The sequence below is a fragment of the Pseudomonas sp. FDAARGOS_380 genome, assembly GCF_002591235.1.
In the GTDB taxonomy this organism is placed as follows: domain Bacteria; phylum Pseudomonadota; class Gammaproteobacteria; order Pseudomonadales; family Pseudomonadaceae; genus Aquipseudomonas; species Aquipseudomonas salmasensis.
Genome location: NZ_CP023969.1, coordinates 1,253,503 through 1,311,173, shown reverse-complemented (window position 1 = coordinate 1,311,173; position 57,671 = coordinate 1,253,503). Strand labels below are relative to the sequence as shown.

General features: G+C 61.8%; 45 protein-coding genes and 2 pseudogenes (2 of these 47 only partly in view). 13 read left to right on the top strand and 34 right to left on the bottom strand.

What is annotated here, in order from left to right:
• Nucleotides 1–205, bottom strand: partial view of an MFS transporter gene (locus CRN80_RS06295; protein ID WP_371861809.1) — the beginning only. Its footprint begins 1,013 nt before the window's first position; only the first 205 of its 1,218 coding nucleotides appear in the window; it begins with the start codon at nucleotides 203–205; its stop codon lies off the left edge, out of view.
• Between the two features lie 181 nt (nucleotides 206–386).
• On the opposite strand from CRN80_RS06295, the gene CRN80_RS06290 reads away from it, so the two are divergent.
• Together CRN80_RS06290 and CRN80_RS06285 are read left to right on the top strand one after the other, a co-directional pair.
• Nucleotides 387–1,280, top strand: coding sequence for a LysR family transcriptional regulator (locus CRN80_RS06290; RefSeq protein WP_032893938.1), 894 nt, complete (start codon nucleotides 387–389; stop codon nucleotides 1,278–1,280).
• A gap of 87 nt (nucleotides 1,281–1,367) precedes the next feature.
• Nucleotides 1,368–1,754 carry a type II toxin-antitoxin system PemK/MazF family toxin gene (locus CRN80_RS06285; protein ID WP_032893936.1) on the top strand — a complete coding sequence of 129 codons (387 nt, stop codon included), beginning with the start codon at nucleotides 1,368–1,370 and terminating at the stop codon, nucleotides 1,752–1,754.
• Between the two features lie 202 nt (nucleotides 1,755–1,956).
• On the opposite strand, the gene CRN80_RS06280 is transcribed toward CRN80_RS06285, so the two are convergent.
• From CRN80_RS06280 to CRN80_RS06185, 20 genes are all read right to left on the bottom strand, one after another.
• Nucleotides 1,957–2,352 (bottom strand): hypothetical protein, encoded by a 396-nt coding sequence (locus CRN80_RS06280; RefSeq protein ID WP_032893934.1) that lies wholly within the window; start codon nucleotides 2,350–2,352, stop codon nucleotides 1,957–1,959.
• A 26-nt stretch (nucleotides 2,353–2,378) separates the two neighbouring features.
• Complete coding sequence (locus CRN80_RS06275) at nucleotides 2,379–3,605, bottom strand: beta-ketoacyl-ACP synthase (RefSeq protein ID WP_032893933.1); 1,227 nt, start codon at nucleotides 3,603–3,605, stop codon at nucleotides 2,379–2,381.
• Entirely contained in the window at nucleotides 3,605–4,333 is a 729-nt protein-coding gene (fabG, locus tag CRN80_RS06270; RefSeq protein WP_032893932.1) for a 3-oxoacyl-ACP reductase FabG, read from the bottom strand. The genes CRN80_RS06275 and fabG overlap by 1 nt, the downstream gene beginning before the upstream one ends.
• Nucleotides 4,330–4,791: a hotdog family protein gene (locus CRN80_RS06265; protein ID WP_003187930.1), complete on the bottom strand. Its 462-nt coding sequence runs from the start codon at nucleotides 4,789–4,791 to the stop codon at nucleotides 4,330–4,332. The genes fabG and CRN80_RS06265 overlap by 4 nt, the downstream gene beginning before the upstream one ends.
• Nucleotides 4,788–5,954 (bottom strand): beta-ketoacyl-[acyl-carrier-protein] synthase family protein, encoded by a 1,167-nt coding sequence (locus CRN80_RS06260; protein ID WP_098949770.1) that lies wholly within the window; start codon nucleotides 5,952–5,954, stop codon nucleotides 4,788–4,790. The genes CRN80_RS06265 and CRN80_RS06260 overlap by 4 nt, the downstream gene beginning before the upstream one ends.
• Entirely contained in the window at nucleotides 5,951–6,433 is a 483-nt protein-coding gene (locus CRN80_RS06255; protein WP_098949769.1) for a hypothetical protein, read from the bottom strand. Before CRN80_RS06255 ends, CRN80_RS06260 begins: the two co-directional genes overlap by 4 nt.
• A complete protein-coding gene (locus CRN80_RS06250; protein WP_098949768.1) occupies nucleotides 6,430–7,179 on the bottom strand; it encodes a class I SAM-dependent methyltransferase in 750 nt (249 codons plus the stop codon). Before CRN80_RS06250 ends, CRN80_RS06255 begins: the two co-directional genes overlap by 4 nt.
• Entirely contained in the window at nucleotides 7,176–8,423 is a 1,248-nt protein-coding gene (locus tag CRN80_RS06245; protein WP_098949767.1) for an NAD(P)/FAD-dependent oxidoreductase, read from the bottom strand. Before CRN80_RS06245 ends, CRN80_RS06250 begins: the two co-directional genes overlap by 4 nt.
• Before the next feature lie 33 nt (nucleotides 8,424–8,456).
• Nucleotides 8,457–10,787 (bottom strand): MMPL family transporter, encoded by a 2,331-nt coding sequence (locus CRN80_RS06240; RefSeq protein ID WP_098949766.1) that lies wholly within the window; start codon nucleotides 10,785–10,787, stop codon nucleotides 8,457–8,459.
• Nucleotides 10,759–11,442: an outer membrane lipoprotein carrier protein LolA gene (locus CRN80_RS06235; protein ID WP_098949765.1), complete on the bottom strand. Its 684-nt coding sequence runs from the start codon at nucleotides 11,440–11,442 to the stop codon at nucleotides 10,759–10,761. Before CRN80_RS06235 ends, CRN80_RS06240 begins: the two co-directional genes overlap by 29 nt.
• The gene (locus tag CRN80_RS06230; protein ID WP_056782705.1) at nucleotides 11,439–11,864 is read right to left on the bottom strand and encodes a thioesterase family protein; all 426 of its coding nucleotides are present in this window, start codon (nucleotides 11,862–11,864) and stop codon (nucleotides 11,439–11,441) included. The genes CRN80_RS06235 and CRN80_RS06230 overlap by 4 nt, the downstream gene beginning before the upstream one ends.
• Nucleotides 11,857–13,398: a histidine ammonia-lyase gene (hutH, locus tag CRN80_RS06225; RefSeq protein WP_047712411.1), complete on the bottom strand. Its 1,542-nt coding sequence runs from the start codon at nucleotides 13,396–13,398 to the stop codon at nucleotides 11,857–11,859. The genes CRN80_RS06230 and hutH overlap by 8 nt, the downstream gene beginning before the upstream one ends.
• Entirely contained in the window at nucleotides 13,382–14,317 is a 936-nt protein-coding gene (locus tag CRN80_RS06220) for a glycosyl transferase (RefSeq protein ID WP_098949764.1), read from the bottom strand. Before CRN80_RS06220 ends, hutH begins: the two co-directional genes overlap by 17 nt.
• A complete protein-coding gene (locus CRN80_RS06215) occupies nucleotides 14,314–15,048 on the bottom strand; it encodes a glycosyltransferase family 2 protein (protein WP_098949763.1) in 735 nt (244 codons plus the stop codon). The genes CRN80_RS06220 and CRN80_RS06215 overlap by 4 nt, the downstream gene beginning before the upstream one ends.
• A gap of 149 nt (nucleotides 15,049–15,197) precedes the next feature.
• Nucleotides 15,198–16,868 (bottom strand): acyl-CoA synthetase family protein, encoded by a 1,671-nt coding sequence (locus CRN80_RS06210; protein WP_098949762.1) that lies wholly within the window; start codon nucleotides 16,866–16,868, stop codon nucleotides 15,198–15,200.
• On the bottom strand, nucleotides 16,865–17,410 hold the full coding sequence (locus CRN80_RS06205) for a membrane protein (protein WP_032893920.1): 546 nt from the start codon (nucleotides 17,408–17,410) through the stop codon (nucleotides 16,865–16,867). Before CRN80_RS06205 ends, CRN80_RS06210 begins: the two co-directional genes overlap by 4 nt.
• Nucleotides 17,407–17,661 carry an acyl carrier protein gene (locus CRN80_RS06200; RefSeq protein ID WP_003187949.1) on the bottom strand — a complete coding sequence of 85 codons (255 nt, stop codon included), beginning with the start codon at nucleotides 17,659–17,661 and terminating at the stop codon, nucleotides 17,407–17,409. Before CRN80_RS06200 ends, CRN80_RS06205 begins: the two co-directional genes overlap by 4 nt.
• A gap of 9 nt (nucleotides 17,662–17,670) precedes the next feature.
• Nucleotides 17,671–17,940 carry a phosphopantetheine-binding protein gene (locus tag CRN80_RS06195; RefSeq protein WP_032893919.1) on the bottom strand — a complete coding sequence of 90 codons (270 nt, stop codon included), beginning with the start codon at nucleotides 17,938–17,940 and terminating at the stop codon, nucleotides 17,671–17,673.
• Entirely contained in the window at nucleotides 17,918–18,730 is an 813-nt protein-coding gene (locus tag CRN80_RS06190) for a 1-acyl-sn-glycerol-3-phosphate acyltransferase (protein ID WP_032893918.1), read from the bottom strand. The genes CRN80_RS06195 and CRN80_RS06190 overlap by 23 nt, the downstream gene beginning before the upstream one ends.
• Nucleotides 18,706–19,425 (bottom strand): beta-ketoacyl synthase chain length factor, encoded by a 720-nt coding sequence (locus CRN80_RS06185; protein ID WP_098949761.1) that lies wholly within the window; start codon nucleotides 19,423–19,425, stop codon nucleotides 18,706–18,708. Before CRN80_RS06185 ends, CRN80_RS06190 begins: the two co-directional genes overlap by 25 nt.
• A gap of 315 nt (nucleotides 19,426–19,740) precedes the next feature.
• Between CRN80_RS06185 and CRN80_RS06180 the strand changes: the two genes are divergently transcribed.
• The gene (locus CRN80_RS06180) at nucleotides 19,741–20,511 is read left to right on the top strand and encodes a ParA family protein (RefSeq protein ID WP_003187956.1); all 771 of its coding nucleotides are present in this window, start codon (nucleotides 19,741–19,743) and stop codon (nucleotides 20,509–20,511) included.
• 885 nt (nucleotides 20,512–21,396) lie between these two features.
• The gene (locus CRN80_RS06170) at nucleotides 21,397–21,609 is read left to right on the top strand and encodes a DUF6124 family protein (protein ID WP_032893916.1); all 213 of its coding nucleotides are present in this window, start codon (nucleotides 21,397–21,399) and stop codon (nucleotides 21,607–21,609) included.
• Between the two features lie 131 nt (nucleotides 21,610–21,740).
• Here the strand turns inward: CRN80_RS06170 and trxC are convergent, their stop codons facing one another.
• Nucleotides 21,741–22,175, bottom strand: a complete 435-nt coding sequence (trxC, locus tag CRN80_RS06165; RefSeq protein ID WP_098949759.1) for a thioredoxin TrxC — start codon at nucleotides 22,173–22,175, stop codon at nucleotides 21,741–21,743.
• 216 nt (nucleotides 22,176–22,391) lie between these two features.
• Here trxC and CRN80_RS06160 point away from each other — a divergent pair, with 216 nt between their 5' ends.
• Nucleotides 22,392–22,688, top strand: coding sequence for a type II toxin-antitoxin system HigB family toxin (locus CRN80_RS06160; RefSeq protein WP_078466507.1), 297 nt, complete (start codon nucleotides 22,392–22,394; stop codon nucleotides 22,686–22,688).
• A complete protein-coding gene (locus tag CRN80_RS06155) occupies nucleotides 22,685–23,086 on the top strand; it encodes a type II toxin-antitoxin system HigA family antitoxin (protein WP_078466506.1) in 402 nt (133 codons plus the stop codon). Before CRN80_RS06160 ends, CRN80_RS06155 begins: the two co-directional genes overlap by 4 nt.
• A 4-nt stretch (nucleotides 23,087–23,090) precedes the next feature.
• On the opposite strand, the gene selO is transcribed toward CRN80_RS06155, so the two are convergent.
• The 5 genes and pseudogenes from selO to CRN80_RS32065 all read right to left on the bottom strand — a co-directional run.
• Nucleotides 23,091–24,554 (bottom strand): protein adenylyltransferase SelO, encoded by a 1,464-nt coding sequence (selO, locus tag CRN80_RS06150; RefSeq protein WP_098949758.1) that lies wholly within the window; start codon nucleotides 24,552–24,554, stop codon nucleotides 23,091–23,093.
• A 48-nt stretch (nucleotides 24,555–24,602) separates the two neighbouring features.
• Entirely contained in the window at nucleotides 24,603–27,986 is a 3,384-nt protein-coding gene (gene mscK, locus CRN80_RS06145; protein WP_032893912.1) for a mechanosensitive channel MscK, read from the bottom strand.
• A 49-nt stretch (nucleotides 27,987–28,035) separates the two neighbouring features.
• A complete protein-coding gene (locus tag CRN80_RS06140; protein ID WP_003187967.1) occupies nucleotides 28,036–29,778 on the bottom strand; it encodes a potassium/proton antiporter in 1,743 nt (580 codons plus the stop codon).
• A 265-nt stretch (nucleotides 29,779–30,043) separates the two neighbouring features.
• Nucleotides 30,044–30,643: pseudogene (locus CRN80_RS32070) on the bottom strand (methyl-accepting chemotaxis protein); the annotation flags it as partial.
• 303 nt (nucleotides 30,644–30,946) lie between these two features.
• A pseudogene (locus CRN80_RS32065) lies at nucleotides 30,947–31,603 on the bottom strand (MCP four helix bundle domain-containing protein); the annotation flags it as partial.
• Between the two features lie 343 nt (nucleotides 31,604–31,946).
• Here CRN80_RS32065 and CRN80_RS06130 point away from each other — a divergent pair.
• Nucleotides 31,947–32,177 (top strand): hypothetical protein, encoded by a 231-nt coding sequence (locus CRN80_RS06130; protein ID WP_044270846.1) that lies wholly within the window; start codon nucleotides 31,947–31,949, stop codon nucleotides 32,175–32,177.
• Entirely contained in the window at nucleotides 32,174–32,467 is a 294-nt protein-coding gene (locus CRN80_RS06125) for a cell division protein ZapA (RefSeq protein ID WP_003187971.1), read from the top strand. Before CRN80_RS06130 ends, CRN80_RS06125 begins: the two co-directional genes overlap by 4 nt.
• 3 nt (nucleotides 32,468–32,470) lie before the next feature.
• Here CRN80_RS06125 and CRN80_RS06120 read toward each other — a convergent pair whose 3' ends face one another.
• Together CRN80_RS06120 and putA are read right to left on the bottom strand one after the other, a co-directional pair.
• Nucleotides 32,471–34,273, bottom strand: coding sequence for an acyl-CoA dehydrogenase (locus tag CRN80_RS06120; RefSeq protein ID WP_098949756.1), 1,803 nt, complete (start codon nucleotides 34,271–34,273; stop codon nucleotides 32,471–32,473).
• Nucleotides 34,274–34,819: 546 nt separating this feature from the next.
• On the bottom strand, nucleotides 34,820–38,773 hold the full coding sequence (gene putA / locus CRN80_RS06115; protein WP_098949755.1) for a trifunctional transcriptional regulator/proline dehydrogenase/L-glutamate gamma-semialdehyde dehydrogenase: 3,954 nt from the start codon (nucleotides 38,771–38,773) through the stop codon (nucleotides 34,820–34,822).
• Between the two features lie 461 nt (nucleotides 38,774–39,234).
• Here putA and putP point away from each other — a divergent pair, with 461 nt between their 5' ends.
• The gene (putP, locus tag CRN80_RS06110) at nucleotides 39,235–40,719 is read left to right on the top strand and encodes a sodium/proline symporter PutP (protein ID WP_032893906.1); all 1,485 of its coding nucleotides are present in this window, start codon (nucleotides 39,235–39,237) and stop codon (nucleotides 40,717–40,719) included.
• 441 nt (nucleotides 40,720–41,160) lie between these two features.
• Here putP and CRN80_RS06100 read toward each other — a convergent pair whose 3' ends face one another.
• Nucleotides 41,161–42,108, bottom strand: a complete 948-nt coding sequence (locus CRN80_RS06100; protein WP_032897632.1) for a hypothetical protein — start codon at nucleotides 42,106–42,108, stop codon at nucleotides 41,161–41,163.
• Nucleotides 42,109–42,455: 347 nt separating this feature from the next.
• Here CRN80_RS06100 and CRN80_RS06095 point away from each other — a divergent pair, with 347 nt between their 5' ends.
• The 3 genes from CRN80_RS06095 (at nucleotide 42,456) to CRN80_RS06085 (ending at nucleotide 46,136) form a co-directional block, all read left to right on the top strand.
• Nucleotides 42,456–44,477, top strand: coding sequence for a type VI secretion system tip protein VgrG (locus tag CRN80_RS06095; protein WP_098949754.1), 2,022 nt, complete (start codon nucleotides 42,456–42,458; stop codon nucleotides 44,475–44,477).
• Nucleotides 44,477–45,202: a DUF4123 domain-containing protein gene (locus CRN80_RS06090; protein ID WP_098949753.1), complete on the top strand. Its 726-nt coding sequence runs from the start codon at nucleotides 44,477–44,479 to the stop codon at nucleotides 45,200–45,202. The genes CRN80_RS06095 and CRN80_RS06090 overlap by 1 nt, the downstream gene beginning before the upstream one ends.
• Nucleotides 45,203–45,299: 97 nt before the next feature.
• Nucleotides 45,300–46,136 (top strand): 23S rRNA (adenine(2030)-N(6))-methyltransferase RlmJ, encoded by an 837-nt coding sequence (locus CRN80_RS06085; protein WP_032893901.1) that lies wholly within the window; start codon nucleotides 45,300–45,302, stop codon nucleotides 46,134–46,136.
• Between the two features lie 134 nt (nucleotides 46,137–46,270).
• Here CRN80_RS06085 and msrA read toward each other — a convergent pair whose 3' ends face one another.
• The 4 genes from msrA to aceE all read right to left on the bottom strand — a co-directional run bounded on the left by msrA (nucleotide 46,271) and on the right by aceE (nucleotide 54,383).
• Nucleotides 46,271–46,918: a peptide-methionine (S)-S-oxide reductase MsrA gene (gene msrA / locus CRN80_RS06080; protein ID WP_032893900.1), complete on the bottom strand. Its 648-nt coding sequence runs from the start codon at nucleotides 46,916–46,918 to the stop codon at nucleotides 46,271–46,273.
• Between the two features lie 72 nt (nucleotides 46,919–46,990).
• Nucleotides 46,991–49,684 carry a bifunctional diguanylate cyclase/phosphodiesterase gene (locus tag CRN80_RS06075; RefSeq protein WP_032893899.1) on the bottom strand — a complete coding sequence of 898 codons (2,694 nt, stop codon included), beginning with the start codon at nucleotides 49,682–49,684 and terminating at the stop codon, nucleotides 46,991–46,993.
• 395 nt (nucleotides 49,685–50,079) lie between these two features.
• Nucleotides 50,080–51,726: a dihydrolipoyllysine-residue acetyltransferase gene (gene aceF, locus CRN80_RS06065; RefSeq protein WP_098949752.1), complete on the bottom strand. Its 1,647-nt coding sequence runs from the start codon at nucleotides 51,724–51,726 to the stop codon at nucleotides 50,080–50,082.
• A gap of 11 nt (nucleotides 51,727–51,737) precedes the next feature.
• Entirely contained in the window at nucleotides 51,738–54,383 is a 2,646-nt protein-coding gene (aceE, locus tag CRN80_RS06060) for a pyruvate dehydrogenase (acetyl-transferring), homodimeric type (RefSeq protein WP_003187985.1), read from the bottom strand.
• Nucleotides 54,384–54,766: 383 nt separating this feature from the next.
• Between aceE and glnE the strand changes: the two genes are divergently transcribed.
• A protein-coding gene (gene glnE / locus CRN80_RS06055; RefSeq protein WP_098949751.1) for a bifunctional [glutamate--ammonia ligase]-adenylyl-L-tyrosine phosphorylase/[glutamate--ammonia-ligase] adenylyltransferase crosses the window boundary here: on the top strand, nucleotides 54,767–57,671 show its 5' portion. Its footprint extends 35 nt past the window's final position; the window shows 2,905 of its 2,940 coding nt (coding positions 1–2,905); its start codon is at nucleotides 54,767–54,769; its stop codon lies off the right edge, out of view.

Below are 57,671 nucleotides of genomic sequence, written 5' to 3'. Positions count from 1 at the left end.
AGGCGAGCATTGCCGTCGCAACGGAAAGAATCAGGCTGCTTTGCGCGGCATTGATGGAGAACTCGTGGGACAGCGCCGGCATCATCGGCTGCACGCAATACAACAAGGCAAAAGTAGCAAAGCCACCGGAGAACAGCGCCAGCACCGTGCGCATGAACATCGGCGTGCCTTTTTCGATGTACGCGTCGTTGAGCTGCGCCACCACCTCATCGAGGGCTGAGGGCGGGGTGTGTTGGGCAAGTGGAGCAACAGCAGGATTCACGGGGGACCTCGGGGAGGAAAGTCTGCCAGGACTGACAATGCAAAAAAGAATATAGCTGGCTAATGATTCTTTCCAATATATTGTTCGACCTGTTTGATAGGTTTTACGACCTAATGAGGTATGCATGGAATTACGTCACCTGCGGTACTTCATCGCCGTCGCTGAAGAACTGCACTTCGGCCGCGCCGCGCAGGTACTGGGCATCTCGCAGCCACCCCTGAGCCAGCAGATCCAGGCGCTGGAACACGAGCTGGGCGCACGCTTGTTCGAGCGCACCAATCGTCGGGTCGAGCTGAGCGAGGCAGGGCGCTTGTTCTTGCAAGAGGCACGGCTGGTGCTGGCCCAAGTCGACAAGGCGGCAGATGTGGCGCGGCGTGCGCAGTTGGGCGAGCTGGGTGAGTTGAAGATCGGCTTCACCTCGTCTGCGCCGTTCAACGCCAGCATTCCCCAGGCGATCTTTGCCTTCCGCCAGGCATTCCCGGCGGTGCATCTGAACTTGCAAGAAATGAGCAGCACCCAAGTGGCCGAGTCGCTGGTGGATGAGTCGATTCAGGTGGGGCTGATGCGGCCCTTGCCCCTGCCCGACTCACTGAACGTGATCGAGTTGATGCGCGAGCCATTAGTCGCGGTACTGAGCGCCGGCCATCCTTTGGCCCAAGGCAGCGAGCGCGGCTTGCACCTGGAGCAATTGGCCGAGGAGCCTTTTGTGTTCTTCCCGCGCAGTTACGGCAGCGGCCTGTACGCGCAATTGCTCAACCTGGCCCGCGATGCCGGGTTCAGCCCGCACTTTGCCCAAGAGGCAGGGGAAGCAATGACCATCATTGGGCTGGTGGCGGCGGGGTTGGGCGTATCGGTGCTGCCGGCGTCCTACCAGCGCATCCGCATCGATGGTGTGGTCTATCGCACCCTGCTCGACCCGCAGGCAGTGACGGCAGTGTGGCTGGTGCAACGCAAGGGCGCGCAAACACCGATGGCGAAGGGGTTTGTGGAGTTGTTGACGCGTAGGGCATCGGTGTAGGCCGGGTCACATATCAGGTAACGCAACCAGCTTAGTTATTTGCCGGGATTTTGCGCAAAATCGCTTTTTTCAGGCGAGTGGATATGGATGGCACTTCTCTATCAGCCCAAGGAGGGCAGCGTGTTGATTTGTGATTTTCGTGGCTATGAGGTTCCGGAAATCATCAAGATTCGACCCGTTATTGTGATACGCAAACACCGAACTAATAAGCTGCTCGTAACGGTGGTACCCCTGAGTACTACTGCTCCACAGCAGGTGTTGGAGCATCATTTGCAGCTTGATAGCCACCTTCACGGAGCGAACCCGATCTGCTGGGCTAAATGCGATATTGTCGCGACAGTCAGCTTGGGCCGATTAGACCGAATCAAAAGTAAAGATCGTCATGGCAAACGAACTTACAAAATCGCCGAACTTACCCATGACCAGTTTTCGGCGATAAAAGCGGCGGTGCGCAGTGCGCTTGGGTTGCGATAAAGCGGGATACGAGTGGGCGGCGTTTTGCCACTGATTGCAGGTAACCCGTTTTCAGGCATACTGCCCGAGTTCCCGAAAGGGGCTTGTGAGACTCTGAGGATCCTGGGTAACCAGCCATCGCAGAGCCAGGCAGGAAGCGGCGATGACAAGCCAACCTGTTTGTGAAGAGGGCGCCGAAAGGCGCCCTTTGTCGTTTCTGGCCTTACTGCATTCCGGCCGAGCGCAACCCCGCCAGAATATCCCGATCCAGCATGCTCACCCAACGGTTGTAGTTGCGATGGATCTTGCCGTCCTTGTAGCCCAGGTCGCGGCTGTCGCGGTAGGTGATGGCGTAGCTGTTGCGGGTGTAGCGGATGTCGATGGCGGCGTAGAACTGGCCGCGTACGGTGATCTCGGCCTGCACCAGTTGCGGGCTCAGGCGTTGCACCGTCCACTCGCGTTTTTGCAGGGCGGCGACGATCACCTGTTTCATCTTTTCTTCGCTGACCTGGCTTGTGGCCGGCAACTCGTGCTGGGTGTTGAGCACGGGTTTGCTGGTGCAGCCAGCCGTGGTCAGCAGGGCCAGGGTGATCAGGGTAGCGCGTAGCAGGGAAGACATTCCGTTTTCTCCAGTCGATTAAAAAGTCAGCTCCAGCGGCGGAAGATCAACGAGGTGTTGACGCCGCCGAAGGCAAAGTTGTTGTTCATCACGTAGTCGTTATGCATCTGGCGAAAGCCACCTTGCAGGTAGTCCAGCTCGCCGCATTGCGGGTCGACCGCGTCCAGGTTGAAGGTGTGCACGTACTGGTCGCGGTTCATCATCTCGATGCTGAACCACGATTCCAGCGCCCCGCACGCACCCAGGGTGTGCCCCAGGAAACTCTTCTGCGAACTGATCGGCATGCGGCTGCCAAACAGGCTGCTGGTGGCCAGGGTTTCGGCAATGTCGCCCTGATCGGTAGCCGTGCCGTGGCCGTTCACGTAGCCGATGGCGGACGGTTCAAGACCTGCGTCTTCCAGGGCCAGCTCCATGGCGCGGCGCATGGTTTTCTGTTCCGGGCGGGTGGTGTGCTGGCCGTCGGCGTTGCTGCCGAAGCCAACCAGCTCCGCGTGAATATGCGCGCCTCGCGCGAGTGCGTGCTCCAACTCTTCGAGCACCAACATGCCGCCACCTTCACCGATCACCAGGCCATCGCGGCCGCTGTCGTAGGGGCGCGGGCTGGTTTGCGGCGCATCGTTTTTCAGGCTGGTGGCGTACAACGCATCGAACACCATGGCTTCGGTGGGGCACAGTTCTTCCGCGCCGCCTGCGAGCATCAACGGCAGGCGCCCGAACTTGATCGCCTCATAGGCGTAGCCAATGCCCTGGCTGCCGCTGGTGCAGGCGCTGGAGGTGGGAATCAGCCGGCCCGTGAGGCCAAAGAAGATGCTGATATTCGCTGCCGTGGTGTGGGGCATCATGCGCACATAGGAGTTGGCATTGAGCCCCTCGGCCACCGAGTTGAGCAGCATATTGCCGAACGCCTTGATCTCATCGGTGCTGCCGGTGGACGAGCCACAGGCCACGCCCATCCGCCCGTCCTTGATCGACTCGTCACCCAGCAGGCCGGCGTCCTGCAAGGCCTGCTCCGCCGCCCACACGGCCAGGCGCGAGACGCGGCCCATGCTGCGCAGCTGCTTGCGCGTCCAGTGCGCGGGCACGACGAAATCGTCGATAGGGCCGGCCAGGCGCGTATTCAATTCGGTGAAACGGTCCCACTCGTCCATGCGCCGGATGCCGCTGCGGTTGGCGCGAAAGTTGGCGGCGATGGTGTCCCAGTCGCTGCCCAGGGAGGTCACGCCGGCCATGCCGGTAACGACAACGCGCTTCATCAGCACAGGCCCCCGTTCACGGCCAGCACCTGGCGCGTGATATAGCCGGCTTCGGCGGACATCAGGAAATTCACTGCGCCAGCGACTTCTTCCGGCGTGCCCATGCGTTGGGCCGGGATCATTTTCATCAGTTCTTCTACCGGCACGTTTTCATCCAGCATCGCGGTGTCGATCAGGCCCGGCGCCACGCAGTTGACGGTGATCTTGCGCTTGCCCAATTCAATGGCCAGTGCCTTGGCCGCGCCGATCAAGCCGGCTTTGGACGCGCTGTAGTTGACCTGGCCGCGGTTGCCGATCAGCCCGGACACCGAGGTGATGCACACGATACGCCCGGCGGCGCGGCGCCGAATCATCGGCATCATCACCGGGTGCAGCACGTTGTAGAACCCATCCAGGTTGGTGCGCATCACCACATCCCAATCGTCTTCCGACAGGGCAGGAAAGGCGCCGTCGCGGGTCAGGCCGGCATTGAGCACCACACCGTAATAGGCGCCATGCTGCTCCACATCGGCCTCAAGGATCTCTTTGCACGCAGCGCGATCCGCCACGTCGAACTGCAGCACCCGCGCCTTGCGCCCCAGGGCTTGGACCTCGAGCTGTACCGCGTCGGCTTCGGCACGGCCGCTGCGGCAATGCAGCACGATGTCATGGCCGGCCTGGGCCAGGCGCAGGGCAATGGCGCGGCCGATGCCACGGCTGGAGCCGGTGACCAGTACGGATTCAGTCATGGCGTTTCGTCCTTCGATTCAGCTAAATAGTTGGCCGCCTGGGGCGGTCGAAATACGTTCAAGCGCGCGCTGGCCTGGATACCGTCGCCGGTGAGGTGGCATTCGAACACACCCATGCCGTTGTCGTCTTCCAGGGAGCGCAGGCCGTGGATGTTCAGTTCGGCGCCGGCCGCAAAGTGCTCCACGTTGCACTCGAACTTACGCGTGCCCAACAGGAAACCCAGCTCCACCGCCTTGCCTTGTTGGCGTGCATGGCAACCGGCATACGCGGCGACGCTTTGCGCCATCAGCTCGATGCCGACCCAGGCCGGCAGGCTGCCGTCGGCGCGATTGAACAGGCCGCCGGGCTTGACGGTGACGCGGGTGTGGATCTGCTCTTCATCGAACGACAGCACCTGGTCGATCAGGATCATGTCGCCCGCATGGGGCAGCAGTTCGGCAAGTGGCCAATCGATCATGGGGCCTCTGCGATTATCAGGCTGACATTGTTACCGCCGAAGGCAAACGAGTTGCTCATCAGGCAGGGCTTTTTCAGGGTATCGCCGCTGCGCACCCATTGCAGCGCGGGCAGCGCCGGGTCGGGGTGGCCGTCCCATACGTGGGGTGGCAGCAGGCGATGGGTCAGGCTCAGCCAGCAGAACGCGGCTTCCAGGGCCCCGGCCGCGCCGAGGGTGTGGCCGGTCATGGGCTTGGTCGATGAGCAAGCGACGCCGCCGGGAAACAGACTGGCGACGGCCAGGCTTTCCATGGCGTCGTTGTGTTGGGTCGCGGTGCCGTGCAGGTTCAGGTAGCCGATCTGCTCGGGCGAAAGTTTTGCACTGGCCAGGGCCTTGCGCATGGCCAGCACCGCGCCCTTGCCACTGGGTTCGGGCGCGGAGATATGGTGTGCGTCGCAACTGGCGCCGCTGCCCAGCAAGGCGATGGGCGCCGGCTCGCGGCTCATCAGGAACAGCACCGCCGCTTCACCGATGTTGATGCCGTTGCGGTTCACCGAAAACGGATTACAGCGCTCGGCAGACACCGCTTCCAGCGCGGTAAACCCGTTCAGCGTCAGCTTGCACAGGCTGTCCACGCCGCCGCAGATCACTGCATCGCACACCCCCAGGTCCAACAGGCGCTGGGCGCTCATCAATGCACGGGCGCTGGAGGTGCAGGCGGTGGAAATGACATAAGCCGGGCCGCTCACCTTCAACCAGTCGGCGAGGAAGTTGGCCGGGGCGCTGAGTTCCTGTTGCTGGTAGTCGTAGTCGGCGGGGAACTGCGTGTTCTGCAGGTAATGGGCAATGCCACGGCTGGCTTCGTCAATGCCCGAGGTGCTGGTGCCGAGCACAACCCCGACCCGGCCAGGGCCGTAGGTCTGGATGGCCTGACGAATCTCATCCTCGATCTGCAGCGCCGCTTCCAGCAGCAACTGGTTATTGCGGCTGCTTTGCTCGGCCAGCTCCGGGGGCAGGCTCGCCAGTTCACCCTGTACGGCGGCCACAGGCACCGCGCGCTCCGGCACCCAGCCGCTTTCGGCACGCATGCCCGAACAGTCGCCGGCAAACAGGTTGCGGCTGACTTGCGCCTGGCCACGGCCCAGGGCGCAGATTATGCCAAGGGCATTGAGGTGGGCGGTCATCGGCTCACACCCAGCGGGGTGATGCGGTAACTCAACGGCGGGTCGGCCATGTTCACGCGGAACACCTCGGAAGACTGATAAACAATCTGCCAGTGGCCCGGCAGCGTGCGCGTCAGGTCCATCGCCTGGGCAGTCGGATACAACGCCGGTACGTCACCGGGCGCGGTGAGGGCAAACAGCAGCGCGGCAAATAGCGTGCGCGCTTGTGGATTGGGCGGCAGCAAGCCGTCTGCCTGCCACTGCCCATCGAGCAGTTTTTGCCGGGCCAGGGGAATACCCAGCGGGTCCATCATCGACCAGCGAAGCGCTTGGCCTTCGCGCTGGATCACCAGCAGCCAGTCCTGGCTCTGGCCGTCCGCCAGGCGCTGCACATGCAGTTGCATCGGCAAGGCCAGCGCCGGCATTTTTTCCGGCAGCGGCGCCTGGCTGGCGCAGGCGCCGAGCAGCAACAGGCAACTTATCAACAGCAGGCGCATCATGGGGCCGCATTCTCCACAGGTTTACGCGCTACGCAGTTGACCAGGGTTTCCTCGCGCTGGCCCACTGGCGGCGCCTTGCGCAGGCCCCAGCGTTCCAGCAGGCCGAAGTCACTGGAACGGCTCCACCACAAGTAGGGGTACGAAACGTTCTGCGCAGCGAACTCAAAGCCCTGCTCGCGCAGCATCTCCAGGTACTCTTCGGCGCTTTTCTGCACATGCATCGGGTGGCGGAACAACCAGCGAATCACCCAGGTGTCGATGTAGGCTTCGGTGGATTCGGCAAACAGCAAATAGCCGCCCGGCTTGAGCACCCGATAGAACTCCTTGAGTGCGCGATGTTGCTCCACCAGATGGTGGAAGGTCTGGTGGCAGAACAGGATATCCACACTGGCATCCGGCACGTTGAGGGTCGCGCAGTCGCTGCCGATCAGCTCGACATCCAGCCCAAGGCGCGCAGCTTCTTCGCGGCTCAGTGCCAGGCTGTGGGGGTCGGCATCCAGGCCGATCAGGCGCGAAGGTGCAAACACCTGATGCAGTAACTGGAAGGATTTGCCCTGGCCGCAACCGGCATCCAACAACACCGGCGCTACCGGCAGCGGCTCGCTGAACAGGCTGCGCAGGTCATTGATCGCCACGCGCAACACGTGATGCTGCCAGGTGTGGCTGCGCAGGAACCAGAAACCGAACTTGGTTTCTTCGACGTAGTTTGGACTCAGGTAGTTTTTTTCAACGCCTGGGCTGCTCATACCGGCTCACTCGCACAAATTTCAGACAGCATCCGCAAGCGCCGCTTGGGCTCGCTGACAAACGGGTTGCGTTCATCCCAGGCGTAACCGGCCAGGATCGAGCTGATCATGCGGCGAATCTCCGGTGAACTGCCAGGATGGAAAATCACGTCCTGGAACGTGCCCGCATACCAGCCTTCGACGTAGCAACGGAAGGTATCGACACCGCGTTTGAGCGGTTCGGCAAATTCGGTTTGCCAGTCCACCGTTTCGCCGCTCAATTGGCGGTGCAGCACCCCTGCGGCCATGCTCGCTGAGCGCATGGCAATGGTCACGCCGGAGGAGAACACCGGGTCGAGGAATTCTGCCGCATTGCCCAGCAGCGCAAAGCCTGGGCCGTGCAGGGTTTTGACGTTGGCCGAGTAGCCGCCGATGGTGCGCGCCGGGGTGTCCCACACGGCATTTTGCAGCACGCCGGACAGGCTCGGGGTTTGCTCAATAAAGCCGCGCAAGCAAGCGTCGAGGTCGCTGCCCGTGGCCTCAAAATGCTCCTTGGCCGCGACCACTCCCACCGAGCAGCGGCCATTACTGAACGGGATGGTCCAGAACCAGATGTCGCGCTTGGTCGGGTGAGTGGTCACCAGGATTTTGCTGCGGTCAAAGCCTGGGTGTTCGATACGGTCTTCGACGTGGGTGAACACGGCCTGGCGCAGCGGGAAATTCGACGGTGCTTCCAGGTCCAGCAGGCGTGGCAACACACGGCCATAGCCGCTGGCATCGAGCACGAACCTGGCCTTGAGGTGGTACTCGCTGCCATTCTCGCGGCGCACATGCAGGTACCGGCTCTCGGCAGAAAAATCCACGCCGACGATGGTTTGGCCATAGCGGATTTCCACGCCTTGCAACGCGGCCTGGTCGGCCAGCAACTTGTCGAACTCGCCGCGCTGCACCTGGAAGGTGGTGGGCTTGCCGTTGCTGAAGGTGTCGCTGAAATCAAAAGCACTGTAGCGCTCGCCCCAGGCGAAGGCCGCGCCGGTTTTTACCTGGAAGCCTGCCGCTTGCACCGCGTCGAGCATGCCGGCTTCTTCGATAAAATCGATGCAGTGTGACAGCAGGCTTTCGCCAATCGAGAAGCGCGGGAAATGCTCGCGCTCGATGATCAATACATCATGCCCTTTGCGCTTTAACAGCGCGGCCGCGATGGCACCGGAAGGCCCGGCACCGATCACCACCACCTGGCGACGTTCCATTTCAACTGTGGGCACGAGGGCTCCTTGCCGCATGGGCGCTAATCACATTCATAAGGCGTGTTTCTGCCTGCCGGCCCAGGGCGCCAGCATAAAGCTGAACGCCAGGCCCAGGCTGACCGACAAGCCGAAATTACTCACGGCCGGTGTACTGGAGACCGCCAGCAGGCCGAACGACAACCAGGTTGTCAGCGCCGCCAGCAGTGTTCCCAACAGGCTCACGGCAGGGCCGCCGATCTGCTCGCGCATCAAAATCGCATAGTCAACGCTGATGGCCGTGACCAGCAATAGGCCAAACAGGCTGAACAACGTCAGCGGCTGGCCCAGCCAACCGAGGCTGGCCAGGCTGCACAACGCGGCCAGCAGCGGCAGGGCGACGATACGCAGGGCTCCGCCAAAGCCGAAGGGCGCAATCAGCAACAGCACGATCAGCACGCACGACAGCAACTTCAATTCGGCAGCGCTGATCTGCGTGTCGGCAAACACCCGGTTCAAGTCACCCAGGCGATCCACCAGTTGCACACCGGGCAAGTCCAGCGCCTGCACCCGCAGCAGCGCCGGGTTGTTCAAGCCTTGCAGGCTGACCATGGCCGCCACGCCGCCGTCCACCGGGCCGAGCCACAGCGTGCGCCAGGGCTCGGCCAGTGGGCCTTGCAGTGCGGCGTCGATGTCTGCGGTGGGCAGCGCCTGCAACTGCGCCACTTCGGCTTGCAGGGCACTGAGGGGCACGCCGAGGTCCAGTAGCGGTTGCCAGTGTGGCGCCAGGTTGTTCAGCGCCTCGCGCAGCTGTTGTTGTTCGTCGGGGAGGCTGACCAGTTGATTGAGCGCCAGGTAGCCCTGGAGCTTGTCCATCTGCACCAATTGATCCAAGCGTTTGCCCAGGGCGGCCTGGCGTTCCAGCAACTGTTGCTGATTGCTCGCCCGCACCAGGAAAAACTGGCTGGTGGGCTGGAACCCGGTGATGCGCGCCACGGCCTGGGCTTCGTGCAGCAACTGCGGCGGCGCACCGATCCATTGGCGGATATCGTTTTTAGTGTTCAGTTGCCACAGGCCCGCCGCGCAGAACAGCAGCACCCACACCAGCAGCACCGAACTGGGCACGCGTTTGAGCAGGGCTGTGCGTAGCTGCCATAAGCTTTGGGCGACACGCAGCGGCCATTGCGCCGGGCGCAGTTCCACGCCCTTGAGCAGCGCGGGCAACAGGCACACGGCGCACAAATAGGCACCTACAAGGCCGGCGGCGGAGAACACCGCAATTTGGGTCAGCGCCGGGAACGGCGTCCAGGCCAGCGCCAGATAACCGATAGCGCTGGTGGCCAGGCTCAGGCTCAGCCCCGGCAGGGTCAGGCGCAGTGCCGGCCAACTGCGCCACGGTTGCAGGCTCCAGCTTTTGGACAGGTAATGCAGTGGGTAATCCACCGCCACGCCGATCAGGCTGGAACCCAGTACCAGGGTCATCACATGCATATGCCCAAACAGCGCCACACACGCCACCGCGCCAAACAGCATACCCACCAGCACCGGCACGAACGCCAGCAACACCCGCCAGCGCCGGAACGCCAGCAGCAGCAACAACAGGATGCCCAGGGTGGCGCCGCCGCCGACCCAGGTCATTTCCCGCGTGGCCTGCTGTTGCCCGTTGGCCGCATACAGCAAACCGCTGGCGGCGAGCAGTTGCGCGCCGTGTGCGCCGGCTTGCTCGCGGCTGGCTTTTAGCAAGTCTGCCACTTGCAGCGGCAGCTTCATGTCGAAGGCGTTGCCGGTGGTGCGCGCCCGCAGCAGCACCCAGCTCTTGCCGTCGGCATCGGCGATCAAGGCGCCGCTGCCGATATCCATTTGCACCGCACCGTGTTGCGGCTGGCTGTTCTGGATGCGCCCGGTGAGGCCGAGCCAATCGTCCTGGCTGGGCACCAGGCTGAAGCCGGTGAAGGGGTCGAACAGCGATTGCACGCGTTGCTGGATGAATGCGTCCGGCTGTTGGATCAGTTGCTCGCGGTCCTTGGCCGAGAGCATCGACAAGCGCCCACGCAGCAGTTGCTCGCGCAACGCTGGCAAGTCGGCTTGCAGGTTCCACTGCACCTTTTCAAACAGGCCGCTGGCCTGCCAGCGCTCACCCAGTTGCTGCGCCACGGCCACCGCTTGCTGGCGGTCGGCATGCCCCACCAGCACCAGCATTTCGCGGTTGAGCGGCTCTTGCATGCGCTGTTCGGCTTGCAGCTCCAAGGCGTCCGGCGTGCTGCCAGGCACCAGCTCCATCAGGTTGGCCGACAACGGCGCGCCATCGCGCCACTGCCAGCCGGCCAGGGCCAGCACGGCCACCAGCAGGGTCAGGAACAGGCGCGGCAGCAGGCGCTCACTGGGCAAAGTCGTGTTGCTCCGCATCGCTCAGGGGCTGGTCGGCGGTGCTGTCCTGCATGCGCAACAGCGTGCTGTCGCCTTGGGTTTCCAGCAGTTCAATGCTGTGCACCAGCGCGCCGCCGTCGATGTTGATCTGGGTGAACACTTGCTTGAGCAGCAGCGAACGCGGGGTCAGCGTGAGCTTCCACTGTTGGGCCTCGCCTTGCAGTTGCAGGTCGAAGTCACGCTGCAGGCCACTGCTGTCGCCCTGCAGTACCGCCAGGAACAAACGATTCTGTTCGGCGCCGGCGCTCTTGTTTGGCAGCAACTGCCAGCCATTGGCATCGCGACGGGCAATGCCTTGGGAGGTGATGCGATAGTCCTGTTGCAGCGGAGTTTTCAACAGCCACAGCAGGCCGTGATCCTTGGCGAGCACGAAGGTGCCTTTGCTCACGAGCGGCTGGGGCAGGGCGCGCAGGTGTTTTTCCTGGGTGAAGTGGCCGTGGATCACGGAGGGTTTGGCAAGCTGATCACTCAACTGCTGCAGGTCAAAGGCGTGGGCACTGAAGCTCAACAACAACGCCGCCCCTGTAGGAGCGAGCTTGCTCGCGAAAAACCTGAGGGCGCCACGGGGTGTCAGGTGGCCCGCGTTATCGTTGGCGATCTTCGCGAGCAAGCTCGCTCCTACAGGGGGGCTCATTTCAGGGCTCTCTCTACGGCGTCGGTGAAGACTTTGGGCGAGGCCAGTTGCATCTCGCGGCTGGCGATTTCCACCGCCACTTGCACGGTGCTGGCGCGGGTCAAGCGCTCGCCGCTGGCCCGGTCGGTGATCAGGTAGTTCACCTTCAAACGGTTCTCCCATTCCACCAGGCTGGCGCGCACGTTGATCGTCTGGCCGAAGGTCGCGCCGCGCACATAGCGTAGCTGCATGTCGATCACCGGCCACGCGTAGCCGGCTTCGAGCATCGCCGTGTAGTTATGGCCGATCTTGTCCAGTAACGCACAGCGCGCCACTTCCAGGTACTTCACGTAATGCCCGTGCCACACCACGTTCATGGTGTCGATGTCGAAAAACGGCACGAGGATTTCAGTGTCGCTGTGCAACACGCCGGGGCTACGCATGCAGCCTCCAGTGTTGCGCGGCGATGCGTTGCAGGCACAGGCGCAGTTCGCCTTCCAAGGCGCGGTCTTCGATGACCGGCGCAAAGTCCCGGGCCAGTTCGGCGTGCATCGCGGCCAGCGCCGGTGGCAGTGGGCGGGCATCCTCGGCCTGGGCGCGCAGCCACACGCCCTGGTTGGCGGCGAGCAGGGTCGCGGCGGCGACCTGTTCGGTCAGCTCCAGCACGCGGATCGCATCGCGGGCAGCGATGGTGCCCATGCTCACTTTGTCCTGGTTGTGGCACTCGGTGGAGCGCGAGAACACGCTGGCCGGCATGGTGTTTTTCAGTGCTTCGGCGGTCCAGGCGCTGGTACCGATCTGCACGGCCTTGAAGCCGTGGTTGATCATCGCGCGGTCAGCCGGGGCGCCCGACAGGTTGCTCGGCAGGCCATGGTTGTAGCGCACGTCCACCAGCAGTGCGAGCTGGCGGTCGAGCAGGTCGGCCACGTTGGCGACCAGGGTCTTGAGGCTGTCCATGGCGAAGGCGATATGCCCGCCGTAGAAATGCCCGCCGTGCAGCACACGTTCTTCTTCGGCATCGATGATCGGGTTGTCGTTGGCGCTGTTCAGTTCGATCTCGATGAACGAGCGCAGCCAGTTCAGGCTGTCCGCCAATACGCCGAGCACATGGGGCGCGCAGCGCAGCGAATAGCGGTCTTGCAGGCGGTGCAGCGGTGCGGTGGGCGCGTCGATGGCCAGGTCCTTGCGCAGCCACGCGGCGACTTGCATCTGCCCAGGGTGCGGCTTGGCAGCGAACAGGCGCTCGTCGAAGTGTTCCGGGTTGCCTTGCAGGGCCACCACATTGAGGGCGGTGATGCGCGTGGCCAGTTGCAACAGGTAGTCGGCGCGGGCGAAGGCCAGGCAGGCCAGGCCGGTCATCACGGCGGTGCCGTTCATCAGTGCCAGGGCTTCCTTGGGCCGCAGTACCAGCGGCTCCCAGCCCAGTTCGCGGTGTACATCGGCCGCCGGGCGGCGTTCGCCACGGAACAGCACCTCGCGCTCGCCGGACAAGGTCGCGGCCACGTAGGACAGCGGCGTCAGATCACCGCTGGCGCCCACCGAGCCTTCTTCCGGGATCAGTGGCAGCACATCGTTTTCGAGGAAGGCGTGCAGGCGTTCCAGCAGCTCCACGCGAACGCCCGACACGCCATGGCACAGCGACTGCAAGCGAGCCGCCAACACGGCGCGGGTGGCTTGAGCGTCAAGCAATTTGCCCAGGCCGCAACCGTGAAAGGTGTACAGGTGACGCGGCAACGCTTCGACGTGTTCCAGCGGCACCGCCACCACGCAGGAGTCGCCGTAGCCGGTGGTCACGCCGTAGATCACGCCTTCCTTGTCCAGCAGCGAGTCGAGGAACTGCGCGCCCTTGGCGATGCGCTGGCGGTACGCGGCATCGTCCTGCAGGCGAGTGGGCACCTGGCGGTTGGCCAGGGCCAGCACGTCTTCGATGCGCAGGGGGCGTTCACCAAAGGTGATGGGCTCAAGAGGCGTCGTCATCAGTCTTCCAGAAAGGGTAAAAGTTGAACCATTGTTGGGGCGCTTGCAGGCAGAACTGGCCCAGGCGTGCGGCGTAGCGGGCGGCCCACACAGCGATGACCTGCTCGCGGGTGCTGCGCTTCCATTCGATCAAATCGGCAAAGGGCTCGATAGTCAGGCGATAGCGACCCTGGTGCTTGAGGCACATCAGCAGATTGACCGGGCACTTGAGCAAGCCTGCCAGCAGCCATGGGCCTTGGGGGAATGCCGCCGTATGGCCGAGGAAGTCCACGCGCACGGTGCGCCCGCCATGCAGCGGGATACGGTCGCCGGCAATCGCCAGCCACTCGCCATCGTCCAGGCGCTGGCTGAGCAGCAGCATGGTGGCCGGGTCCAGTTCGCTGACCTGGATCAGGCGCAAATGGGTCGCGCCAGCCTCGCCCAGCAGACGGTTGAAACGCTCGGCGTGCTTGGTGTGCACCAGTACATTCATGGTGACCTGTTCACCAATCTCCGCCAGGGCGCGGCACACTTCCAGGTTGCCCAGGTGCGCGCCCACCAACATCTGCCCGCGCTCGCCACGCAGTTGGCTGCGTAACTGCGCCGGGTCGTTGATCTCGATTTGCTCCAGGCGCAGCTTGCCGCTCCATACGTCGAGCTTGTCCAGCAGCGAGTCGGCGAAGGCCATGAACTGGGCAAAGACGCTGCGGTGGCTCGGCAGCAAGTCATCGCGCCCGCTCCACTGCGCCAGGCGCTGCTGGTATTGCCAGGCGCTGTGGCGTGCGGTGCGGCCGAACAGGAAGAAGTAAAACACGATGCTGTAGAGCAACGGGCTCAACAGTCGACGGCCGAGAACTTTGACCGCGACCGCAGTGAATTTCATAAGCCAGAAGCTGCCGCGTTCTTCGCGGTCGGCCCAGTGCTTGGTGCTGTCGTTCATGCTTGCCACCGTCGCCACAGGATCAGCGGGGCGCGCACCAGCATGCCGAAGAACAACCGCGTGTGCATGGCGCTGATGCGCAGGTTGTCGCGCAACAAGCGAAAGTGCGACAGGCCATCGGCGGGGTAATGCACCTGGGTGGGCAGCCAGCGCATAGGCTGGTTGCGCCAGGCCAGGCGCACCAGGATGTCGGAGTCGAAATCCATGTGCGTGCCGATGTAGGCCGAGTCCATCAGCGCCAGGGTCGGCGCCAGCGGGTATACGCGAAAGCCGCACATCGAATCGCGAATCTCAAGCGACAGGGTGTTGATCCACACCCACACGTGGGTCAGGTAGCGTGCGTACAGGCGGCCCTTGGGCACGCTGTCGTCGTATTCGGGGTAGCCGCAGATGACGGCGTCGGGGTGCTGGCGTGAGGTGTGGATAAAGGTCTCGACTTCGCGCAGGTCGTGCTGGCCATCGGCGTCCACTTGCAGGGCGTGGGTATAGCCCAGGCGTGCTGCCTCGCGGAAACCGGCCATCACGGCACCGCCCTTGCCCTGGTTGCTGGGCAGGGTCAGCAGGGCGACGTTGTCCAGCGTCGCCAACTGCGCCAGCACGGCTGCGCAGGCGGCGCTGCTGCCATCGTCCACCAGCAGGCACGGCAGGCCGCTCTTCAGCACGCTGTGGACGACGGCTGGCACGGCGGCTTCGTGGTTGTACACCGGGATTAAAGCGCAGGGGTTATGCATGATGGGGGCACCTCAGGGAACCGAGTCGCCTGCTTCGCGAGCAAGCCCGCTCCCACATGTGATCTGCGCTGTGCATGAAACTTATGCCTGGCACCGAACCCGTGTGGGAGCGGGCTTGCTCGCGAATGAGCGCGAAGCGCTCAAATGGCCTATGCATGCGCGGCCTCCAGCACTATCCGCCCACTTGAGCAGGCAGCAACCCCATTGCGATAGGCGAAGTACAGCTTGCTACGCTCCCGATCAAAGCGCAGGTGCAGTTCGATCTGATCGCCGGGGCGCACCAGTTGCTGGAACTTGAGCACTTCCATGCCGGCGAACCGGGTTGGCAGGCCGAGCAATTGCTGGCCCAGGTTGAACGCCCATTCCACCTGCACCACCCCTGGCAATACCGGGGTGACCGGGAAGTGCCCGCTGAAATAGGCCAGGTCCGGTGGGATGCTCAGTTGCAAGGTCCATTCACCTTCGGTTTCGACTTGCGCCAACACCTCCGGGCTTTTGGGGCGAGGCGCCAGCAACAAGGCTTCGATATCGGCCTGGGGCAGCTTGCCCTGGCTGTTCAGCGGCAATTGGCGCAGCACACGCCAGCGGCGCGGCAGGGCCAGGGCTTCGCAATGTTGGCTCAAGTGCTGGCGCAGGGTTTGGGTGAGCGTGCGGCGCCCCTGGTTGCGCAGCGCATGCAGCCCCGCGTCGCTGAGTACCACCACGGCGCCCAGGGACGCACGGTTTTCCTGCACCACGCCCAGGCGGGTGTCGGCCACCCATTCATGGGCGATCAGCGCCTGTTCCAGCATCGGCAGGGAGATGCGTTTTTCTTCCAGCTTGACGATACGGTCCAGGCGGCCCAGCAGTTCAAACCGGCCATCGGCATGGATGCGTGCGGCGTCGGCGGTTTGTTCGATATGCCCTGTGGGCATGTATGGCGAGGCGATGCGCAGTGCTCCTTCAGCATCCTGGCTCAATTGCACATCGGCAAACGGCTGCCAGGGTTGCGCGCCCTGACGCCAGGCGATGCCGCCGGTTTCCGAGCTGCCGAGGATTTCTGTGGGCCATTGCTGCAAGCGGTCGTAGAGGCTGCCGGCCGCGTCAACCGGCAACGCGCCACCGGAGGAAAACACCTGGGCAACCTGGCTCAGTGCCGGCCAGTCGAGGTTGTCGCCCATGCGCTTGAGCAGCGCAGGGCTGGCCACCCAGGCAAATTGTGGGTGCTCACGGCTGGCGCGCTGCATGTCTTCGGGGAACGCCAGTTGCTTGCGCACAAAGGTGCGGCCGGCGCACAGCGGCCACAACACGCGAAACAGCAAGCCGTAGATATGCTGGGTAGCGACGCTGCCGATGATGCAGGCGCTTTTGAGGTCTGCGCCCCACAGCGCTTCCAGGGCCTGCACTTCGTTGGCCAGTTGGCGCAGTGTTTTGTCGATGCGCTTGGGCTCGCCGCTGGAACCGGAGGTGCACAGGCTCAGTTGGCAGCTGTCCAGGTCGAGGGCGGCGGCGCTCAAGGGTGCTTGATACAGCGCGTCCAGATCGCTGGCGTCCACCAGCCAAGCATCCACGGCAGCGGCCCAGCGTTGGCGCGTCTGGGGTTGCAGGTCGGCGGGCAGCAGCACGCTCGCACCGGCCCGCCAGGCGCCCAGCAGCGCAATCGCCAGCAGCCCGGCGTCTTCCAGGTGCACGGCCAGGCGCCGGATGCCCCGGGCCTGCAAGCCTGCGGCGAGGCTCAAGGAGCGCTCGCACAGTTGCGCGTGATTCATGGCGGGCTCGGTGGTCACCCCGCGATCTTGCAGTGGCTCAAGCAGCAAGTGCTCAAGTTTCAACCCTTTCATACGCGGCCTCGAACCCTTTGTCGTACCAGCCATTCCACGGCAAACAACAGGCCCATCAAGCCGTAGGCGATCAGGCCGTTGTACAACGTCCACCAGCTCAGCGGCGCCCACAAAGTGAGCGCGGCGGCGAGCAGGCCATTACAGAGAAAAAACACACTCCACACCAGGGTGACCTGGCGGGTATACACCACCGCGTGGGGCGGCAGGTGCGGGTCGGTCATGCGCGCCAGGCGCTCGACCATCGGCGGGCCGTATTTCAGGCTCAGGCCAAACAACGCCAGCATGAACCCGCTGACCAGGCTCGGGTACCAGCGCAGCCACTGCGGGTTATCGAACCAGGCCAGCGCCAGGCAAAACACGATCACCACCACCGCCATCCAACGGCTGCCCGGGCGCTGCGCAGCGGTGAGCGCGCGCAACAGCCACAGGCTGCCCAGCAATAAGCCAAACTGCCACGGTGCAAAGTGCTCGGTGCCGTAATACACCGCGAAGGGGTACAGCAGCCCCGCCAATAACAGGCCAAGGCCGATCAGCCGGCTCATGCGGCGGGCTGGACCAGACGGTACACCGCCTCTACCACGTCGTTCACCGTGCGCACTGCCTTGAATTCCTCTGCGGCGATCTTCTTGCCGGTCTGGCGCTTGATGTGGTCGATCAGGTCCACGGCGTCGATGCTGTCGATTTCCAGGTCCTGGTACAGGTTGGCGTCCAGGGTGACGCGTTCCGGGGGCAGTTCAAACAGTTCCACCAAGGCGTCGCGCAGGGTGTTGAAAATATCGTCACGAGTTTGCATGGTACGGTCTCAAGCTGCCTGTCGGGCCGTGACGAACGCCGCAAGGCTGGCCACGTTGGTGAAGTGATTGCGGGTGTCCTTGGCGTCGGCATCAATTTTGATGCCGTAGGTTTTCTGGATCGCCAGGCCCAATTCCAGGGCATCGACCGAATCCAGGCCCAGGCCTTCGCCAAACAGGGTCTGGTCGCTGCCAATATCCTCGGCGCTGATGTCTTCCAGGCCCAGGGCCTCGATGATCAGCAGCTTTATGTCGTGCTCAAGGCGGTGTTGGTCGCTCATCTTCGGCGAGCTCCTTAATGAAATAGTGATGCAGGTGATCGTTGAGCTTGCGTGAAGCCTGGGGCGCGGCGCCGAGCGCGGCGAACGCCTGTGGTTCTATATCGGCCCCCACGCGCAAACTGAAGTGAAATCGACGGTGGGGGATGCGATACCAGGGTTCGGCCTTGGTCAAGGTGGTGGGGCTGACCTTGATCACCACTGGCGTGATGATTGTCGCACCCCGCAGCGCAATGGCCGCGCCGCCGCGATGAAAGGCCGGCGCCGCGCCCGGTGTGGTGCGGGTGCCTTCGGGAAAGATGATCAGCGTTTGGCCGGCGCGCAGGGCGTCGGCTGCGGCATCGAGCATGTCGGCGCTGCCGTCGTTGCTGATGTAGCCGGCATCGCGCACCGGGCTGCGGGTGAACGGGTTCCGGAACAGGCTCTGCTTGACCACGCAGTTGGTCTGGCGCATCAGGCCGATCAGGAACACCACGTCGATCAGCGACGGGTGGTTGGCGACGATCATCTGGCCAGGGCGGCCAAGCTTTTCGGCACCCTCGACGCTGTAGGTGAGAATGCCCAGGCCCTTCATCAAGCGAATAAAAAACCAGAACAGGCAACTGATAGTGTGGCGTGCGCGCCGTTGATGCTGGCTGGCATCGCCCGGCAGGCAACTGAGCAGCGGAAACACCAGCAAACGCAGGCACAGCCCGCCGATGCCAAACAGGCAAAAACTGAGGGCCGTGGCGAACAGGCGCCAGTAATAGGCCTGCCGCGGCTTGTGGGTCAGGGCTTGCGTTGCCAGTTCCATACTCGGTTCTTCCAGGCATGTTGGCAGGCGCCCTGATCGGTCAGCAGGGTGCGCAGCAGGTTCAGGGCGTGGGGCCACTGGGTTTGAGTGAGTTGGACAGTGCCGGTGGTGAGTTCCAGTTGCCACTCGTCGCCCGGCGTCAGCAACAGGCCGAGGGCGTAGGGGAAGGGCACATCCGTGATCCAGCTGGCATAGGCTTGGGGCGGCTGTTCTTCGGTGATCACCAGCAACACGGCGGGGGCGCCTTCGTTGAGCAACGCGGCGGCTTCGAGCAGGCCGTGTTCGAGGCCATCGCCGGCGGCGGCGAGGGCGGTCATCTCGCTGGTTTCATTGCGCAGGATCGACCACAGGCCGATCACCGCGTTATGCACCGACAGGCTGAACTGAGTGGGCGACAGCGGCTGCTCGTTGGCCAGGTCGCTGAGGATGTCCAGGGTGCGCGGGGTTTCGCCGTGGCGGGAAATGAACACCAGCGGCAGGTCTTCCAGGCCCTCGGCCAGCGGCCAGCCGACGCTGAACGCCATGCGCGCCAGCCGGCTCAAGCGGCGGCGCTGCATAGCTGGCAAAAATGACACATCGGGGGACGCTTCGCTGACAGGCGGCAACACCGGGTTCCGGCACCAGGCGTGCCAGTCGTCCGCGCTCTCAAGGCCAGGAGCCCAGGCGCGCCATTGGGCGATGTTGAAGTTGATCACTGAGAAGTTATCCCGCCCCTGCGGGCTTCCATGTGCGGCCAGTGGCCCCGGATGCCGGGACAGGGAGCAATGGCCGAATGGCGCGCATTATCCCGGTGCCGTGGGGTTCTAGCAAATAGTGGTGAAAATTTGTTCACTATTGATCACAAATTAAGTTGGAAGAACTTACAGATTGTTGGTCATGGCTGATCGACCGTGGAATAGGCGCACTCCTATTTGTTTGTTAGCCAGATGCGGCGCCCGGATGAACGAGGTAGCTAATGGGCGCTTTTGCGCTCTACACTCGGGCATTCATTGATACACGGAGGTTTTTCCATGCGGCGCGTGGTGTTCAATCAAAAAGGCGGCGTGGGCAAGTCCAGCATCGCCTGCAACCTGGCGGCGGTCAGCGCCAGCGAAGGTTACCGAACCCTGTTGGTGGACCTCGATGCACAGGCCAACTCCACCCAGTACCTCACCGGGCTGACGGGTGACGACATCCCTATGGGGATCGCGGATTTTTTCAAGCAAACTTTGTCTACGGGGCCGTTTTCGAAGAAGAACAGGGTGGATATCTACGAAACGCCCTTCGACAACCTGCATGTGATCACCGCAACCCCGGAACTGGCTGACCTGCAGCCCAAGCTTGAGGCCAAGCACAAGATCAACAAGCTGCGAAAGCTGCTGGATGAATTGAGCGAGGATTACGACCGGATTTACCTGGATACGCCGCCAGCGCTGAATTTTTATGCGGTTTCGGCGCTGATTGCGGCTGATCGGGTGTTGATTCCCTTCGATTGCGACAGCTTTTCGCGCCAGGCGCTGTATGGCCTGCTGGCTGAGATCGAAGAGTTGAAGGATGACCATAACGAAGGCTTGGAAGTGGAAGGTATTGTGGTCAACCAGTTCCAGGCTCGTGCAAGTTTGCCGCAGCAGATTCTCGATGAGTTGATTGCCGAAGGGCTGCCGGTACTGCCGGTGTACCTGGCCAGCTCGGTGCGTATGCGTGAGTCGCACCAGGAGAGTAAGCCGCTGATTCATCTGGATCCGCGGCATAAGCTGACGCAGCAGTTTGTGGAGCTGCATAACCTGCTGGAAAACGCCTGACCTCGAGCACTGTGGGGGCCGGGCTTGCCCGTGACAGCCGACGTTGATCTAGCTGAGGCACCGCGATCCAAATGTAGGAGCTGGCTTGCCTGCGAAGACGGCCCAACAGCCGACACCTATCTCCCTGACACCCCGCGGTCAAACTGTGGGAGCGGGCTTGCTCGCGAAGGCGGCTTGGCAGTCAACATAGTTGGATTGTGTACATATCCATTGCTGCGGTAACGGCCACCTAGGGTTCCGCTCTGACAGCGGGTCACTTTTGGAAAAGAGCCCCAAAAGTAACCAAAAGGGCTCTTGCCCCACCACTCGGCACCTCGCTTAGGCTCGGTGTGCCCGTAATCCGCCAGTGATTTGGGGGGCCGCCGCCACGCGCCATCCATGGCGCGGGGCGGCTAAACCGGCATCCCTGCCGGTTTACCCCCCAAATCCCTGTCGAATTCCGGCCAGCGTGGTTTAACGGGGCGCCTGAGATCAAAAGCAAGATCAAGAGCGACTCGCTTCGCATCGTGTTGTGGGGGCTGCATTTCGGCAGGTGAGTTGGATTTGTCCCACAGGGTCTGTAGGACGGGTCTGGCAATTGGGCTTGTGCCTTGTAACCTTGCCTACAGCTACGCCAGAATCCGCCGGCTTGTGCGTCTGGATGGGCGTCTCTAAGGTTTGCCGGTCGCTGAATGTTCAGTGATCGGGTTTAGTAGCCCACTCAGACGAAAGCATGTGCACCGCTCCCAAAGCATGGCGTTTCTTGCCTATCTGATGGTGGCTGTGCGCAGGGCGCCTTAGGGTGCGCCGGGTTTTGCTTTCGTTCTACCGGTCTACTAACCTGCGTACAGCCACCGCCCCTTGTTTAGTAGCAAGCAGGCGATGGCCCCAGCAGAGAACGAAAATATGAATTTATTCACCGTTTCACCCAACCTCCCCACCGAAACCCTCGTGCTCAACAGCTACGAAACCTTCTCTTCGGTGCGCACCTTGCTGCTCAACCTGTCCAACGACCTCACCGGCGAACACCGCGACGTAGCGCTGGCCATCCACCAGTTAAGCGAATTGGGCGTCATGCTGGTCAGCCAGATGATGGACCGCGAAGCCCCGCTGACCTGAAGCTGAAATGCATTCAATGTGGGAGCTGGCTTGCCTGCGATGGCATCACCTCGGTGTACCAGGCAGACCGAGTCGCCTGCATCGCAGGCAAGCCAGCTCCCACATTGACCGAGTTGTTTGAGGGGGGCTGTTTACACCCCCTGGCTACGCAACCAGCTCATCAACTGCGGCAACGGGAATGCCCCGCTCTGGCGCGCTACTTCGCGGCCGTTCTTGAACAGGATCAAACTGGGAATCGAACGAATCCCCAGCTGCGCCGATAGTTGCTGGTTAGCTTCACTGTCCAGCTTCGCCAGCCGGCACTTGCCTTCCAACTGCCCGGCGGCTTGTTCGAATACCGGCGCAAACGACTTGCACGGCCCGCACCAGTCGGCCCACACATCGACCAAAAGCGGCAGGTCGCCCTTGATCTGGCTGGCATAGTCGCCCTGTTTCAAATCAAAGGGTTTGTTCAGCAACACCGGCTGCTTGCAACGCCCGCACTTGGGCGCGTCACCCAGGCGTTCGCCGGGGATGCGGTTGAGGCCGTTGCAATGTGGGCAGGGGATTACAAGAGTTTCGGACATCGGGGGCTCCAGGGTTTGGCCAGTTGGGTATTTGGTGTCGAGACAGAGGGTTATCAAGGATATAGATACTTATCCGCTCACATTTTCGTCCTCGCCAGCGTGAGCGGTGTGGCTAGGCTTTTTGTTGTGCGCCACCGGTCTGTTTGCGGCTATAGCAAATTGCGATAGTTCGAATTCAGGTTTAACCTCCATAGCAAGATGCGATAAGGACGTTGCATGCGAGTCATCAGTGAAAGCAGGATCTGGGAAGCAAAGGGAAAATGGCCGCGCTCGGCAACGGCTTTGGATCAGTGGTATCGCGTGATCAAGCGCAACGCCCCCAAGGACTTCGCTGCGATGAAAGCCATGTTTCCCGCCACGGACAAGGTGGGTGAATTTCATGTGTTTGATATTGGCGGTAACAAGCTGAGGTTGATTGCGTCGGTGCAGTATCGAATGCAGCGCGTTTATATCAAGCACCTGCTTGACCATCGCGATTATGAGAAGGGCAAATGGAAGGAAAAAATCAGATGAGCGCACTTATACACGTTGCGGCAGAGCACTGGCCGTTCGTTTCGCCTGTGCTGCGCAAGCCGGAAAGCGAGGCAGACTACGACGCACTGGTATGCGGTTTGGATGAGCTATTGAGCTTGGTGGGTGAAGACGAGGACAGCCCGCTGATGAGCCTGGTCGACATTCTGAGCGACTGGATCGAAGCTTATGATCGTGAGCATCGCCCAATGCCCGTCGCCAGCGGGGTCGATGTGCTGCGCTACATGATGCGCGAGCACAACCTCACCCAGAGTGACCTTCCTGGCGTTGGGGCGCAATCAGTTGTCTCGGAGATACTGAGCGGAAAACGCCAGCTCAACGTGCGCCAGATTCGTTGGCTGGCCGAGCGTTTCGGGGTGTCAGTGGAGACCTTTATCTAACAGGTCAAGACGAACAACTAATCTCCAAATGCTTGCCCCAATCCGGCGGCCGTTGCGCGTACTGCTCCATCCCCGCTTGTTCCTCAAACGGCCTGGTCAGCACTTCATGCAGCCGCCGCACTTCGCTGTAGTCGCCGGATTCGGCGGCGGCGATGGCGTTTTGGGCCAGGTAGTTGCGCAGGATGTAGAGCGGGTTGACCGCGTGCATGCGCTCACGGCGCTGTTCCTGGGTGTAATCCCCATCCCGCGTAACGCGGGCCTTGTATTGTTCGGCCCAGGCGTCGAACCCGGCCATGTCGACAAAGTCATCACGCAGTCGCGCCACGGCCAGTGCCGCGGATTCATCGCCCAGGCGTCGGAAGAACAGTGTGTAGTCCACGCCGCTGTTCTGCATCAGCTTGAGCAAGCGCTCCACCAACTGCTGGTCGGCGTCTTCGGCGGTGGTCAGGCCCAGGCGGCGGCGCATCAGGTCCAGGTAGTGCGCCTGGTACAGCGGCAGGTACAGGCCGAGGGCTTCTTTGAGTGCGTCAACACTGATGAACGGCGTGAGCGCTTGGGCCAGCGCGCTGAGGTTCCACTGCCCGATAGGCACCTGGTTGCTGAAGGAGTAGCGCCCTTCATGGTCGGAATGGTTGCAGATGAAGTGCGCGTCAAAATCATCCAGAAACGCGAAAGGCCCGAAGTCGAAGGTAATGCCCAGGATCGACATGTTGTCGGTGTTCATCACGCCGTGGCAAAAGCCATAGGCCTGCCATTTGGCGATCATTTCGGCGTTGCGTTCGACGATTTCGCGGAACATTGCCAGGTAGGGCTCGGGTTGCTCGCGGCACTCGGGGTAGTGCAGGTTCAGCACGTGTTCGGCCAGTTCGGCCTGCTGCTCGGGTTTTTTGGTGTAGTAGAAGTATTCGAAGTGCCCGAAGCGGATGTGGCTGTGGGCCAGGCGCAAAACCATGGCGCCGCGTTCCTGTTTCTCCCGCCATACCGGCGTGCTGGAGCCGATCACGCACAGGGCGCGGCTGGTGGGGATGCCCAGCGCATGCAGAGCCTCGGAGGCGAGGAATTCACGAATCGAAGAGCGCAACACCGCCCGCCCGTCGCCCATGCGTGAGTAAGGCGTCATCCCGGCGCCCTTGAGGTGCAAATCCCAATGCTCGCCGGCTTCGTTATAGACCTCGCCCAGCAATAATCCGCGGCCATCGCCCAACTGCGGGGTATAGCCGCCGAATTGATGCCCGGAATACACCATCGCCCGTGGTTCTGCCTCGGCCCACAGCTTGTGGCCGCCGAACAGCTCGGCAAATACCGGCGTTTGGGCCACGGCCGGGTCGAGGTCGAGCAGGGCCATGGCGGCCTTGCTCGCGACGACCAAGCTTGGCTCGTCGAGGGGCTCTGGTAGTACGTGGGTCGAGAATGCATCGCCCAGGCGTGCGAAGCGGTTGTCGAAGGTCAGTTCGTCGAGGGCTTTCACCGGCCATCTCCAGCAGAATGTCCGAGCATTCTGCTGTGGATAGGGCGTTTAGTCGAGTTTGCTGGGTGGCGGCTCCGGCGCATCCACTACTTTGCCTGCAGGAGGCTCGGGGGCGTCGGGCTTGTCGAGGGGCGTGGCAATGGTCTTGCGCTCGTCTTCGGCCGGCACCAATTTGTATTCCTGGCCGTGAAGGTTCTTCAGGTAGATCTCCATCTGCCGGAACGAGATGTTGATGTGCTGTTTCTTGAACTCACGGTTGATGTAGCGGTTGACCTCGTCCAGCACCGGGTTGCGGTCGCCCAGGTCGCGAACATGCATGCGCAGTTCGTGGTCGAGGGTGCTTTCGCCGAAGTTGAGGAAGTACACGTGGGGTTCCGGCTCTTTGAGTACCCGTGGGTTTTCGCGCGCCGCCTTGAGGAGCAATTCCTTCACCAGGTCCAGGTCGGAGCCGTAGTCCACGCCCAGTTTCAGGGTGACGCGGGTGATGGTGTCGGTCAGCGACCAGTTGATCAGTTGCCCGGTGATGAAGGTTTTGTTGGGGACGATGATGTCCTTGTTGTCGAAGTCGGTGATGGTGGTGGCGCGAATGCGGATCTTGCTCACCGTACCCGACAGGTTGCCGATGGTGATGGTGTCGCCAATGCGCACCGGGCGTTCGAACAAAATCATGATGCCGGAGATGAAGTTGGCGAAGATCTCCTGCATGCCGAAACCCAAGCCCACCGACAGCGCGGCGACCAGCCATTGCAGTTTGTCCCAGCTCACGCCGAGGGTGGAGAGCGTGGTGACAAAGCCCACGCCGGCAATGATGTAGGACAGCAAGGTGGTGGTGGCGTAGGCGCTGCCTTGGGCCAGGTCGAGCTTGGACAGCACCAGCACTTCCAGCAGGCCGGGCAGGTTGCGCGCCAGGGCGAAGGTGATGCCGATGATGATCGACGCGCCCAGCAGGTCGCCGATGCTGATGGGCACCATGCTGATATTCGTACCCGTGCCGCTGGTGTATTCGTACAGGGTGACGTTGTCCAGGTAGGAAAATACCGAGATCAGGTCCGACCACACCCAGTACAGCGCCGCGATAAAGCCGCCGAGCAAGGCCAGGCGGATCAGGCGCATGGACTGTTCGTTGACCTGCTCGATGTCCAGAGTCGGCTCTTCGATCACCGCTTCGCCGTCACCGGCCTCCTTGGCAGCCTGGCGTTTGGCCAGGGCGCGGGCGTAGGCCAGGCGCCGTGCGGCAACACCCAGGCCGCGTACAAAGGTGGCCTCGATCACCAGCCAGAACATCAGCAGGTACAGGGTGTTGATCAGCCGGTCGCTGAGTTTCAGCGCGGTGTAGTAGTAGCCAAAGCACACGGCAATAAACAGCGCGATGGGCAGGGCGGTGAACACCACGCCGATCGCTTTGCGAAACAGTGAGGCCTTTTCGTGGGTTGGGCTGTTCAGCAGCAGGCGGCCCAGCAACCAGGCCATCAGCCCGTAGCAGGTCAGTACCACGGCGATACCCAGTACGTCGTCGGCCAGCGCCGCCGGTTGATGTTCGGCAATTGCGACCACGGCCACCAGCGCCAGTACCACCAGCCCGAGCTTGCGTATCCAGCCTTGGAGGAATTCGACCTGGGGCCTTTCCCAGCGAAAGTGCAGCTCCGCCACGCCGCCCGGCGCGAGGATGCGGTAGGCGGTGTAGAACACCAGCCAGGCCTGGGCGATCTGCAACAAGGCCGCGCCCAGGTTGGCGTTCTGCCCGCGGGCGTCGATCTGCAACGCATAGCCGCACAGCGCCAGGCCCAGGGCCACGGGCATCGCCAGCAGGATGTTGATCAGGATGGCCTGCGGCGTGTGCCACTGGCTGTCGCGCTTGAAGTGGCCGATGTCCTGGTGAACCTTTTTCAGGCGCACATACAGCGCATTGCGCCGCCACAACAGCGCGCCAATCAGCAACAGCAACGGCAGGAACAGCAGCGGGCGTTGGGTCAGGCCGTCATACAACTCGCTGACGCTGGACGCCCAGGGCAGGGTGGTGACCTGCTTGCTCAGGTGCGCCGGCACGGTTTCCAGCCATTCGGTGTCCAGCGGCTTGTTGCTGGGGATCCAGAACATTTGCTCGTCGAGCGTGGCGCGCAGGGTGCTGGCGGTGCTGAGCAGTTGTTTCTGGTTCAGTTGCAGGGTGATGGATTCGTTGAGCAGTGCGCTCAGTTCGCGGCTCAGGCGTTCCAGCAGGTCGCTGCGGGTGATCGCCACTTCCAGCAGGGTGCGGCGCAGTTGCGGGGTGACTTCATCTGGCGGCTGGTTGGCCAGCAGGTTGTCCACATAGGCGCTGGGGGAGGTGATCAGCTCACGCTGTTGGTTGACCTCGAACTGGTACAGGCGAATGTTGGCGATGTCGTCGGCCAGGTCTTTGTCCACGGTCAGACGCGGCAGGGCCTGCTTTTGTTTATAGAGAATCTTGGACAGCAGCAGGCTGCCCTTGAGCACGTTGATCTGCTCGTCCAGGGCCGAATCGCTTTGGGTCACGGTGTCCAGTTGCTGCTTGGTTTGCAGGTTTTTCTGGGTCAGGTCGTTGAGGCGGTCGGTGCTTTTGAGCAGGTAGTCGGACAGCTTGAGGTTGTCTGCGCTTTCCTTGGCCAGGATGCTACTGCCACCGGCTTTCTGCGCTTCGATGGACTGTTGGGTCACCGTCTGCTGGGACTGGGCCAGGCGTTTCTGGTTGATCAGGGTTTGCAAGTCTTGGATTTCTTGCTCCAGGCGTGCGGTTTTTTCCTGGATCAGGTCGTGCTGGCTGTTGCCCAAATCTTGCAGCTGGCTGTTGCCGGCCAATTCCTGGCGGCGCAGGGGAATCAAGGCATTCAGGGCCGCCAGTTCAGCGTTGAGCTGGTTGCGCTGGTCGCTGCTGAGGGGCTTGCCGTTGTCTTTGCCGAGCTTGAGCGTCGCGTTGATTTGCTGGATGCGCGTCTGGCTGCTGCTGATTTCGGTCTGGGCGCGCTCGGGGCGGGTCTGGGCGGCGATGGTCAGGCTGTTGGCGTCGGCCAGTTCTTTTTGCAGGTCGCCTTGCTGGGTGCTGCGTTGCACCAATAACTGCTCAAGCTGCGGCACCGGCAGGCTGGCGTAGCGTTGGGCCACCGGGATGATTTTGGTGGCCTTGAGGCGCGCCAGCTCACGCTGGTTCTCATTGGTCTGGCGCGGGGCCTCTTCCAGCTGGCGCTTGAGGTCGGCCAGGCGCTGCTCGTAGTCCTGCTGATTGCCCAGGTAGGTCAGGGTCTGTTGCAGGGTCGCCTGCAGCGCCTTCATGTCGGCGTCAGGCAGCTTGCGGTCGGGCAGTTTATCCAGGCTTTGCTGGACGGCTTCGGCGCTGGGCGGGTCGGCGGCGTATACGCTGCCAACACAAAGGGTCAGGCCCAGCAGGGCAGTGGCGAGAAAAGTACGCAGGGTTGGCATAGAGACCGGTCTTGCAGAGTGAAGAATCGGGGCGTCGTTGTCCCGCAGTTTAGAGGAAGAGTCCGGGGCCCGGGCGACTTCCTTCGGGGAATCTGACGCCGACTTTGCCAATCTTGTTCCCGTCCATGACGGCGACGGTCCAGATGGTGTTGTTCCATTCCACCTGGTCGCCGACTACCGGTGCACCGCCCACCTTCTGGGTAATGAAGCGGCTCAATGGCATGTCCGGGTCGATACCTTCAAGCTTGAGCCCGTACAAGGCCGAAACCGCGCCCAGCTGGGCGTCGCCTTCGAGTACGAAGTCACCGAAGAAGCGCAAATCGAGGCCCCGTTGCGGCGCCTGGCTGAACAGTTTGCCCAGGGCCGGCAGGTTGTGTTCGTGGCCGATCACACAGAGCAAATCGCCAACTTCCAGCACCGTACTACCCGACGGATGGAGCAGTTGCTGGCCACGAAACAGCGCGGCGATGCGCGTGCCTTCGGGCATTTTCAGCTCGCGCAGCGCCGCGCCGATGCACCATTTTTCCGCGCCCAGGCGGTAGACGAACAACTCCCACTCGCTGGTAACGTGCACTTCCAGAGCCGCCCGGGAGATCGGCGCCGGGTCTGGCGGTACGGTGACTTTGAGCAGCTTGGCCACCCACGGCAGGCTGGTGCCCTGCACCAACAGCGAGACCAGCACGATAAAGAATGCCAGGTTGAAGTACAGCTGCGCATGGGGCAGGCCGGCCATCAGCGGGAACACCGCGAGGATGATCGGTACCGCGCCGCGCAGGCCGACCCAGGCGATAAAGGCTTTTTCGCGCCCGTGGAACGCCTTGAATGGCAGCAGGCCAACCATCACCGACAGCGGCCGGGCAAACAGGATCATCCACAGCGCCAGGCCCAGGGCGGGCACGGCGATGGGCAACAGGTCATGGGGCGTGACCAGCAGGCCCAGCACCAAGAACATCCCGATCTGCGCCAGCCAGGCCATGCCGTCGAGCATATGCAAAATGCCATGGCGGCTGCGCACCGGGCGGTTGCCGATCACCAGCCCGCACAGGTACACGGCGAGGAAGCCGCTGCCGTGCAAGGCGTTGGTCAGGGCGAATACGAACAGGCCACCGGCGATCACCAGGATCGGGTACAGGCCGTTGGCCAGGTTGATACGGTTGACCAGTTGCAGCATCAGCCAGCCGCCGCCCAGGCCTACCAGGCCGCCGATGCCGAATTCGCGGATCAGGTGGGTGAGCAGGCTCCAGTGCAGGCCGGTCTGGCCGCTGGCGAGCATGTCGATCAAGGTGACGGTGAGGAACACCGCCATCGGGTCGTTGCTGCCGGATTCGATTTCCAGGCTGGCGCTGACCCGCTCGTTGAGGCCCTTGCCGCCCAGCAGCGAGAACACCGCCGCGGCGTCCGTGGAGCCGACGATGGCGCCAATCAGCAAGCCTTGAATGATGTTGAGGTTAAACAGCCAGGCCGCGGCCATGCCCGTGAGGCCGGTGGTAATCAACACCCCCACCGTGGCCAGAGACAAGGCCGGCCACAGCGCCACGCGGAAACTCGCCACCCGGGTGCGCAAACCGCCGTCGAGCAGGATCACGGCGAGGGCGAGGTTGCCCACCAGATAGGCGGTGGGGTAGTTATCGAAAATGATGCCACCGCCGTCGACCCCGGCGGTCATGCCCACGGCCAGGATAATCACCAGAATGGGGATACCCAGGCGTGACGAAAGCGAACTCACCAGAATGCTCGCAGTCACCAGCAACGCGCCGATCAAGAACAGGCTGTTGATGGTCGTCGCATTCAAAGGCAGTACTCCAGGGCAGGGGGGGACAGGACGCAAACTGACCATGCAGTCTGCGTGCCAGGGATTCTAACCTGTTGAATTGCTGCGCTGTCAAAAAGCTTTTTCTGATTCGCGCACAGGCAAATGTGGCAGAGGGCTTGCCTCTGTAGGAGCGAGCTTGCTCGCGAAAAACTCCCAGGCGCCACGTTCATTCAGCAAGCGCGCGTTATCGTTGGCGTTTTTCGCGAGCAAGCTCGCTCCTACAAGGGTGGGGCGGGTTTTAGGGTTAGAGGCGGAAGCGGCCGACCATCCCATTCAAGTCCACCGCCAAGCGCGACAACTCCCCGCTCGCCGCACTGGTCTGGCTGGCGCCCGTGGCCGATTGCACCGACAGGTCACGGATGTTCACCAGGTTGCGGTCCACTTCACGTGCCACCTGGGCCTGTTCTTCCGCCGCGCTGGCGATCACCAGGTTGCGCTCGTTGATCTCCACAATCGCCGTGTTGATGGTGTCCAGCGACAGGCCCGCGCCGCGGGCGATGTTAAGTGTCGATTCGGCGCGCTCGGTGCTGTTGCGCATCGAATCTACCGCGTGTTCGGTGCCTGTCTGGATGCTGCCGATCATGCGCTCGATTTCGCTGGTGGACTGCTGGGTGCGATGGGCCAGCGCCCGCACTTCATCGGCCACCACGGCGAAACCACGCCCGGCTTCCCCAGCTCGGGCTGCTTCAATTGCGGCGTTCAGGGCCAGCAGGTTGGTCTGGTCGGCCAGGCCGCGGATCACGTCCAGCACTTTGCCAATATCCCGCGACTCATTGGCCAGGTCGCCAATCAGGGAAGCGGTGGCCTGCACGTCGGTACTCATGCGTTCGATGGCGCTGACAGTTTCCTGCACCAGGTCGCGGCCGTCACCGGCAGACGTAGTGGCGTTGCGCGAGGCTTCGGACGTGCTCACCGCATTGCGTGCGACTTCTTCCACCGCGCTGGTCATCTCGTTGACGGCAGTGGCGGCCTGTTCGATTTCGTTGTTCTGCTGGGTCAGGCCACGGGCGCTTTCATCGGTGACCGCATTGAGCTCTTCAGCGGCAGACGCCAGCTGGGTGGCGGAGCCGGCGATACGTTGCAGGGTGTCGCGCAGTTTGTGCTGCATCTTGGCCATGGCCGCGAGCAGGCGCCCGGCTTCGTCGCTGCCGTCCACGGTGATCGGGCGCGTCAGGTTGCCTTCGGCGACTTCTTCGGCGGCTTCCAGCGCCTGGGCGATGGGCAGGGTGATGCTGCGGGTCAGCAACCAGGCGAACAGCAAGGTCAGCGCCGTGGCAACCACCAGCAGGCCTACCACCAGGTCAAAGGCCATGTCGTATTGGTCTTTGGCGCGCTGGTTGGTGGCGTTGGCGTCGTCGTTATTGATATCCAGCAAGCGGGTCAACACGGCGTTGACCTGCTCGGAGTTGTCCAGCAACTCGGTGTTGAGCAGGGTGCGCAGCTCGTTGACCTGATTGGCGCGAGACAGGCTCTTCATGCGCTCTTCAATCTGGCGGTACTGGCCCAGCAAGCGCACGTACTCGTTGTAGGCGTTGCGCTCTTCGGTGCTGGAAATCAGTTTTTCATAGATGCCCTGGGCTGTACGAATCTGCTGATTGCGCAGTTCAAAGGCTTCTAGGGTCTTTTGCTGTACGTCCGGCTCGCGGTTGGTCAGCAAGCGGTACGACAGCACGCGCAGGCGCAAGGTGAGTTGGGTGAATTCATCCAAGGCGCGAATGCTGGGCACGCTGGCCGAGGTGATGTCTTCGGTGGCTGCACGAATTTTGCTCATCTGGTTCAGGGCGAACACACCGAGCAACAACATCAAGGCGCCAATAAACGCGAAGCCGAGGAAGGCCCTCGGGGCGATATTCATATTACGAAGAGACATGCTGGAGTCCTGGGGGAGGCGCTATCCATGCGGCCATGAGACGAGGTGTGCCCGCCTTATCGGCCCTGCGACTAAAGTCTTAAGGGGGCGCGCGCTTTTGTCGCATCGGACCAGGGGTTGGGTGAGTTCAGGAACCAGATCGGGTAAATGCAGTCACTAAGGCTCGAACGTGCGGCCCGGCCTTGCAACATCGGGCTGCGCGGCCAGGGATAACCCTGGCATCCGAGGTGAATTTTCTTTATCGTCACCGCCCTTTTTAAACGCCCGAGAAATCAAAATGTTAGAAGCATCCCTCAGCCAATTGGAACAACTGGTCAGCGACCTCGTACAGCAGAATCAAGAACTGCTGGGCAGCAACGAATCCCTCAAGGCCGAGCTGGCCCGCGCCAAGGACGAAAACGAAAGCCTGCAACTGAACCTGATGGAACAGGAAGAAAAGCACGGCGCCACCGCCGCCCGCATCCAGGCGCTGGTTGAGCGTGTGAGTGCAGGGCCTGTCAGCGCATGAGTGAGGGCATAAAGGTCGTTTCGATTCTCGGAGAGGATTACTCGATCAAGGCACCGGCCGGCGAAGATCAGACCCTGATGCATGCCGTGACCATGCTCAAGGCCTCCCTGGCCGTTACCAAGAAAAAGTACCCGACCCTGATCGGTGACAAGCTATTGGTATTGGCCGCGCTGAACCTGTGCGCCGAGCAGATTGAAATGCAACAGGCGCACCAGCAGGAACTCGACCGTTACCAAGAGCAAGTCAGCGCCACGGTCGATGTGATCTCCAAGGTGATTGGTCAGCCCTGAGGGCTAGAACCATTCGTCTTGCATGCCCAGGCACGTATCGTCGCGTGCCTCCAGAATCGCCAGTTCATGATGGCAGCTCGGTACTTCCCAGGTCAGGAAGTACCGGGCGGCCTGGAGCTTGCCCTTATAAAAGGCCGCATCGGCCGCGTTGCCCTTGGCCAGCCCTTCTTCGGCGCGGATCGCCTGTTCCAGCCAGCGCCAGCCAATCACCGTGTGCCCGAACACTTTCAAGTACAGCGCCGAGTTCGCCAGGCTGCTGTTGACCTTGCCTTGGGCGAGATCGGTGAGCAGGCCAATCGTGACGCTTTGCAGCCGGTTTACCAGTTGCTCCAGGGGCTCTCGCAATGCCGTGAGTGAAGGGTGCTTTTGCGCCCGGGCTCCGGTTTCGGCGATCAGGCGAATCAGTTGCTTCAAGCCGGCACCACCGTTCTGCGCCAATTTGCGCCCGAGCAGGTCCAGGGACTGGATGCCGTGGGTGCCTTCATGGATGGGGTTCAGGCGGTTGTCGCGGTAGTACTGCTCCACCGGGTATTCGCGGGTGTAGCCGTGGCCGCCGAGAATCTGGATCGCCAACTCGTTGGCCTTGAGGCAGAACTCTGACGGCCAGGATTTGACGATGGGCGTGAGCAGGTCCAGCAGTTCGTGGGCGTGCTTGCGCTCGGTGTCGGTTGCCAGGGTGGTGGTGTCGTCGAACAGCCGCGCCGCGTACAGGCCGAGGTCAAAGGCGCCTTCCACATAGGCTTTCTGGGTCAGCAGCATGCGCTTGATGTCGGCGTGCTGGATGATCGCCACCGGTGCGGTGCTTGGGTCTTTGCTATCGGGCAGGCGCCCCTGGGGCCGTTCGCGGGCGTAGTCCAGGGAATAAAGGTAGCCGGCGTAACCGAGCATCACCGCGCCCATGCCCACGCCGATGCGCGCCTCGTTCATCATCTGGAACATGCAGCTCAGGCCCTGGTGCGGTTTGCCCACCAGATAGCCGACGCAGTTGCCGTTATCGCCGAAGTTAAGCGCCGTGGACGTGGTGCCGCGCCAGCCCATCTTGTGGAACAGCCCCGCCAGCAGCACATCGTTGCGAGCGCCCAGGCTGCCGTCATCGTTGACCAGGAACTTGGGCACGATAAACAGCGAAATGCCCTTCACCCCCGCACGCGCATCCGGCAACTTGGCCAGCACCATGTGCACGATGTTTTCCGACAGCGAATGGTCGCCACCGGAGATAAAGATCTTGTTGCCCTTGAGCCGATAACTGCCGTCAGCCGCTGGTTCTGCACGGGTACGAATATCCGACAGGGACGAACCGGCATGGGGCTCGGTCAGGGCCATGGTGCCGAAGAAGCGCCCGTCGATCATTGGCTGCAGGAAGCGTTGTTTCTGCTCCTCGGTGCCGAAGCTCTCAATGAGGTTGGCGGCGCCCATGGTCAGGAACGGGTAGGACGTCGACGCGGCGTTGGCCGATTGGAAATGCGCGAAGCAGGCCTGGGACAATAGCGTCGGCAGTTGCATACCACCTGCTTCAAAGCTGCGGGCTGCGTTGAGGAAGCCGGCTTCAAGGAAGGCGTCCACCGCCGGCTTGACCTCCGGAATCAGGATCGCCTGGCCGTTCTCATAGCGCGGTTCGTTTTCGTCGTTCTTGCGGTTGTGCGGGGCGAAGTATTTTTCTGCGATGGTGCGGGCCGTGCTGATGGCGGCATCGAAGGTTTCGCGGTTGTGCTCGGCAAACCGCTCGCGCTGGGTCAGGCCCTCGGCATCGAGGACTTCATACAGCTCGAAAGCCAGATTGCGGGAACTGAGCAGCGTCTCGGACATGGCGGCGTACCTTGGAAGGAATTGGCCTGAGTCTAAGTGCGCGAATGGAGGGTGGATAGCAAGATTGATTTAAGTGATAGAAGGGCAGAACGCTGGCGCAAGGTGGAGCACGATCAGTGTGGGAGCTGGCTTGCCTGCGATGGGTATAGGTCTCTACACAACCTTGTGGGTTGTAACAGCAGACGGTAACCACGATGCGAAGCGAGCCGCTCTTGATCTTGATCTGCTTTTGATCTCAGGCGGCCCCCCAGATCACTGGCGGATTACGGGCACACCGAGCCTAAGCGAGGTGCCTAGTGGTGGGGCAAGAGCGTTTTGCTTACTTTTGCGCTTTTCAAAAGTGAGCCGCCGTCAGGGCGGAACCCTAAGTGGCCGTTACCCCAGGAATGGATATGTACACAATCCAACTGCGTTGATTGCCAGACCGCCTTCGCGAGCAAGCCCGCTCCCACAGTTGGATCGTTGGGGTGTCAGGTAGATAGGCTTCGGCTGGCAGGCCGCTATCGCAGGCAAGCCAGCTCCCACAATTTTACTGCACTGTGTCAGTTAGCCGATGGTCATCAGGCTGGCGTTACCACCCGCTGCAGCGGTGTTTACGCTCAACGCACGCTCAATCACCAGACGCTCCAGCGCAATCGCCGTTTCGCCTTGCGACATACCATGCACCCCAACAATCGCCCCACCGCGCTGCGCCACTTGCTGGCACACCGCACGCAGTTGGTCGGAATCACCATGATGCAGCACGGCGTCAAACACCACGTCATCCTTGGTCCAGTCGGCCACGCGCTTGATCTTCGCCTGAATCTCCTTCGGCAGGCGTGGGAACAAGGCCTTGGTCAGCTCGGTTTCCGGCCATACCGCCGAACCACCGACGGCCAATACCGCCGCCAGTTGGGTCAGCAGGTCGCCTTCCACTTCGGCCAGGCACAGCACGTGCTCGCGCGGCAGGATGGCATAGCTGTTGCGCTCGCCGGTCGGGCCGGCCAGTTGGCGGGTGATACCGCTTTGCGATTGGGCGGCGAACTGCGTGCACAAGGCGCTCAGTTCACTGAACTTATGGCTGTCGGCCCAGGTTTTCAGGGCAGTCAGAGATTGGCTCATGGCATCACGCAGGCGCACATCCGGCGCGGCCAACTTGTCGCCGCGTACGAAGGATTGCTCGATCGCATCGGTAGGACGAGTCGACAGCAAACGGTACAGGTACAGCGGGCCACCGGCTTTCGGGCCAGTACCCGACAGGCCTTCGCCGCCGAACGGTTGCACGCCGACCACGGCACCCACAATGTTGCGGTTGACGTAGACGTTACCGGCGTTGACGTTGTCGATCACCTTGGCGATGGTCTCGTCGATGCGCGTGTGCACGCCCAGGGTCAGGCCGTAGCCGGAAGCGTTGATCTGGCCGATGAGCTGGTCGATCTCTTTGCGCTTGTAGCGCACCACGTGCAGTACCGGGCCGAAGATCTCGCGTTGCAGTTCGTCGAAGCTTTCCAGCTCGATCAGGGTTGGCATCACGAAGGTGCCGCGCTTGATCTCTTCACCGTCGGCAATCGCCACCTGGTAAACGTTGCGGCCTTTGTCGCGCATGGCCTGGATGTGTTTCTCGATACCCGCCTTGGCTTCGGCATCGATCACCGGGCCGATGTCCACCGACAGGCGTTCCGGGTTGCCCAGGCGGCATTCAGCCATGGCGCCCTTGAGCATTTCGACCACACGGTCTGCCGAATCTTCCTGCAGGCACAGTACGCGCAGGGCCGAGCAACGTTGACCGGCGCTGTCGAAGGCCGACGACACGACATCGATCACCACTTGTTCGGTCAGCGCCGAGGAGTCCACGATCATCGCGTTCTGGCCACCGGTTTCGGCGATCAGCGGAATCGGGCGACCCTGGGCATCCAGGCGACCGGCGACATTGCGTTGCAGCAGGCGCGCCACTTCGGTGGAACCGGTGAACATCACGCCTTTGACGCGATCATCACCCACCAGGCGGGCACCGACGCTTTCGCCCTGGCCTGGCAGCAATTGCAGCACGCCTTCCGGAATGCCAGCTTCAAGCAGGATGCGTACGGCCTGGGCAGCCACCAGCGGCGTCTGCTCGGCAGGCTTGGCCAGCACCGGGTTACCGGCAGCCAGCGCAGCAGCCACTTGGCCGCTGAAGATGGCGAGCGGGAAGTTCCACGGGCTGATGCACACCACCGGGCCCAATGGGCGGTGGGCGTCATTGGTAAAGTCGTTGCGCGCCTGCACCGCGTAGTAACGCAGGAAGTCCACGGCTTCACGCACTTCGGCGATGGCGTTGGCGAAGGTCTTGCCGGCTTCACGGGCCAGCAGGCCCATCAGCGGCTGGATCTCGCCTTCCATCAGGTCGGCGGCGCGCTCCAGGATGGCAGCGCGTTCGGCGGGCGGGGTGGCCTGCCAGATCGGCGCGGCGCTGATGGCGCACTGGATGGCGTTGTCGACGTCTTCGACGGTGGCTTCCTGTACCTGGCCGACCACGTCACGCAGATCGGACGGGTTCAGCACCGGTTGGGCCGCTTCATTGCTGGCGGCGCAACCGAGCATCGGTGCGGCCTTCCAGTTGTTGTGAGCGGTGGCCAGCAGGGCGCAAGACAGCGAGGCCAGGCGATGTTCGTTGGCCAGGTCGATACCGGCCGAGTTGGCGCGGTCGCTGCCGTACAGGTCGCGCGGCAACGGAATGCGCGGGTGCGGCAGGCCGAAACCGCCTTCCTGGGTTGCCATTTGCTCGATGCTGGCCACCGGGTCGGCTACCAATTCCTGGATCGAGATGGACTGGTCAGCGATACGGTTGACGAACGAGGTGTTGGCGCCGTTTTCCAGCAGGCGACGTACCAGGTAGGCCAGCAGTGTTTCGTGGGTGCCAACCGGTGCGTACACACGGCACGGACGGTTCAGCTTGCCTTCGGAAACCTTGCCTACAACCTGTTCGTACAGCGGTTCACCCATGCCGTGCAGGCACTGGAACTCGTACTGGCCGGGGTAATAGTTTTGACCGGCGATGTGGTAGATAGCCGACAGGGTGTGGGCGTTGTGCGTCGCGAACTGCGGGTAGATGACTTCCGGCACCGACAGCAGTTTGCGTGCGCAAGCAATGTAGGAAACGTCGGTGTACACCTTGCGGGTGTAGACCGGGTAGCCTTCCAGGCCTTCGACCTGGGCGCGTTTGATTTCGCTGTCCCAGTACGCGCCTTTTACCAGGCGGATCATCAGGCGATGGCGGCTGCGGCGGGCCAGGTCAATGACGTAGTCAATCACATACGGGCAGCGCTTCTGGTACGCCTGGATCACAAAACCGATACCGTTCCAGCCGGTCAGTTGCGGCTCGAAGCACAGGCGCTCGAGCAGGTCCAGGGACAGCTCCAGGCGGTCGGCTTCTTCGGCGTCGATGTTCAGGCCGATGTCGTACTGCTTGGCCAGCAAGGTCAGCGACAGCAGGCGCGGGTACAGCTCGTCCATCACGCGCTCGTACTGCGCACGGCTGTAGCGCGGGTGCAGGGCGGAGAGCTTGATGGAGATGCCCGGGCCTTCATAGATCCCACGGCCATGGGAAGCTTTGCCGATGGAGTGAATGGCTTGTTCGTACGAGGCCAGGTACTTCTGGGCGTCGTGTTCGGTGAGTGCGGCTTCACCGAGCATGTCGTAGGAATAGCGGAAGCCCTTGGCTTCGAATTTGCTCGCATTGGCCAGGGCTTCGGCGATGGTTTCGCCGGTGACGAACTGCTCGCCCATCAGGCGCATGGCCATGTCGACGCCCTTGCGGATCATCGGCTCGCCGCTCTTGCCGATGATGCGGCTCAGGGACGAGGTCAGGCCCGCTTCGTTGTGGGTCGACACCAGCTTGCCGGTCAGCAGCAGGCCCCAGGTGGCGGCGTTGACGAACAGCGAAGGGCTGTTGCCCAAATGCGGCTGCCAGTTGCCGGTGCTGATCTTGTCGCGGATCAGTGCATCGCGGGTGCCTTTGTCCGGGATGCGCAGCAGCGCTTCGGCCAGGCACATCAGCGCCACGCCTTCCTGGGACGACAGGGAGAATTCTTGCAGCAGGCCCTGAACAATACCGGCACGGCCGCCGGCACTCTTCTGATTGCGCAGTTTTTCGGCAATGCTCGCGGCCAGCTTGTTGGTGGCTTCGGCCATCGGTGCCGGCAGGCGCGCCTGTTCGATCAGCATCGGCACCACTTCCGGCTCGGGGCGGCGGTAAGCGGCGGTGATCGCGGCACGCAATACCGATTGCGGCAGGATGCTCTCGGCGAACTCAAGGAAGCACTGGTGGGCGTGGTCGGCCTGGACCTCGCCGGCATCATCGGCCTCCTTGCTGCTCAAGCCATTGAGCTCGGACAGGGTTGCACCACCCTCGAGTTTCTCCAGGTAATTGAAAATCGCCTGCTTGATCAGCCAGTGCGGCGTGCGATCAATGGAGGTCGCGGCGGCCTTCAGGCGTTCGCGGGTCGGGTCGTCGAGTTTGACCCCAAGGGTGGTCGTTGCCATTTTTTTATCCTCATGGGTGCCACTACCGAGTGGCATCTGCTGGCGGCAAGATTAGCTTTGCCCATCTCGAGGTGCAACCGGGTGCAACCCTTTTGTTGGTTAAATGTTCGACGCTTGATCGGAAAAAAATAAACACACGACCGAATCCGCTCCGCGCTGGTGCATTTGCTTCTGGGATCGGCTGTTCTTGCTCCGAAAAGGAGCAAAAAAAGCGCGTTTGTCCTAAAACATACTTGGGTGCAACTTAATCGGCAGAAACTGGTTGCACCTTATTTGCTTTGTTGAATAGCATTCGCGCACCAAGGTGCAACCAACCCTGTGGGTGGGTTCATCGGCTGGCGGCTTTCCTGGGGAAACGCCAGTCATAAATGCGCGGCATGCAGGTTCGTCTATCCGGTTATCCACGGGTGGCCGTCCCTATGACCGTCGCTACATAAAAACAAAGCCAGGGCGTCACTCCTATGAGCGTTAGTAATCCAACCCTGATCACGTTCGTGATCTACATCGCAGCAATGGTGCTGATCGGCCTGATGGCCTATCGCTCCACCAACAACCTTTCCGATTACATCCTGGGCGGCCGCAGCCTCGGTAGCGTGGTGACAGCTCTGTCCGCCGGTGCTTCCGACATGAGCGGCTGGCTGTTGATGGGCTTGCCGGGCGCGATCTACATGTCCGGTCTGTCGGAAAGCTGGATTGCCATCGGCCTGATCGTCGGTGCTTACCTCAACTGGTTGTTCGTGGCCGGCCGCCTGCGGGTGCAGACCGAACACAACGGCGACGCCCTGACCCTGCCGGATTACTTCTCCAGCCGCTTCGAAGATAAAAGCGGCCTGCTGCGGATCATCTCCGCCGTGGTGATCCTGGTGTTCTTCACCATCTACTGCGCCTCCGGCATCGTTGCCGGCGCCCGCCTGTTCGAAAGCACCTTCGGCATGTCCTACGAGACCGCGCTATGGGCCGGTGCTGCAGCGACCATTGCCTACACCTTCATCGGTGGTTTCCTGGCAGTCAGCTGGACCGATACCGTACAAGCCACGTTGATGATCTTCGCGCTGATCCTCACGCCGATCATTGTGCTGCTGGCCACCGGCGGCGTAGACACCACCTTCCTGGCCATTGAAGCCAAGGACCCGACCAGCTTCGACATGCTGAAAAACACCACCTTCATCGGCGTTATTTCGCTGATGGGCTGGGGCCTGGGCTACTTCGGCCAACCGCACATCCTCGCGCGTTTCATGGCGGCGGACTCGGTGAAGTCGATCGCCAAGGCGCGTCGTATTTCCATGACCTGGATGATCCTGTGCCTGGGCGGCACCGTGGCAGTGGGCTTCTTCGGTATCGCTTACTTCTCGGCGCATCCGGAAGTGGCAGGCCCGGTGACTGAAAACCCAGAGCGCGTGTTTATCGAGCTGGCCAAGATCCTGTTCAACCCATGGGTTGCCGGTGTGTTGTTGTCGGCCATTCTGGCGGCGGTGATGAGCACCCTGAGCTGCCAATTGCTGGTGTGCTCCAGCGCCCTGACCGAAGACTTCTACAAGGCTTTCCTGCGCAAGGGCGCGTCCCAGCGTGAACTGGTATGGGTCGGTCGCCTGATGGTGCTGCTCGTGGCCTTGATCGCCATCGCCATGGCCGCCAACCCGGAAAACCGCGTACTGGGCCTGGTCAGCTACGCCTGGGCCGGTTTCGGTGCAGCCTTCGGCCCTGTGGTACTGATCTCGGTAATCTGGAAACACATGACCCGCAACGGCGCACTGGCTGGCATCCTGGTCGGCGCAATCACTGTGATCGTGTGGAAACACTTTGAATTGCTGGGCCTGTACGAAATCATCCCAGGCTTCATCTTCGCCAGCCTGGCGATCTACTTCGTGAGCAAGATGGGCGCACCGACGGTGGGTATGGTCGAGCGTTTTGATGCTGCGGAAAAAGATTACAACTTGAACAAGTAATTCGCTGGGCGCTCAGCGCTTAGAGGATGAACAAAAGGCCCGCGTATTATGATCGCGGGCCTTTTTTACTTTACTGGATCAATAAAGGAGATGGCGACCATCCCTGACAAGCCGAGCGTGCAGAGAAAGAACGTTAGATGGAGCAGAAGCTTTGTTTGACGTGGAAAGGCCCGCGCCTGCTCTAGGTCAGCGACGCCTCGCCAAGCATTAAATCGGGGTAGCGCAATGACGCAATATACTGCGCAAAGCCTCGCTATCCTTTCCCTTGGTGAATTTCTCAAATAACTGCTGTGGACGGCGACCAGGCGACATTTGTCCAGGAGCGCTTCCATGGTCTCGAGTTTTCGGTAGCACAAAAAGAACATAAGTATGTTTGAGATGATTGCTGCAGATATTGAGCTAATGGCGACCAATATGATTGGGGGCCAATTCATGAACGCCTCAATACTCATACAAAAACTCACCTACCTTTTCGCCAGCCGTGCCGCCAAAATGCCCTCCTGCTGCCCCGCCGAGGCCCCCGGCAACTAACATACAGGCTAGAGCCCCTGGGCCAGTACTAGGAGCTAATAAAAAAATACACAGTGCTGTCCCGCCAAAACCACCCGCTAAGCCTCCACTAACTCCTGCGCTCAGTTTTCCCAGCTCTACATATCTGGCTTTCCTGCACTGCTCCTCTCTCCCGGTCGAACACGCCTCTTTTATCTCCAGCGCCGTCACCGTCGTACTCAATGCTATCCCCAACGGCGTCCCGTTTTTAAGCAGCTTCGCCGTCTTCGAAATCCGTGCGATGGTCTCTTGATACCGGCTTATCTCCCCCGTATGCAAATAGCTTCTGGTCGAGACACCTAGCATTTTCTTGATCGAGCCTTCATTGCGCAGCCCCGTGCCATAACGCGCAAAACCCCGCAGTTGAGCGTCCAGCCTTGCAAACAGTGTTCGGCGTCGTGCGAGAAACTCCTCTCTGGCGGCACCACCGCCCCGGCGTAGTGACTGTTTATGCAGGGCATCAATTTCTTCCAGGGTTTTTGCAATGTCTTGCAAATGCTTGCTCCAGGCATCACCTGCCGTGCCTATACCCAGTGAGGTATACCCCAGCAGCTTTTGCAGCAAATCATAGTTGTGCACTGCAAAGGCATCCCCGCCTTCGGCCATCACGCTGTGGCGAATATCCCAGGCGGCTCGCATCAAGCGTGACTCTTCCAGGGTACAGGCTGCGGTAGTGTCGTCGCCGATAATGACGAGTTGCCCCGGTAGCACCACCACATTGCGAATGTGCGCGTTGAGCGCGTCGAACTTGGCTTCGGCGTGCTTTCCTAAGCGTAATTTGGCCTTGAGTTCCACAGAGGTTTGTTGCTGGTCATTGATAAACGCATAGGGCTGGGACATTACAGATTCCCCAGCAATAGTGATCGGCTCGAAGAGTGGCGATTGCCTGCCATGAAAACATTCCTTTTGAATGAACATGGCTGCGCAATTTAAACAGGTGATGAGAGGGTGTCGTGGTTATGGAGGGGCGTTTCGGGGTGGTGTTTTTACGTTTGGGAAACAGGCTACTGGGCTGCCGTAATATTCTGTCAGACGTGTGGATTTTTACCGCAATGGGGCTTCAGCACGCGGCTACCCCCCATCAAATGAAGACGGCGGTAGGACCTTACTGATTTACCCGGTATGAGCTCAGGCCGGCCGTAAGCTGGTGCAGAATCGACCGCCCACCCTTCGCAGAGAAACACCGGATGTTCGCTCCTGCCAACCAACCTGCATTTACCCTGGCCCTGGACGGGTCGCCCAGTGACTTCAAGGTGTTCGCGTTCAACGGCACCGAGGCCATCAGCCAGCCTTACCGGTTTGAACTTGAGCTGGTCTGCGAGCAGCCGGATATCGACCTGGAGGGCTTGCTGCATCGCCAGGTGTACTTGGGCTTCGATGAGCAGGGGCATGGCGTTCATGGCCTGGTGTATCGGGTTGCCCAGGGCGACTCGGGCCGGCGCTTGACGCGTTACCAGCTCAGTCTTGCGCCACATCTGGCGTACCTGGCACACAGCAGCCACCAGCGCATTTTTCAGCATAAGACGGTGCCGCAGATTGTTGCCCAGGTGTTGGCCGGGCAGGGGATTCACAGTGACCGTTTCGAGTTCCGGTTGAGCGGTGATTACCCGGAGCGTGAATACTGCGTGCAGTTCGGCGAGAGCGACCTGGCGTTCATTCAGCGCCTGTGTGCCGAGCTGGGGATTCACTATCACTTCCAGCATTCCCCCGAAGGGCACCTGCTGGTGTTTGGCGATGACCAGACGGTGTTTGCCCAGATGGATCAGCCTACGCCTTACCGGCCAGGTTCGGGAATGGTGGCCGATACTCCCGCGATCAAGCGCTTCACCTTGCAATTGGCAACCCGTACCACGGCGCTGAACCTGCGCGATTACGACTTTCGCAAACCCCATGTCGAGCTAGAAGGCGCAGCCGTCGACGAGTCATTGCCCAAGCTTGAAGCGCAGCACTACCCCGGCAACTTTTCCGACCGAGCCCAAGGCAGATGCCTAGCCCAGCGTGGCCTGGAGCGGCACCGCAGCGACTATCGCAGTGCCCATGGCCAGGGCGATGAGCCGGCGTTGGCCAGTGGCCGGTTTTTGCAGTTGCGTGAGCACCCTCGCGAGGACTGGAATGACTTGTGGCTGGTGACGCAGGTGCGCCATGAAGGCAAGCAGCCCCAGGTGCTGGAGGAGGCGGTCACCGAGGAGGATGGAGGGGAACTGCGCCAGGGCTATCGCAACGCATTTGTGGCCGCGCCATGGGATGCGGTGTTTCGTCCGCCCTTGCCAGAGCAGCCGCGCCCGACGGTGTCGGGGTATCAAAGCGCGGTGGTCACTGGCCCGGTTGACAGTGAGGTTCACTGTGACGAATACGGCCGGGTCAAGGTGCAACTGGCCTGGGATCGCATTGGCGAGCACAACGACCATTCCAGTTGCTGGTTGCGGGTAGCCAGTGGCTGGGCCCATGACCGTTATGGTGTGGTGCTGATCCCCCGGGTGGGCATGGAAGTGCTGGTGGGGTTCGTCAATGGCGACATGGACATGCCGCTGGTGGTGGGGTGCCTGCCCAACGCCGCCACGCCAGTGCCCCTCGACCTGCCAGCGGACAAGACCCGCAGTCTCTGGCGTAGCCAGAGCAGCCCGGGCGGTGGCGGCTACAACGAACTGCGTATCGAGGACCGCAAGGGCGCCGAAGAGATCTACCTGCGCGCCCAGCGGGACTGGACCCAGCATGTGCTGCATGACCAACAGGTACAGGTCGATAACCAGCGTCGCGTGCAGGTGGGCGGCGAGTCGCGCCATGAGTTGCAGGGCCAGGAGCTGCGCATCACCCATGGCAACCGTTTGACGGAACTCAAGCAGGATGACCATCTGGTGGTCGGCGGTTCGCAACATATGCGGGCCGGGCAGACCCTTACGCTGGGCGCCGGGCAAAGCATCATCATTGATGCGGGTGCCAGCGTGACGATCCAGGCGGGCGGGCAGTCGATCACGTTATCGGCGGGCGGGATATTCAGCAGCGTGCCGATTCAGCTCGGCAGCGCGCCTGCCCCGACACCGGCGCCGTTGATGCCTGGATTGAACGAGACTTTATTGACGGTGGTGCCCGCGCCGTTAAGCCGCGCACAAGTGGTCAGCCTGAAACGCAGCGCGCCGTTCTGTGAAGAATGCGAGCGCTGCAAGAACGGCCAGTGTGACATCGGCGCCCATGTGCGGAGTGCGTCCTGATGCCTGCACCCTTGACGCCCAGTGCCTGGCTGGCGCAATACCCGTTGCAGCCAGATGAACAGCTGTACGCCGTGCTGGGCAATGCCAGCGACTCCAGGCCGCTCGCCGTCTGGCAAGCCACGGCCGCGGCAAAGATGCCGCGACCGATCTGGGCGGGCACGGCCTACGCCAACTGGGATGAGGTCATGCCCTACGTGGGCATCGTTGAACCGGGCAGTGCCTTTCTCGAGTGGATAGCCACCACCCAAGCGACGGATTGGGGCTGGCTGGCCGTCTCATCCAGCCCGCTGGACGTGGTGGTCGCGCATTTGCAGGGCTTGACCCATGTGTACCTGCCGGAAAACCAGACGGTGTTTTTGCGTTTCTGGGACGGCGCGCACCTTTTGCCGATGTTGCAGTCATTAGGCGACGAGGCGGCGCGCGCGTTGCCGGTGTTCCAGCGCTACCTGGTCAACGGCCAGCCGCTGTCCGTGGCGCCCAGGTCAGTCGCTGCGGCCCCAGCCAGCCCCTGGTGGCAGGTACCGGCGTGCTTGCTGACGCACATGGCCCAGCAGTCACCGCAGGTGCTGGTCGACAATCTGCTGCAATGGCTCCAGGAACAGCGCCCTGACCTCTACACCGCGTTTACGCCAGCCACCTTGCAGCACAAGGTCGCTTACTTCGCACGCAGTCCGCAAATCAGCCATGGCGCATTGGCTGATTACCTTGCCTCGCAACTCGGTTGAGCCCCTGGTGATAGCGTGACATCCGTGCCGCCTGCCGTGCGGCCCTGCACCTTTGCGTCGGTAGAAGGTAAACTTCGCCCCCTGCGCAGGAGCAACCATGAATTATCGTCACGCCTTTCACGCCGGCAACCATGCCGATGTCTTCAAACACCTGACCTTGACCCGCCTCATCGCCCTGATGTCGCGCAAGGAACAGCCGTTCGCCTACCTCGACACTCACGCAGGCATTGGCTTGTACGACCTGCAGGGCGACCAGGCCAACCGCACTGGTGAGTATCTGGAAGGCATCGCCCGCCTGTGGGGCGCAAGCGACCTGCCGCCGCTCACCGCCGACTACATGCGCGTGCTGCACGAGATGAACCCGGATGGCCAGTTGCGCTACTACCCCGGCTCGCCGGAACTGGCGCGCCGCCTCACGCGGCCCCAGGACCGTGTGCTGCTCAATGAGAAACACCCGGAAGATGGCGTGCTGCTCAAGGACAACATGAAGGGTGATCGCCGCGTCAAAGTGCACTTGGGCGAAGGCTGGCATGTGCCACGGGCCTTGCTGCCAGTGCCGGAAAAGCGCGCGCTGATGCTGATCGACCCGCCGTTTGAAAAGCTCGACGAAATGCAGCGTTGCGCGGCATCCCTCAAGGAAGCCGTCAGCCGTATGCGCCAGACGGTGGCGGCGATCTGGTACCCGGTGAAAGACCAGCGCATGTTGCGCCGTTTCTACCAGGACCTGGCCGGTACCGGTGCGCCGAAGCTGCTGCGTGTGGAGTTGCTGGTGCATCCGCTGGACACGCCCAATACCCTCACTGGCTCGGGCCTGGCGATTGCCAATCCGCCGTGGGGCTTGGAAGAAGAGCTGCGGGAGTTGTTGCCGTGGTTGTCCAAGCAACTGGGCCAGACCCAGGGTGGCTGGCAGATGGATTGGCTTATCGCCGAATAACCGCCTTTGCGGCCAAACACAAACCAATGTGGGAGGGGGCTTGCCCCCGATTGCTGAGTATCAGCTATTACATCCGTAACTGACACTCCGCTATCGGGGGCAAGCCCCCTCCCACATTTGGTTTTATGTTGACCTTAGATCGGGCAGGTCACGCCAGTGCCGCCGATTCCGCAGTAACCCTGGGGATTCTTCGCCAGGTACTGCTGGTGATACGCCTCGGCGAAGTACACCGTCGGGGCTTCTTCGATTTCCGTGGTGATCTCACCCAGGCCGGCCTTGCTCAGCTCTTGCTGATACGCCGCGGCACTGGCCTTGGCTGCCGCCAGTTGCTCAGGCGTAGTGGCGTAGATCACCGAACGGTACTGGCTGCCGATGTCGTTGCCCTGGCGCATGCCCTGGGTCGGGTTGTGCAGTTCCCAGAACATCTTCAGCAGGTCTTCGTACTTGACCTTGGCCTGGTCATACACCACCAGCACCACTTCGCTATGGCCGGTCAGGCCCGAGCAGACTTCTTCATACGTCGGGTTGGGCGTAAAGCCGCCTGCGTAGCCGACCACGGTGCTGACCACGCCGTCGCGCTGCCAGAACTTGCGTTCTGCGCCCCAGAAGCAGCCCAGGCCGAAGATCGCAAAGCCGACGTCATCCAGGAACGGGCCCAGCAGTGGGTTGCCGTTGACGAAGTGCGTTTCGGGCAACTTCATCGGGGTTTCACGGCCAGGCAGAGCTTGTTCTTGAGTAGGCAGCACGTTTTTGTTCACCAGAATTTCCGAGCGCAAGACCATGATCAGTCCTCTCGTCAGGTTGAGTAACAGTAAATTGTCAGACAGCCAGTGTGCCCGAGTGTTACAGCGCTGTCAGGCGATTGGCCCGCGCGGGTAGCGTTTAAGCCTGTGCAGCAGCTCGGCACCCGGGATCGGGCGGTCGAACAGATAGCCCTGGCCCACGTCGCAACGGTGCCGGCGCAGGAACGCCAGCTGCTCAGCGGTCTCGATGCCTTCGGCCACCACCTTGAGCTTGAGGTTGTGGGCCATGGCGATCACCGCCGAGGTGATTTCCATGTCGTCCTGGTTGTCCGGGATTTCATGGATAAAGCTGCGATCAATCTTAATGATGTCGATGGGGAATTTTTTCAAGTAGCTCAGCGACGAGTAACCGGTGCCGAAGTCGTCCATCGCCAGGGTCAGGCCGAAGCTCTTGAGCTGGTCCAGTTGCAAGCGCGTATCTTCGGTGGCTTCCAGCAGCAGGCCTTCGGTCAGCTCCAGCTCCAGCAGGTTGGCCGGCAGCTCTTCCTCCTTGAGGATGGTGGCAATCGACGCCACCAGATCCGGGTCGGAGAATTGCTTGGGCGACAGGTTGATGGCCACCTGCAAGTTGCCCAGGCCTGCGGCGGTCAATTGCCGGCTCATACGGCAGGCCTGGCGCGCGATCCATTTGCCGATAGGGATGATCAGCCCGGTCTCTTCAGCCACGCTGATGAACTGGTCGGGGCGGATCATGCCTTTTTCCGGATGGTTCCAGCGCAACAGCGCTTCCATGCCCAGCAGGCGACCGCTGCGCAGGCACAGCTTGGGCTGGTAGAACACGTCCAGCTCGTTCTGGGTCAGGGCACGGCGCAGGTTGTTTTCCACGAACAGCTTGTAGCTGGCCTCGGCGTTCAGGGCTTCGGTAAACACCTGCACCTGGTGTTTACCGTTGGCCTTGGCCTTATGCAGGGCCAGGCCGGCGTTGCGCATCAGGGTTTGCGGGTCGCGGCCATGCAGCGGCGCGCAGGCCAGGCCCACGGAGCCGGTGACGCTGATCAACTGGTTGTCGACGAACATCGGCTTGTCGAGGGTGGTTAGCAACTGGCTGGCCACCTGCTGGCCGGTCTCCAGGTCGGCGTCGTCCAACAGCACCGCGAATTCATTACTGGCGAAACGCGCCAGGCTGCCGCCGCTGCTCAAGCTGTTGCGCAGGCGGCGCGCGAGGCTGATCAGCAACTTGTCGCCAGTCTGATGGCCGAGGCTGTCGTTGATGCGCTTGAAGTTGTCGATGTCCACCAACAGCAGGCTGATCGGGCTGTCGCTGTCGCGGGCAAAGCGCTCGTCGAGGTTGCGAATGAACGCCGGGCGATTGCCCAGGTTGGTTAGGTTGTCGGTGTAGGCCAGGCGTTCGATGCGCTGTTGCGCGAGCTTGGTCTGGGTGATGTCTTCGTAGATGCCGATGTAGTGGGTCAGCTCGCGGTTGTCGCCATACACCTTGGAAATCGACAGCTGGCCCCAGTAGGGTTCCAGGTTCTTGCGGCGGCTCTTGAACTCACCTTGCCAGCTGTTGCTTTTGGCCAGGGCCGAGGGTGCGTCGAACAGCAACTCGCTGAGGTTTTCCAGGGCCGGCAGTTGGGCCAGGCGATGGCCGTGGACTTCTTCGGCGCTGTACTGGGTGATCGCGGTGAAGCTGGGGTTGACGTACTCCACCACGCCATCGCAATTGACCAGCAAAAACGCGTTGGCGCTTTGCTCCACGGCGCGCTGGAACAGGTGCAGGGCGCTGGTGGCGGTGCGGCGGTTGTGGTTATTGATGACCTGGGCGAACTGGTCTGCCAGCTCGCCAGCAAACGCGATCTCATCGGACTGCCAGGCGCGCGGGCTGCCGCCTTGTTCCAGGCACAGCACGCCGACGACCTGGCCGTCGACACGGATGCTGGCGTCGAGCATCGCGTGGATGTCCTTGGCGCGCAGGCTTTCGGCCATTTCCCGGGTGCGTGGGTCGCGCAGGGCGTGGGTGGCATCGATGGCGCGGCTCGAATGCAGGGCTTCCAGGTAATCCGGGAAGCCACTGGCGTCGATGGCTTCGGGCAGGTGGTGTTGTTGATCGGCGCGGTGATAGGCGGAGATCGGTACCAGGTGATGGCCTTCGAGGTTCCAGATGCTGGCGCAGTCGATCTGGTAAATGTCACAGGCGCTGCGGGTGATCAGCTCAGCGGCTTCTTGCAGGGAGTTGGGCGTGGTGTAGCGTTGGCGCGCCAGCAGCAGGATCAATTCCTGCTGGGCACGTACTCGCTCCAGGTGCTGCAACTGTTCCTGCTGCGCTCGCTGGTTGAGCTCCAGGGCGATTTGCAGGCGGCTGTTCTGGTTTTCCAGGTCGACGGTCGGGGCGGGCGTGCTGGTCTCGCTGAACAGCCCCTCAACCACCATCAGGTAGCCGCGCACCAGGTGGCGGTTGTGTTGTTTGTAGGCTTCGCCCATCTCCAAAACGCTTAGCGGGCCGTCATGGGTGTGCAGGGTGTAGCGCACCAGATAATGGGGGCTGTGGGCCAGTTGCTGCTGGATCGCATCGTGCAACTGGTAGCGCGCCTGGGGTTCCATCAGGCTGGCGTAGGGCGTGCCAATCAAGGCGCAGAGTTCAACCGCTGGCAGGCCAAACTGGCGCTCGCAATTGGGGTCGAGGTAGAGCAGGGCCCAGCTTGCCTCATTAAGCCGCTCGAAACGCAGCATACCGAGGCGCGAAGGCACCGGTAATTGCGTCACTACCTCGGCCGCCATACGGGCGACATCGGGTTGGCTTTTCATGGGGAAACTCGCTTGGGAAAATGCGCACTGCGCTGGGCTCACGCCCTCTTGACTGTCGACTGCGGCAAGGTTGCATCATGCAGCACGCAGTGACAAGAGAGGATGAAGGCTAAGTGCTATAAGCCTGTTATCGGCCGCATGGGTGATTTCTGTAATTGGGGTGATCGGTGGTTCACACCTGTTCTCTGTAGGAGCGAGCTTGCTCGCGAAAAACGCCAGAACACCGCGTTTAACCAGAGTACCTGCGTTATCGTTGACGATCTTCGCGAGCAAGCTCGCTCCTACAGAAAACACAGGCAAAAAAAGCCCCGCCAAGTGGCGGGGTTGAGGTACGAGCGTGGCGCTCGGAAATCGGTGTGGCAAGGGCCTTCCCGGTAACAGGAAGGCCTTGCGCCTTACAGCAGGATGGTGCGGATGTCGTTCAGCAACTGGCTCAGGCGCTGGGTGAAGCGCGCAGCCGCGGCGCCGTTGATCACGCGGTGATCGTAGGACAGCGACAGTGGCAGCATCAGCTTGGGCTGGAACGCTTTACCGTCCCACACAGGCTGGATGGTGGCCTTGGACACACCCAGGATCGCCACTTCCGGCGCGTTGACGATTGGCGTGAAGCCAGTGCCGCCAATGTGGCCGAGGCTGGAGATGGTGAAGCAGGCGCCCTGCATGTCGTCCGGGGTGAGCTTCTTGTCGCGGGCCTTGGCAGCCAGTGCGGCCGCTTCGCCAGCCAGTTGCAACAGGCTCTTCTGGTCGACGTTCTTGATGACCGGTACCAGCAGGCCATCCGGGGTGTCGACCGCAAAGCCGATGTTCACGTACTTCTTGCGAATGATCGCCTTGCCGCTTGGCGCCAGCGAGCTGTTGAAGTCCGGCAGTTCCTTGAGCAGGTGTGCACAGGCCTTGAGCAGCAGTGGCAGCACGGTCAGCTTCACGCCGGCCTTCTCGGCCACGGCTTTCTGCGCAACGCGGAACGCTTCCAGGTCGGTGATATCGGCCTGGTCGAATTGGGTCACGTGCGGGATGTTCAGCCAGCTGGCGTGCAGGCCTGCCGCGCCGATTTGCATCAGGCGGGTCATCGGCACTTCTTCGATTTCGCCGAAACGGCTGAAATCCACGGTACGGATCGGCGGAATGCCCGAACCACCGGTAGCGCCGCCGGCAGCCGGAGCTTCCTTGGCTTTTTGCATCATGGCTTTGACGTAAGCCTGCACGTCTTCCTTCAGCACACGGCCGTGAGGGCCGCTGGCTGCAACAGCGCTCAGCTCGACGCCGAATTCACGGGCCAACTGACGCACGGCTGGGCCGGCGTGAACCTTGGCACCGCTTGGCGCAGGTGCGGCAGCCGCAGGGGCTGGCGCAGCTTCGGCTTTTGCGGCCGGCGCAGGGGCAGCAGCGGCAGGTGCCGCTTCAGCCTTGGCCGCCGGAGCAGCAGCCGGTGCGGGTGCGGCGGCTGGCGCAGCACCTTGTACTTTGAGCTTGAGGATGAAGTCACCGGTGCCGACTTCGTCTTCCAGCTTGACCGCAATGCTTTCCACCACGCCGGCAGCCGGCGATGGGATCTCCATGGAGGCCTTGTCGGACTCCAGGGTGATCAGCGACTGGTCGGCTTCGACGGTGTCGCCGACCTTGACCAGCAGCTCGATGATCTTGGCCTTGCCCGACGAGCCGATGTCCGGGACGTGAATGTCCTGGACGGTCGCGGCGGCAGGTGCAGCAGCGGGGGCTGGAGCAGCCTCGGCAGCGGCAGGTTTTTCAGCAGCAGGTGCAGGTGCAGCGGCGGCCGGAGCCGCGGCCGCAGGGGCTGCATCAGCAGCACCTTCGATTTCCAGTTCCAGCAGCTCGTCGCCTTCTTTCAGGCGGTCGCCCAGCTTCACCTTCAGGCTCTTGACCACGCCGGCCTTGGGAGCAGGGATTTCCATGCTCGCCTTGTCCGACTCCAGGGTCAGAATGCTCTGGTCGGCTTCGACGGTGTCGCCGACCTTCACAAACAGCTCGATTACTTCACCTTCACCGCTGCCGATGTCAGGTACGCGAATGAGTTCGCTCACAAAAAATCTCCTCAGCAGTCCAGTGGGTTGCGTTTTTCCGGGTTGATCCCGAACTTGACGATAGCGTCAGCCACCACCTTAGGTTCGATCTCACCACGGTCAGCCAAGGCTTCCAGGGCTGCCAACACCACGAAGTGACGGTCGACTTCGAAGAAGTGACGCAGCTTCTTGCGGCTGTCACTGCGGCCGAAACCATCGGTGCCCAGGACTTTGAATTCCTTGGACGGGACCCACTGGCGAATTTGTTCAGCAAACAGTTTCATGTAGTCGGTAGAGGCAATGACTGGACCCTTACGGCCGGCCAGGCACTCTTCGACGTAGCTCTTGGCTGGCTTCTGGCCAGGGTGCAGGCGGTTGCTGCGCTCCACGGCCAGGCCGTCACGGCGCAGTTCGTTGAAGCTGGTCACGCTCCACACGTCGGCACCGACGTTGAACTCGTCACGCAGGATCTTCGCCGCTTCACGCACTTCGCGCAGGATGGTGCCGGAGCCCATCAGCTGTACGTGGTGCGCCGCTTCCTTGGTGTCTTCTTCGAGCAGGTACATGCCCTTGATGATGCCTTCTTCCACACCGGCCGGCATGGCTGGCTGCTGGTAGGACTCGTTCATCACGGTGATGTAGTAGAAAACGTCCTGCTGCTCTTCGGTCATCTTCTTCATGCCGTCCTGGATGATCACCGCCAGCTCATAGCCGTAGGTTGGATCAAAGGTGCGGCAGTTCGGGATGGTGGCAGCCAGGATGTGGCTGTGACCGTCTTCGTGTTGCAGGCCTTCGCCGTTCAGCGTGGTACGGCCGGCGGTACCGCCGATCAGGAAACCACGGGTGCGGCTGTCGCCAGCGGCCCAGGCCAGGTCGCCGATACGCTGGAAGCCGAACATCGAGTAGAAGATGTAGAACGGCAGCATTGGCTGGTTGTGGCTGGAGTACGAAGTACCGGCAGCGATGAAGGAGCTCATGGCGCCCGCTTCGTTGATGCCTTCTTCGAGGATCTGGCCCTTCTTGTCTTCCTTGTAGAACATCACCTGGTCTTTATCGACTGGCTCGTAGAGCTGGCCGACGGAGGAGTAGATGCCCAACTGACGGAACATGCCTTCCATACCGAAGGTACGGGCTTCGTCCGGGATGATCGGAACGATGCGCGGGCCGATGTCCTTGTCCTTGACCAGCTGCGCCAGAATACGCACGAAGGCCATGGTGGTGGAAATTTCACGGTCGCCCGAGCCGTCAAGGATAGCCTTGAGGGTGCTCAGGTCTGGCGTCGGTACGCTGAAGCTGTTGGCACGGCGCTGTGGCACGAAACCGCCCAGTGCACTGCGACGCTCGCTCAGGTAGCGGGCTTCGGCGCTGTTTGGCTCTGGCTTGAAGAACGGCAGGTTCTCCAGCTCTTCGTCCTTGACCGGAATGTCGAAGCGGTCGCGGAACAACTTCAGGCTGTCGACATCGACTTTCTTGGTGTTGTGCGCGGTGTTCTTCGCTTCGCCGGCACCGGTACCATAACCCTTGATGGTCTTGGCCAGGATGACGGTCGGTTGTTCTTTGTGGTTGACCGCTTCGTGGTACGCCGCGTAGACCTTGTACGGGTCGTGGCCGCCACGGTTGAGCTTCCAGATTTCGTCGTCGGACAGGTCGGCAACCATCGCCTTGAGTTCAGGCGTGTTGAAGAAGTGTTCACGAACGAACGCGCCGTCTTTGGCTTTGTAGTTCTGGTACTCGCCGTCGATGACTTCGTCCATGCGACGTTGCAGGATACCGTCGACGTCCTTGGCCAGCAGTGGGTCCCAGAAGCGGCCCCAGATGACTTTGGTCACGTTCCACTGAGCACCGCGGAACACGCCTTCGAGTTCCTGGATGATCTTGCCGTTGCCGCGAACCGGGCCGTCGAGGCGCTGCAGGTTGCAGTTGATGACGAAGATCAGGTTGTCGAGCTTTTCGCGGCCGGCCAGGGAGATGGCGCCCAGGGATTCCGGCTCGTCGCACTCGCCGTCGCCCAGGAAACACCAGACTTTCTGCTTGCCTTCAGGGATGAAGCCACGGGCTTCCAGATACTTCATGAAGCGTGCCTGGTAGATCGCCTGGATCGGGCCCAGACCCATGGAAACGGTCGGGAACTGCCAGAAATCAGGCATCAGCCAAGGGTGCGGGTAGGACGACAGGCCCTGACCGTCGACTTCCTGGCGGAAGTTGTTCATTTGTTCTTCGCTGATGCGACCTTCCATGAACGCACGGGCGTAGACGCCTGGCGAGGTGTGGCCCTGGAAGTAGATCAGGTCGCCGCCGTGTTCGTCGGTCGGGGCCTGGAAGAAGTAGTTGAAGCCGATGTCATACAGGGTTGCGCTGGAAGCGAAGCTGGAGATGTGACCGCCCAGGTCCGAATCTTTCAAGTTCGTGCGCATTACCATCGCCATGGCGTTCCAACGTACCAGCGAGCGAATGCGGCGTTCCATGAACAGGTCGCCAGGCATGCGTGCTTCGTGGGTAACGGGGATGGTGTTGCGGTATGGCGTAGTGATGGCGTAAGGCAGTTGCGAGCCGCTGCGGGTCGCGAGTTCGCCCATACGGGTCATCAGGTAGTGAGCACGGTCTTCGCCTTCTTTGTCGAGAACCGATTCCAGGGCGTCCAGCCATTCCTGGGTTTCGACGGGATCGAGGTCTTGCATGGCTTGCTCCAGGGCGGAAAGGCTACCAGAATCGGTTGCCTGAAGTTTGCGACTGGCCTTGTGGGCAGACGACATAAATTCTTGGATGGCCGAAGGTTGCTTCGGCGTCCTGTAGTTTTACTACAAATCGTCGGCCATTTCAGCCTTTCGAATGTATATACGAGTAGTAAAACTACACAAGACTGAGCGTATGGCTCGGTCTTGCTGGTGAGCATAATCGTTATTGTTGGTCTATTGCGAACAAGAAAAGGTGAAACTTTGATGTTGCCTGCCAAGATTAATTTAATTTCAGCTATTTCTAACCTTTGTTCGACAGTCCTTCACCGAGCATGGCTCTTGCCTTCACAACTACACGCCATTTACACGCCGATCAAGGATAGACCATGAGCCTTCCAACGCTGGCCGAACTGCCGGCCATTCTGTTGCCTTACGCCAACCGGGCCGAGCAGTCATTTCGTGACGCGGTGGCCGCGCTGGATGACGATCATGGCCTTTCTGCGTGGACGCCGCAACGGTGCGCCGACTTTGCCCGCGTGTGCGCCGCCAGTGATTTCGTCATTGAACAGAGTGTTCGTGACCCTTTGATGTTGCTTGAGCTGGCGGCCTGGGGCGAGCTGGACCGCGGGTTTGCGCCCGGCGAGCTGTGCAGCCAGATAGCCGGTGCCGTGCAACAGGCCGAAACAGAAGACGAGCTGGGCCGCGTGCTGCGCCGCCAGCGCACGCGCCAGCAGGTGCGCATCATCTGGCGCGACCTCACACGCCAGGCCGACCTGGTGCAAACCTGTCGCGACCTGTCCGACATGGCCGACGCCTGCATCGACCAGGCCTATCAATGGCTGTACCAGCGCCACTGCGCCCAATTCGGCACGCCGACCGGCGCACGCAGTGGCGAGGCGCAGCACATGGTCATCCTCGGCATGGGCAAGCTCGGTGCGGTGGAGCTGAACCTGTCGTCGGATATCGACCTGATCTTTGCCTACCCCGAAGGCGGCGAAACGGTAGGCGTGAAGCGCGCCCTGGATAATCAGGAGTTCTTTATTCGCCTTGGGCAAAAACTGATCAAAGCGCTGGACCCGATGACCGTCGACGGTTTTGTCTTTCGCGTCGACATGCGCCTGCGTCCCTACGGTTCGGCCGGCGCGCTGGTGCTCAGCTTCAACGCGCTGGAGCAGTACTACCAGGACCAGGGACGGGACTGGGAACGCTACGCCATGATCAAGGCGCGGGTGGTGGCCGGCGACCAGGTGGCGGGCGCGCAACTGCTCGACATGCTGCGCCCGTTTGTCTATCGCCGTTATCTGGACTTTTCGGCCATCGAAGCGCTGCGCACCATGAAGCAGCTGATCCAGCAGGAAGTGCGGCGCAAGGGCATGGCCGACAATATCAAGCTGGGCGCGGGCGGCATTCGTGAGGTGGAATTTATCGCCCAGGCATTCCAACTGATCCATGGTGGCCGTGACCTCAGTCTGCAGCAACGCCCGCTGTTGAACGTTCTGGGCACCCTGGAAGGTCAGGGTTATTTGCCCGCGGCGGTGATCAGCGAGCTGCGCAGCGGTTACGAGTTTTTGCGTTACACCGAACATGCGATCCAGGCGATTGCCGACCGCCAGACGCAAATGCTGCCGGACAGCCCTGAAGACCAGGCGCGCATTGCCTTTATGCTGGGCTTCAGTGACTGGGCCGCGTTCCACGAGCGCCTGATGTACTGGCGTGGCCGCGTGGACTGGCACTTTCGCCAAGTGATTGCCGACCCTGATGAAGAAGAGGGCGAAGAAAGCGAATTGGTGGTCGGTGGTGAATGGTTGCCGCTGTGGGAGGAATCCCAGGATGACGACGCCGCGTGTCGCCAATTGAGTGAAGGCGGTTTCACCGATGCCCCCAAGGCCCTCAAGGCCTTGGCCAGCCTGCGCGCCAGCCCGCAGTTGCGCGCCATGCAGCGCCTGGGGCGCGAGCGCCTGGATGCGTTTATTCCGCGCCTGTTGGCCCAGGCCGTTGAACATGCCAACCCGGACCTGGTGCTGGAGCGCGTGTTGCCGCTGGTGGAAGCCGTCGCCCGGCGTTCGGCCTACCTGGTGCTGCTGACCGAGAACCCCGACGCCCTGCGTCGCCTGCTGACCCTGTGCGCAGCCAGCCCGTGGATCGCCGAGCAGATCACCCGTTTCCCGCTGTTGCTGGATGAATTGCTCAACGAAGGCCGCTTGTTCAAGCCGCCGCTGGCGCCGGAACTGGCCGCGGAGTTGCGCGAGCGCCTCACGCGCATTCCCGAAGATGACCTTGAGCAACAGATGGAAGCCTTGCGTCATTTCAAACTGGCGCACCGCTTGCGGGTGGCCGCTTCGGAAATCGCCGGCAGCCTGCCGTTGATGAAGGTCAGTGACTACCTCACCTGGCTGGCCGAAGCCATTCTTGAACAAGTGCTGGCCCTGGCCTGGCGCCAGACGGTCGCCCGTCACGGCTCGCCGCAGCGACTGGACGGCACCCTGTGCGATCCTGGCTTCATCATTGTCGGTTATGGGAAAGTCGGCGGCATCGAACTGGGGCATGGTTCGGACCTGGACCTGGTGTTTATCCATGACGGCGACCCCCAGGCCGAGACGGACGGTGCCAAACCGATCGATGGCGCGCAATTCTTTACACGCCTGGGCCAGCGCATCATTCACCTGATGACCACCCAGACCAACTCTGGCCAGCTGTATGAAGTGGACATGCGCCTGCGACCTTCCGGCGCCTCCGGCTTGCTGGTGAGTTCCCTGGGGGCGTTTGACCGCTATCAACAAAATGAAGCCTGGACCTGGGAACATCAGGCCCTGATCCGCGCACGGGTGCTGGTGGGCAGCCAGGATGTGGGCCAGGCGTTCGAGCAGGTACGGGCTAACGTGTTGGGGCGTGAGCGGGACTTGGAGACGCTGCGCCAGGAGGTCAGTGAGATGCGTGCCAAGATGCGTGACAACCTTGGCACCAAGGCCACGACGGCCGGTAGGGGCGCCAATGCCTTCGAGGCCACGGCGCTGTTCGACCTCAAGCAGGACGCCGGAGGTATCGTCGATATTGAATTTATGGTGCAATACGCGGCTTTGGCGTGGTCTGCGCAACATCCATCGTTGCTGCGCTACACCGACAATATCCGCATTCTGGAGGGCCTGGAGCAGGTCGGGCTGATGCCCGCCGCCGATGCCCATTTGCTGCGTGAGGTGTACAAGGCCTACCGCTCCGCCGCGCACCGCCAGGCTTTGCAGAACGAGGCCGGCACGGTCGCCGGGGACCAGTTCGCCGACGAGCGGCGACAGG

Bases quoted from the DNA above. Each gene is read 5' to 3' on its own strand.
- CRN80_RS06085 (WP_032893901.1), top strand. From the start codon at position 45,300: ATGAATTATCGTCACGCCTTTCACGCCGGCAACCATGCCGATGTCTTC.
- CRN80_RS06100 (WP_032897632.1), bottom strand. From the start codon at position 42,108: ATGTCCCAGCCCTATGCGTTTATCAATGACCAGCAACAAACCTCTGTG.
- CRN80_RS06255 (WP_098949769.1), bottom strand. From the start codon at position 6,433: ATGATGCGCCTGCTGTTGATAAGTTGCCTGTTGCTGCTCGGCGCCTGC.
- CRN80_RS06290 (WP_032893938.1), top strand. From the start codon at position 387: ATGGAATTACGTCACCTGCGGTACTTCATCGCCGTCGCTGAAGAACTG.
- CRN80_RS06280 (WP_032893934.1), bottom strand. From the start codon at position 2,352: ATGTCTTCCCTGCTACGCGCTACCCTGATCACCCTGGCCCTGCTGACC.
- CRN80_RS06265 (WP_003187930.1), bottom strand. From the start codon at position 4,791: ATGATCGATTGGCCACTTGCCGAACTGCTGCCCCATGCGGGCGACATG.
- CRN80_RS06095 (WP_098949754.1), top strand. From the start codon at position 42,456: ATGTTCGCTCCTGCCAACCAACCTGCATTTACCCTGGCCCTGGACGGG.
- CRN80_RS06075 (WP_032893899.1), bottom strand. From the start codon at position 49,684: ATGAAAAGCCAACCCGATGTCGCCCGTATGGCGGCCGAGGTAGTGACG.
- CRN80_RS06260 (WP_098949770.1), bottom strand. From the start codon at position 5,954: ATGACCGCCCACCTCAATGCCCTTGGCATAATCTGCGCCCTGGGCCGT.
- CRN80_RS06285 (WP_032893936.1), top strand. From the start codon at position 1,368: ATGGCACTTCTCTATCAGCCCAAGGAGGGCAGCGTGTTGATTTGTGAT.
- CRN80_RS06195 (WP_032893919.1), bottom strand. From the start codon at position 17,940: ATGAGCGACCAACACCGCCTTGAGCACGACATAAAGCTGCTGATCATC.
- CRN80_RS06155 (WP_078466506.1), top strand. From the start codon at position 22,685: ATGAGCGCACTTATACACGTTGCGGCAGAGCACTGGCCGTTCGTTTCG.
- hutH (WP_047712411.1), bottom strand. From the start codon at position 13,398: ATGACGACGCCTCTTGAGCCCATCACCTTTGGTGAACGCCCCCTGCGC.
- mscK (WP_032893912.1), bottom strand. From the start codon at position 27,986: ATGCCAACCCTGCGTACTTTTCTCGCCACTGCCCTGCTGGGCCTGACC.
- CRN80_RS06220 (WP_098949764.1), bottom strand. From the start codon at position 14,317: ATGAACGACAGCACCAAGCACTGGGCCGACCGCGAAGAACGCGGCAGC.
- CRN80_RS06250 (WP_098949768.1), bottom strand. From the start codon at position 7,179: ATGAGCAGCCCAGGCGTTGAAAAAAACTACCTGAGTCCAAACTACGTC.
- putA (WP_098949755.1), bottom strand. From the start codon at position 38,773: ATGGCAACGACCACCCTTGGGGTCAAACTCGACGACCCGACCCGCGAA.
- CRN80_RS06215 (WP_098949763.1), bottom strand. From the start codon at position 15,048: ATGCATAACCCCTGCGCTTTAATCCCGGTGTACAACCACGAAGCCGCC.
- CRN80_RS06205 (WP_032893920.1), bottom strand. From the start codon at position 17,410: ATGAGCCGGCTGATCGGCCTTGGCCTGTTATTGGCGGGGCTGCTGTAC.
- aceE (WP_003187985.1), bottom strand. From the start codon at position 54,383: ATGCAAGACCTCGATCCCGTCGAAACCCAGGAATGGCTGGACGCCCTG.
- CRN80_RS06190 (WP_032893918.1), bottom strand. From the start codon at position 18,730: ATGGAACTGGCAACGCAAGCCCTGACCCACAAGCCGCGGCAGGCCTAT.
- trxC (WP_098949759.1), bottom strand. From the start codon at position 22,175: ATGTCCGAAACTCTTGTAATCCCCTGCCCACATTGCAACGGCCTCAAC.
- CRN80_RS06200 (WP_003187949.1), bottom strand. From the start codon at position 17,661: ATGCAAACTCGTGACGATATTTTCAACACCCTGCGCGACGCCTTGGTG.
- CRN80_RS06240 (WP_098949766.1), bottom strand. From the start codon at position 10,787: ATGCGGAGCAACACGACTTTGCCCAGTGAGCGCCTGCTGCCGCGCCTG.
- CRN80_RS06235 (WP_098949765.1), bottom strand. From the start codon at position 11,442: ATGAGCCCCCCTGTAGGAGCGAGCTTGCTCGCGAAGATCGCCAACGAT.
- fabG (WP_032893932.1), bottom strand. From the start codon at position 4,333: ATGACTGAATCCGTACTGGTCACCGGCTCCAGCCGTGGCATCGGCCGC.
- CRN80_RS06125 (WP_003187971.1), top strand. From the start codon at position 32,174: ATGAGTGAGGGCATAAAGGTCGTTTCGATTCTCGGAGAGGATTACTCG.
- putP (WP_032893906.1), top strand. From the start codon at position 39,235: ATGAGCGTTAGTAATCCAACCCTGATCACGTTCGTGATCTACATCGCA.
- CRN80_RS06230 (WP_056782705.1), bottom strand. From the start codon at position 11,864: ATGCGTAGCCCCGGCGTGTTGCACAGCGACACTGAAATCCTCGTGCCG.
- CRN80_RS06210 (WP_098949762.1), bottom strand. From the start codon at position 16,868: ATGAAAGGGTTGAAACTTGAGCACTTGCTGCTTGAGCCACTGCAAGAT.
- CRN80_RS06180 (WP_003187956.1), top strand. From the start codon at position 19,741: ATGCGGCGCGTGGTGTTCAATCAAAAAGGCGGCGTGGGCAAGTCCAGC.
- CRN80_RS06170 (WP_032893916.1), top strand. From the start codon at position 21,397: ATGAATTTATTCACCGTTTCACCCAACCTCCCCACCGAAACCCTCGTG.
- CRN80_RS06160 (WP_078466507.1), top strand. From the start codon at position 22,392: ATGCGAGTCATCAGTGAAAGCAGGATCTGGGAAGCAAAGGGAAAATGG.
- msrA (WP_032893900.1), bottom strand. From the start codon at position 46,918: ATGGTCTTGCGCTCGGAAATTCTGGTGAACAAAAACGTGCTGCCTACT.
- CRN80_RS06130 (WP_044270846.1), top strand. From the start codon at position 31,947: ATGTTAGAAGCATCCCTCAGCCAATTGGAACAACTGGTCAGCGACCTC.
- CRN80_RS06090 (WP_098949753.1), top strand. From the start codon at position 44,477: ATGCCTGCACCCTTGACGCCCAGTGCCTGGCTGGCGCAATACCCGTTG.
- CRN80_RS06120 (WP_098949756.1), bottom strand. From the start codon at position 34,273: ATGTCCGAGACGCTGCTCAGTTCCCGCAATCTGGCTTTCGAGCTGTAT.
- CRN80_RS06275 (WP_032893933.1), bottom strand. From the start codon at position 3,605: ATGAAGCGCGTTGTCGTTACCGGCATGGCCGGCGTGACCTCCCTGGGC.